54 protein-coding genes, 1 tRNA gene and 2 pseudogenes (2 of these 57 only partly in view) are annotated in these 56,086 nt (G+C 64.7%); 18 read left to right on the top strand and 39 right to left on the bottom strand.

What is annotated here, in order from left to right; all coding sequences use genetic code 11:
* Positions 1 to 70: the 5' portion of a YhbY family RNA-binding protein gene (locus C449_RS03995; RefSeq protein ID WP_006076656.1), read on the bottom strand. The gene continues 182 nt to the left of window position 1, outside the view; only the first 70 of its 252 coding nucleotides appear in the window; it begins with the start codon at positions 68 to 70; its stop codon lies beyond the left edge, outside the window.
* A gap of 31 nt (positions 71 to 101) precedes the next feature.
* Positions 102 to 377, bottom strand: coding sequence for a ribonuclease P protein component 4 (locus C449_RS03990; protein ID WP_006076655.1), 276 nt, complete (start codon positions 375 to 377; stop codon positions 102 to 104).
* 157 nt (positions 378 to 534) lie between these two features.
* Between C449_RS03990 and C449_RS03985 the strand changes: the two genes are divergently transcribed.
* The 3 genes from C449_RS03985 (at position 535) to C449_RS03975 (ending at position 3,278) form a co-directional block, all read left to right on the top strand.
* Entirely contained in the window at positions 535 to 936 is a 402-nt protein-coding gene (locus C449_RS03985; protein ID WP_049913869.1) for a VOC family protein, read from the top strand.
* Between the two features lie 106 nt (positions 937 to 1,042).
* On the top strand, positions 1,043 to 2,152 hold the full coding sequence (locus tag C449_RS03980; protein WP_275039162.1) for a glycosyltransferase family 4 protein: 1,110 nt from the start codon (positions 1,043 to 1,045) through the stop codon (positions 2,150 to 2,152).
* Positions 2,153 to 2,177: 25 nt separating this feature from the next.
* Positions 2,178 to 3,278 (top strand): glycosyltransferase, encoded by a 1,101-nt coding sequence (locus tag C449_RS03975; protein ID WP_006076650.1) that lies wholly within the window; start codon positions 2,178 to 2,180, stop codon positions 3,276 to 3,278.
* A gap of 35 nt (positions 3,279 to 3,313) precedes the next feature.
* Here C449_RS03975 and C449_RS03970 read toward each other — a convergent pair whose 3' ends face one another.
* Positions 3,314 to 4,024: a hypothetical protein gene (locus C449_RS03970; RefSeq protein ID WP_006076649.1), complete on the bottom strand. Its 711-nt coding sequence runs from the start codon at positions 4,022 to 4,024 to the stop codon at positions 3,314 to 3,316.
* 679 nt (positions 4,025 to 4,703) lie between these two features.
* On the opposite strand from C449_RS03970, the gene C449_RS03965 reads away from it, so the two are divergent.
* Positions 4,704 to 5,486, top strand: a complete 783-nt coding sequence (locus tag C449_RS03965) for a 2-amino-3,7-dideoxy-D-threo-hept-6-ulosonate synthase (RefSeq protein WP_006076648.1) — start codon at positions 4,704 to 4,706, stop codon at positions 5,484 to 5,486.
* 39 nt (positions 5,487 to 5,525) lie between these two features.
* Here C449_RS03965 and C449_RS03960 read toward each other — a convergent pair whose 3' ends face one another.
* From C449_RS03960 to C449_RS03935, 6 genes are all read right to left on the bottom strand, one after another.
* Positions 5,526 to 5,873 (bottom strand): cupin domain-containing protein, encoded by a 348-nt coding sequence (locus C449_RS03960; RefSeq protein ID WP_006076647.1) that lies wholly within the window; start codon positions 5,871 to 5,873, stop codon positions 5,526 to 5,528.
* 126 nt (positions 5,874 to 5,999) lie between these two features.
* Positions 6,000 to 6,791: an SDR family oxidoreductase gene (locus C449_RS03955; protein ID WP_006076645.1), complete on the bottom strand. Its 792-nt coding sequence runs from the start codon at positions 6,789 to 6,791 to the stop codon at positions 6,000 to 6,002.
* Between the two features lie 69 nt (positions 6,792 to 6,860).
* Complete coding sequence (locus C449_RS03950; protein WP_006076643.1) at positions 6,861 to 8,390, bottom strand: aldehyde dehydrogenase family protein; 1,530 nt, start codon at positions 8,388 to 8,390, stop codon at positions 6,861 to 6,863.
* A gap of 92 nt (positions 8,391 to 8,482) precedes the next feature.
* Entirely contained in the window at positions 8,483 to 9,976 is a 1,494-nt protein-coding gene (locus C449_RS03945; RefSeq protein WP_006076641.1) for a sodium/proline symporter, read from the bottom strand.
* Positions 9,977 to 10,123: 147 nt separating this feature from the next.
* Positions 10,124 to 11,287, bottom strand: coding sequence for a pyridoxal phosphate-dependent aminotransferase (locus tag C449_RS03940; RefSeq protein WP_241430067.1), 1,164 nt, complete (start codon positions 11,285 to 11,287; stop codon positions 10,124 to 10,126).
* An 84-nt stretch (positions 11,288 to 11,371) separates the two neighbouring features.
* Positions 11,372 to 12,529 (bottom strand): NAD(P)/FAD-dependent oxidoreductase, encoded by a 1,158-nt coding sequence (locus tag C449_RS03935; protein WP_006076637.1) that lies wholly within the window; start codon positions 12,527 to 12,529, stop codon positions 11,372 to 11,374.
* A 178-nt stretch (positions 12,530 to 12,707) separates the two neighbouring features.
* Here C449_RS03935 and C449_RS03930 point away from each other — a divergent pair, with 178 nt between their 5' ends.
* The 4 genes from C449_RS03930 (at position 12,708) to C449_RS03915 (ending at position 16,789) form a co-directional block, all read left to right on the top strand.
* On the top strand, positions 12,708 to 13,739 hold the full coding sequence (locus tag C449_RS03930) for a proline racemase family protein (RefSeq protein WP_006076636.1): 1,032 nt from the start codon (positions 12,708 to 12,710) through the stop codon (positions 13,737 to 13,739).
* A gap of 99 nt (positions 13,740 to 13,838) precedes the next feature.
* Positions 13,839 to 14,603 carry an IclR family transcriptional regulator gene (locus tag C449_RS03925; RefSeq protein ID WP_006076635.1) on the top strand — a complete coding sequence of 255 codons (765 nt, stop codon included), beginning with the start codon at positions 13,839 to 13,841 and terminating at the stop codon, positions 14,601 to 14,603.
* 287 nt (positions 14,604 to 14,890) lie between these two features.
* Positions 14,891 to 15,538: a rod-determining factor RdfA gene (rdfA, locus tag C449_RS03920; protein ID WP_049913877.1), complete on the top strand. Its 648-nt coding sequence runs from the start codon at positions 14,891 to 14,893 to the stop codon at positions 15,536 to 15,538.
* A 168-nt stretch (positions 15,539 to 15,706) separates the two neighbouring features.
* Positions 15,707 to 16,789, top strand: a complete 1,083-nt coding sequence (locus C449_RS03915; RefSeq protein WP_006076632.1) for a M24 family metallopeptidase — start codon at positions 15,707 to 15,709, stop codon at positions 16,787 to 16,789.
* Between the two features lie 341 nt (positions 16,790 to 17,130).
* Here C449_RS03915 and C449_RS03910 read toward each other — a convergent pair whose 3' ends face one another.
* From C449_RS03910 to C449_RS03895, 4 genes are all read right to left on the bottom strand, one after another.
* Positions 17,131 to 18,048: a GNAT family N-acetyltransferase gene (locus tag C449_RS03910; RefSeq protein WP_006076631.1), complete on the bottom strand. Its 918-nt coding sequence runs from the start codon at positions 18,046 to 18,048 to the stop codon at positions 17,131 to 17,133.
* Position 18,049: 1 nt separating this feature from the next.
* A complete protein-coding gene (gene gatD / locus C449_RS03905) occupies positions 18,050 to 19,324 on the bottom strand; it encodes a Glu-tRNA(Gln) amidotransferase subunit GatD (protein ID WP_006076630.1) in 1,275 nt (424 codons plus the stop codon).
* A 66-nt stretch (positions 19,325 to 19,390) separates the two neighbouring features.
* Positions 19,391 to 19,684, bottom strand: coding sequence for a hypothetical protein (locus tag C449_RS03900; RefSeq protein ID WP_152415647.1), 294 nt, complete (start codon positions 19,682 to 19,684; stop codon positions 19,391 to 19,393).
* Between the two features lie 108 nt (positions 19,685 to 19,792).
* Entirely contained in the window at positions 19,793 to 21,142 is a 1,350-nt protein-coding gene (locus tag C449_RS03895) for an oxidoreductase (RefSeq protein ID WP_006076628.1), read from the bottom strand.
* A 108-nt stretch (positions 21,143 to 21,250) separates the two neighbouring features.
* On the opposite strand from C449_RS03895, the gene C449_RS03890 reads away from it, so the two are divergent.
* The gene (locus C449_RS03890) at positions 21,251 to 21,790 is read left to right on the top strand and encodes a hypothetical protein (RefSeq protein ID WP_006076627.1); all 540 of its coding nucleotides are present in this window, start codon (positions 21,251 to 21,253) and stop codon (positions 21,788 to 21,790) included.
* Positions 21,791 to 21,934: 144 nt separating this feature from the next.
* Here C449_RS03890 and C449_RS03885 read toward each other — a convergent pair whose 3' ends face one another.
* Both C449_RS03885 and C449_RS03880 read right to left on the bottom strand, forming a co-directional pair.
* The gene (locus C449_RS03885) at positions 21,935 to 22,624 is read right to left on the bottom strand and encodes an ArsR/SmtB family transcription factor (RefSeq protein ID WP_006076626.1); all 690 of its coding nucleotides are present in this window, start codon (positions 22,622 to 22,624) and stop codon (positions 21,935 to 21,937) included.
* A gap of 119 nt (positions 22,625 to 22,743) precedes the next feature.
* On the bottom strand, positions 22,744 to 23,322 hold the full coding sequence (locus C449_RS03880) for a hypothetical protein (RefSeq protein WP_006076624.1): 579 nt from the start codon (positions 23,320 to 23,322) through the stop codon (positions 22,744 to 22,746).
* Between the two features lie 167 nt (positions 23,323 to 23,489).
* On the opposite strand from C449_RS03880, the gene C449_RS18215 reads away from it, so the two are divergent.
* Complete coding sequence (locus C449_RS18215; protein ID WP_169316454.1) at positions 23,490 to 23,633, top strand: hypothetical protein; 144 nt, start codon at positions 23,490 to 23,492, stop codon at positions 23,631 to 23,633.
* A gap of 212 nt (positions 23,634 to 23,845) precedes the next feature.
* On the opposite strand, the gene C449_RS03870 is transcribed toward C449_RS18215, so the two are convergent.
* Positions 23,846 to 24,793 carry a thiamine-phosphate synthase family protein gene (locus tag C449_RS03870; protein WP_006076623.1) on the bottom strand — a complete coding sequence of 316 codons (948 nt, stop codon included), beginning with the start codon at positions 24,791 to 24,793 and terminating at the stop codon, positions 23,846 to 23,848.
* Positions 24,794 to 25,003: 210 nt separating this feature from the next.
* Between C449_RS03870 and C449_RS03865 the strand changes: the two genes are divergently transcribed.
* On the top strand, positions 25,004 to 25,354 hold the full coding sequence (locus C449_RS03865; RefSeq protein WP_006076622.1) for a DUF5802 family protein: 351 nt from the start codon (positions 25,004 to 25,006) through the stop codon (positions 25,352 to 25,354).
* A 124-nt stretch (positions 25,355 to 25,478) separates the two neighbouring features.
* Complete coding sequence (thrS, locus tag C449_RS03860; RefSeq protein WP_006076621.1) at positions 25,479 to 27,404, top strand: threonine--tRNA ligase; 1,926 nt, start codon at positions 25,479 to 25,481, stop codon at positions 27,402 to 27,404.
* A gap of 283 nt (positions 27,405 to 27,687) precedes the next feature.
* On the opposite strand, the gene katG is transcribed toward thrS, so the two are convergent.
* The 6 genes and pseudogenes from katG to C449_RS17375 form a co-directional block, all read right to left on the bottom strand.
* Positions 27,688 to 29,832, bottom strand: coding sequence for a catalase/peroxidase HPI (gene katG / locus C449_RS03855; protein ID WP_006076620.1), 2,145 nt, complete (start codon positions 29,830 to 29,832; stop codon positions 27,688 to 27,690).
* A gap of 500 nt (positions 29,833 to 30,332) precedes the next feature.
* A tRNA-Arg gene (locus C449_RS03850) sits at positions 30,333 to 30,405 on the bottom strand.
* Between the two features lie 57 nt (positions 30,406 to 30,462).
* Positions 30,463 to 31,047, bottom strand: coding sequence for a 2Fe-2S iron-sulfur cluster-binding protein (locus C449_RS03845; RefSeq protein WP_006076618.1), 585 nt, complete (start codon positions 31,045 to 31,047; stop codon positions 30,463 to 30,465).
* 302 nt (positions 31,048 to 31,349) lie between these two features.
* Positions 31,350 to 31,436: pseudogene (locus C449_RS18960) on the bottom strand (6-phosphogluconate dehydrogenase); the annotation flags it as partial.
* An 81-nt stretch (positions 31,437 to 31,517) separates the two neighbouring features.
* Positions 31,518 to 32,189 (bottom strand): annotated as a pseudogene (locus C449_RS03840) (NADP-dependent phosphogluconate dehydrogenase); the annotation flags it as partial.
* Positions 32,190 to 32,245: 56 nt separating this feature from the next.
* Positions 32,246 to 32,524, bottom strand: coding sequence for a hypothetical protein (locus tag C449_RS17375; RefSeq protein WP_080504886.1), 279 nt, complete (start codon positions 32,522 to 32,524; stop codon positions 32,246 to 32,248).
* Positions 32,525 to 32,770: 246 nt separating this feature from the next.
* Here C449_RS17375 and C449_RS03830 point away from each other — a divergent pair, with 246 nt between their 5' ends.
* Positions 32,771 to 35,410, top strand: coding sequence for a valine--tRNA ligase (locus C449_RS03830; RefSeq protein ID WP_006076615.1), 2,640 nt, complete (start codon positions 32,771 to 32,773; stop codon positions 35,408 to 35,410).
* Positions 35,411 to 35,533: 123 nt separating this feature from the next.
* Here C449_RS03830 and C449_RS03825 read toward each other — a convergent pair whose 3' ends face one another.
* The gene (locus C449_RS03825) at positions 35,534 to 35,989 is read right to left on the bottom strand and encodes a 30S ribosomal protein S19e (protein WP_006076614.1); all 456 of its coding nucleotides are present in this window, start codon (positions 35,987 to 35,989) and stop codon (positions 35,534 to 35,536) included.
* Positions 35,990 to 36,037: 48 nt separating this feature from the next.
* Positions 36,038 to 37,054 (bottom strand): lysylphosphatidylglycerol synthase transmembrane domain-containing protein, encoded by a 1,017-nt coding sequence (locus C449_RS03820; protein ID WP_006076613.1) that lies wholly within the window; start codon positions 37,052 to 37,054, stop codon positions 36,038 to 36,040.
* Between the two features lie 128 nt (positions 37,055 to 37,182).
* Here C449_RS03820 and thiL point away from each other — a divergent pair, with 128 nt between their 5' ends.
* Positions 37,183 to 38,052, top strand: a complete 870-nt coding sequence (thiL, locus tag C449_RS03815; protein ID WP_006076611.1) for a thiamine-phosphate kinase — start codon at positions 37,183 to 37,185, stop codon at positions 38,050 to 38,052.
* A gap of 263 nt (positions 38,053 to 38,315) precedes the next feature.
* On the opposite strand, the gene rocF is transcribed toward thiL, so the two are convergent.
* Positions 38,316 to 39,227 (bottom strand): arginase, encoded by a 912-nt coding sequence (gene rocF, locus C449_RS03810; protein WP_006076610.1) that lies wholly within the window; start codon positions 39,225 to 39,227, stop codon positions 38,316 to 38,318.
* Between the two features lie 63 nt (positions 39,228 to 39,290).
* The gene (locus tag C449_RS03805) at positions 39,291 to 40,208 is read right to left on the bottom strand and encodes an NAD-dependent epimerase/dehydratase family protein (protein ID WP_006076608.1); all 918 of its coding nucleotides are present in this window, start codon (positions 40,206 to 40,208) and stop codon (positions 39,291 to 39,293) included.
* A gap of 126 nt (positions 40,209 to 40,334) precedes the next feature.
* Here C449_RS03805 and C449_RS03800 point away from each other — a divergent pair, with 126 nt between their 5' ends.
* On the top strand, positions 40,335 to 40,859 hold the full coding sequence (locus C449_RS03800; RefSeq protein ID WP_006076606.1) for an Rrf2 family transcriptional regulator: 525 nt from the start codon (positions 40,335 to 40,337) through the stop codon (positions 40,857 to 40,859).
* A 23-nt stretch (positions 40,860 to 40,882) separates the two neighbouring features.
* Here C449_RS03800 and C449_RS03795 read toward each other — a convergent pair whose 3' ends face one another.
* The 8 genes from C449_RS03795 to mfnA form a co-directional block, all read right to left on the bottom strand.
* Entirely contained in the window at positions 40,883 to 41,485 is a 603-nt protein-coding gene (locus C449_RS03795) for a winged helix-turn-helix transcriptional regulator (protein ID WP_049913875.1), read from the bottom strand.
* Between the two features lie 82 nt (positions 41,486 to 41,567).
* Complete coding sequence (locus C449_RS03790) at positions 41,568 to 42,770, bottom strand: SPFH domain-containing protein (RefSeq protein ID WP_006076603.1); 1,203 nt, start codon at positions 42,768 to 42,770, stop codon at positions 41,568 to 41,570.
* A gap of 78 nt (positions 42,771 to 42,848) precedes the next feature.
* Positions 42,849 to 43,445 carry an NfeD family protein gene (locus tag C449_RS03785; RefSeq protein WP_006076602.1) on the bottom strand — a complete coding sequence of 199 codons (597 nt, stop codon included), beginning with the start codon at positions 43,443 to 43,445 and terminating at the stop codon, positions 42,849 to 42,851.
* Positions 43,446 to 43,490: 45 nt separating this feature from the next.
* Positions 43,491 to 43,712: a DUF7312 domain-containing protein gene (locus C449_RS03780; protein ID WP_006076601.1), complete on the bottom strand. Its 222-nt coding sequence runs from the start codon at positions 43,710 to 43,712 to the stop codon at positions 43,491 to 43,493.
* A 152-nt stretch (positions 43,713 to 43,864) separates the two neighbouring features.
* A complete protein-coding gene (locus C449_RS03775) occupies positions 43,865 to 44,074 on the bottom strand; it encodes a hypothetical protein (protein ID WP_006076600.1) in 210 nt (69 codons plus the stop codon).
* Positions 44,075 to 44,301: 227 nt separating this feature from the next.
* Positions 44,302 to 46,371 (bottom strand): methionine--tRNA ligase, encoded by a 2,070-nt coding sequence (metG, locus tag C449_RS03770; protein WP_006076599.1) that lies wholly within the window; start codon positions 46,369 to 46,371, stop codon positions 44,302 to 44,304.
* A gap of 318 nt (positions 46,372 to 46,689) precedes the next feature.
* Entirely contained in the window at positions 46,690 to 47,253 is a 564-nt protein-coding gene (locus tag C449_RS03765; RefSeq protein ID WP_241430070.1) for a YqaA family protein, read from the bottom strand.
* Between the two features lie 64 nt (positions 47,254 to 47,317).
* Positions 47,318 to 48,403, bottom strand: a complete 1,086-nt coding sequence (gene mfnA / locus C449_RS03760; protein WP_006076597.1) for a tyrosine decarboxylase MfnA — start codon at positions 48,401 to 48,403, stop codon at positions 47,318 to 47,320.
* A gap of 174 nt (positions 48,404 to 48,577) precedes the next feature.
* Here mfnA and C449_RS03755 point away from each other — a divergent pair, with 174 nt between their 5' ends.
* A complete protein-coding gene (locus C449_RS03755) occupies positions 48,578 to 49,414 on the top strand; it encodes an ABC transporter permease subunit (protein WP_049913868.1) in 837 nt (278 codons plus the stop codon).
* A gap of 293 nt (positions 49,415 to 49,707) precedes the next feature.
* Here the strand turns inward: C449_RS03755 and ppsA are convergent, their stop codons facing one another.
* From ppsA to C449_RS03735, 4 genes are all read right to left on the bottom strand, one after another.
* Positions 49,708 to 51,987, bottom strand: coding sequence for a pyruvate, water dikinase (gene ppsA / locus C449_RS03750; RefSeq protein ID WP_006076595.1), 2,280 nt, complete (start codon positions 51,985 to 51,987; stop codon positions 49,708 to 49,710).
* Between the two features lie 140 nt (positions 51,988 to 52,127).
* Positions 52,128 to 52,448 (bottom strand): DUF3784 domain-containing protein, encoded by a 321-nt coding sequence (locus C449_RS03745; protein WP_006076594.1) that lies wholly within the window; start codon positions 52,446 to 52,448, stop codon positions 52,128 to 52,130.
* A gap of 52 nt (positions 52,449 to 52,500) precedes the next feature.
* Positions 52,501 to 53,403: a PhzF family phenazine biosynthesis protein gene (locus tag C449_RS03740; RefSeq protein WP_006076593.1), complete on the bottom strand. Its 903-nt coding sequence runs from the start codon at positions 53,401 to 53,403 to the stop codon at positions 52,501 to 52,503.
* 59 nt (positions 53,404 to 53,462) lie between these two features.
* The gene (locus C449_RS03735) at positions 53,463 to 53,813 is read right to left on the bottom strand and encodes a DUF7344 domain-containing protein (protein ID WP_006076592.1); all 351 of its coding nucleotides are present in this window, start codon (positions 53,811 to 53,813) and stop codon (positions 53,463 to 53,465) included.
* A gap of 143 nt (positions 53,814 to 53,956) precedes the next feature.
* Here C449_RS03735 and C449_RS03730 point away from each other — a divergent pair, with 143 nt between their 5' ends.
* Both C449_RS03730 and C449_RS03725 read left to right on the top strand, forming a co-directional pair.
* The gene (locus C449_RS03730; protein ID WP_006076590.1) at positions 53,957 to 54,652 is read left to right on the top strand and encodes a phosphoribosyltransferase; all 696 of its coding nucleotides are present in this window, start codon (positions 53,957 to 53,959) and stop codon (positions 54,650 to 54,652) included.
* Positions 54,653 to 54,687: 35 nt separating this feature from the next.
* On the top strand, positions 54,688 to 55,608 hold the full coding sequence (locus tag C449_RS03725) for a prenyltransferase (protein WP_006076588.1): 921 nt from the start codon (positions 54,688 to 54,690) through the stop codon (positions 55,606 to 55,608).
* Here C449_RS03725 and C449_RS03720 read toward each other — a convergent pair.
* A protein-coding gene (locus C449_RS03720) for a DUF547 domain-containing protein (RefSeq protein WP_006076587.1) crosses the window boundary here: on the bottom strand, positions 55,588 to 56,086 show its 3' portion. The gene runs 236 nt beyond the window's last position; the window shows 499 of its 735 coding nt (coding positions 237-735); its start codon lies beyond the right edge, outside the window; its stop codon occupies positions 55,588 to 55,590. The genes C449_RS03725 and C449_RS03720 overlap by 21 nt on opposite strands.

Raw genomic sequence — 56,086 nt, 5'->3', positions numbered from 1 at the left:
CTTTCCCGACCCGGAGAGTGGCGTCAACCTCGTGGGCACGCTCTCTGAGCGTCCGCTCATCCGTCGTCATGGACAGCCGTCGTCGCCCGGCGGACGTAACCCTACCGATACGGGTAGCGCGCCTGCGCGCCACACACACACGTGATGACCACGTGGCCGTCCTGGGTCCGAACCCGACAGTTCCGGCCCGGCCGGAGATAGGCGTCGCAGGCATCACACGAGAACCGTTTGAGCCGACGAGGCAGCGACCGACGGTTCCGTTCGGCGACTCGGCGCGCGAGCCGGACGTACTCCCGCGCGCGGTCGTCGTGGCCCGTGCTGGCGGCGTCGGCGGCGAGGGCGTGGAGACGTTCGATGCGTTCGTCGGCGAGAGTCATCGTTGCAGTCGGCTGAAGCCGTTCGATAGTGGATTCACCGCCGGCGTACATCGGTCTTGCCTTCGCGTTCGGAGAGAGTCATAAAACCCAGTCGTATCCCTCGAAGACGGTCGAAATACTCGGCGTGTTTATCAATTCTGAGTGCCTCTTCGTTCTCATGGATCCACGAATTACCCTCGTTACGCTCGGAGTCACGGGTATCGACGAGTCGATTCGCTTCTATCGAGACGGTCTCGGGTTTCCTTTGCAGGACCGTCAAGAAGATAGTGATGTCGCCTTCTTTACGCTCGACGGAACGTGGCTTTCGATTTACCCAAGAGAGCTGCTCGCCGAAGATGCCACTATCTCCGACGATGGAACGGGCTTTTCCGGAGTTACCCTAGCTCACAACGTCTCTACGGAAGCCGAAGTCGACACGATTCTCAAAGAAGCCGAAGCCGCTGGCGGTCGCATCGTCAAACCTGCTCAAGAAGTCTTCTGGGGCGGATATTCGGGATATTTTGCCGATCCTGACGATCATCTCTGGGAAGTAGCGTACCCGGATCTGACGGAGTGGTGACTGCTCTTGCGGCCTGTCTCGAACACGAGAGGACACGCTCGCAAAACGGTTCACTGATCGGTTCGTCGGGATTTGGCGTGAGATCAGGCCTGTTGGGAACCGTTCTATAACGCTCTCCTCCGCGTTCCGGTGGAGTTATTCGGCCCGCCGTCGCGGCTGGGGTGTGCGCGCGCTCAACTACCTCGAACTCGAAGGGATGCTCGAACGCAGCGGGTGGGCCACCGCCGCTGCCCAGCAGCGCCAAGCACTCGCTGCCACCGACATCGAGGTCGTGACGTCGCCGTGGCACGGCGGCGACCTCCCTGCGGCCACGGGCTCGCTCGCGACGGGTGGAGGTCTTTTCGCCGAGTACGACCTCGCGCACTGTCACGCGCCCGGTCCAGGCAGCCTCGCGGTCGCCCGCCACGCCCGAAAATCCGGTACTCCGCTGGTGCTCCACGCCCACATGACCGCCGAGGACTTCGGCGAGTCGTTCCGGTTTTCGTCGCAGGTCGCTCCCGCACTCGGCCGCTACCTCCGGCGGTTTTACTCCCAGGCCGACCTCGTGCTGTGTCCGAGTCAGTACACGAAGGGGCTGCTCGAAGACTACCCCGTGGACGCCCCCATCAGGACGATCACCAACGGCGTCGACCGCGATGCGCTCGCAGGTCACGAATCGCTCCGCGAAGAGTATCGTGATCGGTACGACCTCGACGGACTGGTGGTGTTCGCGGTCGGCAGCGTCTTCGAGCGCAAGGGCCTCACGACGTTCTGCCGGCTGGCAGAGGCCACCGACCACGAGTTCGCGTGGTTCGGGGCATACGATACGGGACCACACGGGTCGCCGGTGGTGAAACGCTGGACGAACGACCCGCCCGAGAACGTCACCTTCACCGGCTGGGTCGACGACAAGCGCGGCGCGTTCGGCGCTGGCGACGTGTTCTGTTTCCCGACGAAAGACGAAAACCAGGGCCTCGTCGTGCTGGAAGCGATGGCGTGTGGCAAACCGGTCGTCATCAGCGACATTCCGGTGTTCGAGGAGTTCTTCACTCACGGCGAGGACTGCCTGAAATGCGGTAGTGAAGCGGAGTTCCGCGCGGCGCTCGATCGGCTCGCCGACGACCGTGCGCTCCGCGAGCGCCTCGGCGCGAACGCGCGCGAAACCGCCGCCGAGCACAGTTTAGAACGGGTCGGCGAGGAGCTATCGTCGATCTACCGCGAAGTCACAACGGCTTAATTCTCCCTCCCAGAACCGTCCGGGGATGCCACCACACGTCGCCGCGTTCACCGACACCTACCTCCCGACGGTGAACGGCGTCACGTACACCATCCGGGCGTGGCGCGAGCACTGGAGCGAGCGGGGCGGCCGGATGGACGTGATCTATCCCGACAGCGATCACGATCGCGAAACGGGTGAGCACCCCGTTCGAAGCGTCTCCTTTCCGTTCTACGATGGGTACCGGATCGGTGCGCCGACGGTGCCGGACGACGTTCGTGATGCGGATGTCGTCCACGCCCACACCCCGTTCGGGGTCGGGCTCGCTGGTCTCCGACTCGCCCGCCGAACCGATCGGCCCCTCGTCGCGTCGTATCACACGCCAGCGGCGGAGTATGCGGGCTATCTCGCGGAGGGATGGCTGATGAACGGCGTTGCGCGTGCGGGCAACGCCTACGAGCGGTGGTTTCTCGACCGCGCCGACCGGGTGATCGCGCCGAGCGACACGACAAAAACGGCACTCGAAGCGCGCGGTATCGGGCCCGTTTCCGTGGTCACGAACGGGATCGACATCGACCGATTTTCGCCGACCGATGCCGCAGCGTTCCGCGCGCGCTACGATCTCCCCGAGCCCGGCGAACGGCCGGTCGTGGGCTACACCGGCCGCCACGGCTTTGAGAAACAGCTCTCGGACCTCGTGGCGGCGGCCAATGGAACGGACCTCACGGTGGTCTTTGGGGGCGACGGTCCCGCGCGCAAGACCCTGAAGGAGCAGGTCGCGGACAGCGATGTCGACGTTCGCTTTCTCGGCTTTCTCGACCGCGACGAGCTACCGGCGTTTTACTCCACCCTCGACGTGTTCGGGTTCCCGAGTCCGGTCGAGACACAGGGCCTCGTCGCCCTCGAAGCGATGGCCTGCGGGACGCCCGTGGTGGGTGTCGAGGCGGGCGCGCTCGCCGAGACCATCGACGATGGCGCGACGGGCTATCACTACGATCGCGGCGACGTCGCGGGCTTTCGCGCCGCGCTCGATCGGGCGCTCGGAGAGCGCGACCGGCTGGCGGAAACCTGCCTCTCACGGCGCGAATCGATGAGTGTCGAGCGCGCGGTCGACGCGCTCGCGGCAGTGTACGACGCGGTGGAGTGAGACGACGTGCGGTAACGTGATCGGCTGCGATCGAGTTAGGCAGACACGCCGTCGAGGCTCGCGTAGGTGCGCGCCATCGCGATCCAGAGCAGGACGAACGCGATCGCGACCGCGATCGTCCCAGCGAACAGCCCGAGCGGCGCGAGCGATCCGGTGAGTGCGGTCGCGAGAACCACCGAGACGACGAACAGGGTCGCGTCGATCAACAACACGGCGACCGCGATCCCGAGCAGCGTCGTCCGATGGCCGTCGGTGGACGCCCAGCTCCGGCGGAGTGCGGACGCAGCGTTCGCGTCCTCGACCGCGACGAACGGTAGCACGAGTAGGAGTGCCCCGAGGACGAACACACCAGGCACCACCAACACGACGAGACCGAGCGCGACGAGGACGGCCACGACCAGCGCGCCGACGAGCCAGTTCGCGAGCGCCGGCGCGACCCCACGGGTCAGATGCTCGCGCTCGACGACTCCCCACCGGGTTGCGAACACCCGAATCGTGACGAGGCCGACGTAACCCGCGACGACACAGACGACCGCGAGCCCGATCACCGGAACGGGGTCGAGCGTGAGGGTGAACGGGTCGCCGGAGCCGGAGAGCACCGCATCGGGCACGATTCGATAGACCGGCCCCGCGAGCAGCGCAACCAGCGTCTGGACGACGGCGAGACCGAGGAGGAGGAGCAACGCCGGTCCGGTCGCCAGCCGCCGAAGCGACTCGCGCAGGACCGAGGCGACGCCGAGTGTCATACCCGGAGTGATTCGAGCGCGGATACTGTGCCTTGCGGTTTGCTCGGAATACGACACACCGACGCACTGCCCCGACCGTCGTCCAGCCACGAACGACGACCGGTTACCACATCAGATCTATTAGAATTTTATTCCCGGATTTGCGAATGTCCATCGACCATCGAATCAGTAGCCACTATGAGGATATCGATACGGAGTACAAAAGCCAAATTTCGACAAGAGACGCGGTCGAAAGTCGAACGGATATATCTACACTAATACCGATGACCGGCAACCGAATTCGAACGATGGCATTTCGACGATCGCATTCCAAATAGTCGGTTCATACTGTTCTATTCCCTCTCAGTTCTACTTTTGAGGTTAGTGCGCCAGTTCAAGCATCGGCTGAAGGATGCATACACCGGAAGTAGAGTACAACGAATGAGTCCGACGATAACTGTTCAGCACCTCGTTGCGCTCTCCCTTTCACGATTGGATGTTCTCTCGAAAACGACGGGTAGTGAACGATCAGGATATCGATCGGCGGCTTTCACGGAATTTACACGAATAACTTCGGGTGCTTTGTTCTAATTAGGATTGTGGTCAATCCGATTGCGGTCGTGACCCACAGTTCACCACGAGGGTGGATCGCCAATCCGAGCCGGAACAACTTATAGGGAACAGGACGGTGAGAGAATCGATGACAGTCGGCGTTACAGCGCGGCTCGACAGAATCGGAACAGACGGACGCATCGTGAACGTGCCGATGGACCACGGAATTACCCTCGGCGCGGTCGACGGCCTCCGCCGGATCGAGGCAACGATCGACGCGGTGACCCGCGGCGGCGCGGACAGCGTGTTGACCCAGAAGGGGCTCGCGCCGCGGGTACACCCCAACAAGAACGGGGCTGGCTACATCGTTCACCTGAACGCGTCGACCGCGACTGGGCCGGACACCAACGACAAGCGACTCACCGGAACAGTCACCGAAGCCGTCCGAGCGGGTGCGGACGCGGTCTCGCTCCACGTGAACGTCGGGAGTGATTTCGAGCCGCGCCAGCTCGAACAGCTCGCGCAGATCACACGGACCGCCACCGAGTATGGAATGCCGGTGCTCGCGATGACGTATGCCCGCGGGCCTGGTGTCGACGAAAGCGATCCGGAACGCCTCGCCCATGCCGTACGGCTCGCGGAGGAGGCCGGCGCGGACGTGGCCAAGACCGCCTACAGCGGCGACGCGGCGAGTTACGAACGTGTGACCGAGGCGACGGGCCTCCCCGTCATCATGGCCGGCGGCGATCCCGAAGGGAACGAAGCGACGCTCGAAAACGTCCGCGGGGCGATGGACGCGGGTGCGGCCGGCGTCTCGATCGGGCGAACGGTCTTCCAGCACGACGATCCCGAAGCGATGACGCGCGCGGTCACAGCCGTGGTCCACGACGACCGCTCGGTCGACGACGCGCTGGCTCGGGCCGAGCTGTAAATCGGACGCTGTTCGAAAACTGTGTGAGGGCGCGAGCCGTCACTCCTCGCGGTCGGTCCAGAAGTCGAAGCCGCGACCCGGAGCGAAGACGTCGATGGCGACCGCCCGCTCGTCGCCGGTGTTCTCGACCCGGTGGGACTCCCACGCCTCGAGGCAGACCGAATCGAAGCGTTCGAGCGTCACCGAATCGTCCTCGGTGTAGACAGTGATCTCACCCTCCAGGACGACGCAGACCTGCTCGTTCTCGTGGTCGTGCATCGGTGAGGAGTGGCCCGGTGGCTTCTCGAACCACTCGAAGGTGAACTGGTCGCTGCCGGCGAGCGAGACGCGACGCCAGCCCTCTTCGGGCTCGTACGTCTCCGCCTCGGCGAAATCAACGTTTCTCATGTGCCTCGTCAACGGATCGAGCCCATCACTATTGAATATTGGGGAACCGACCACGATGTCATCTCTCGCTCGGGCGCTCAGTTCGAGTGGTCACCGGTCGGCGAGTGATCGAACGGCGATCTCCGATCAGAGGTTCGCAGCCCCCGCACCGCCGTCGATCGGGATCGAGACACCATTGAGGTAGCTCGATCGGGGCGAACAGAGGAAGGCCACGACCTCGCCGAGCTCACGGGGTTCACCGATGCGTTCGAGCGGGATCCCCTCGGCGCGTGCCGCGAGCCCCTCCTCGTAGGAGTCGTACTCGCCGCGCTCGACCGACTGCTCGACGAGCTCCTCGATCCGGCTCGTCTCGTGCGGACCGGGCAACACGGCGTTCGCCCGGACCTCCGGGGCGAGCTCCTTCGAGAGCGTCTTTTCGAGTCCGACGACGCTCATCCGAACGGAGTTCGAGAGCACCAGCGAGTCGATGGCCTCCTTGACGCTCCGAGAGGCGATGGTGACGATCGTGCCGCCGTCGCCATCGCGGAGGTGGGGAGCGGCCTCGCGGACCAACCGAACCACACTCATCACCAGGAGGTCGAACGTGTGATACCAATCCTCGTCGTCGGTCTCCATGAACGGGCCACTCGGCGGTCCGCCAGCGCTCGTCACGAGGTGGTCGAGCCCGTCGAACTCCTCGACGGTCGCCGTCACGAGCGCTTCGACGTCCTCTTTTTGCGTGAGATCGCCGGCGACACCGACCACACTGCCCTCGCCGAGCGCGTCGAGCTCCGCGACGGTCTCGTCGAGTCGGTCCTCGTCCCGGCCGTTGAGCACCACGTTCGCGTTCTCCTCGGCGAGCACCGCGGCCGAGGCGCGCCCGAGACCGCTGCTCGATGCCGTCACCAGCGCCACGTCGTCCGCCACGTCGAGACTCATAGCGATCGAAACGGCGTCCGCCCGCTACTTAGTCGTTCTGTTGCTTCGAATCCAAAACGTCGTCGCCGATCAGTCGTCGGTCAGGACGTCGGCGGAAAGACCCTGGGCCATCTGGATGCCCTCGGAATTGTTGAGCGTCCACGCGGTGCGGTCGGTGACGGCCTCGATGACCTCGCGAGCGCTCGGATAACCGTTGCCCGACTTCTTGACCCCGCCGAACGGTAACTGCACTTCCGCGCCGATACACGGCAGATTGCCGTACGCCAGTCCGACCTCGGCGTTGTCGCGGAAGTAGTTGATCTCGCGGTAGTCCTCGGAGATGATCGCGCCCGCCAACCCGTAGTCGGTGTCGTTGTGGAGTTCGACGGCGTCCTCGATGTCGCCCGAATATCCGAGCAGCGCGACGTGAGGACCGAAGACCTCCTCGTGGGTCACGCGGAGGTCGTCTTCGGGGTCGGCTTCGTAGACGAACGGTCCGACCCAATGGCCGTCCTCGTGGCCGTCGGGAATCTCGTCGCCGTCGAGGTCCGCGCGGTCGACGAGCACGTTCACGTCCTCGTCACGCGCGAGATCGTTGTAGCTCGTGACCTTCTCGGCGTGCTCAGGTTCGATCAACGGCCCCATGAACGTGTCCTCTTCGAGGGGATCGCCGACCGCGACATCTTCTGCGGCGTCGACGAAGCGCTCCTTGAACTCGTCGTAGACCTCCTCGTGAACCAGCAGCCGTTCGCTCGACACGCATCGCTGGCCAGTGGTTTTGAACGAACTCATCACGGCGGAGTGGACCGCGGTATCGAGGTCGGCTTCGCTCGTGACCACGATCCCGTTCTTCCCGCCCATCTCACAGGCCGCAAGCTTGCCGGGCTCGCTACCCACAGCAGAGGCAATCTCCTGTCCGACCTCTGCCGATCCCGTGAACAACACCGTATCCACACGATCATCGTCGACGATGGCCTCGCCGGCGTCGCCGTAGCCTTGGATCATGTTGAACACGCCGTCGGGAATGTCGGCCTCGGCGAACATCTCGGCGATGACCTGGCCACACTGTGGGACTTGCTCGGCGGGTTTCCAGACCACCGTATTCCCTTCGACGAGCGTGACCGCCATATGCCAGAACGGGACTGCAACCGGGAAGTTCCACGGCGTGATGCAGCCCACGACGCCCCGAGGTTTGCGGCGCATGTAGGCGTCCTTGCCGGAAATTTCGGAAGGCACGACATCGCCGTGAGGGTGACGGGCGTTGCCCGCCGCCCATTCGACCATGTGCCACGCCTCGGTCACGTCGGCCTTTCCCTCCGAGATCTCCTTCCCGCACTCTGTGGAGATGACTTCGCCGAGTTCGTCGTGGCGATCCTTGAGCTCGTGGTAGATATCCCAGAGGTACTCCGCACGGTCGGTGTACGACAGCGCGCTCCACTCCTCGAAGGCTTCGTCGGCGGCCGCGAGGGCTTGATCGACGTCGGCGTCGGTACCGCGGTGGAATTCCCCGAGCGTCTCACCCGTCGCTGGATTGGTGCTCTCGAACGTCTCTGATCCTGCTCCATCGGTCCATTCGCCACCGATGTAGTGTTGTGACGGCTCGCTGAGCTGCTGACTCATGGTGTGCGATCGACGGTTCGACAGCCCCCCTAATGAAAGTTCGGATGAAGAGGATCCCACCGGCAGTCGAGCGTCGACCGGCGGTGTCGGGATCAGTCCTGAGCCGCTGGCGCACCGGTGGTCGTTTCGGCCGCCTCCGAGCGCGGCCAGAGCAACGAGGCGGCGATCGCGGCCGCGAAGCCGATCGGTGGGGCGACGATCCGGACGGTGACGATCGACGTCATCCCGAGCGAGACCCACAGGATCGTGGCCGCCGGGCCGGCAACGAACGCGGCGACGAGTCCCGCCTTCGAGAAGCGGTCACGCCAGAAGAACAGCAGCGTGAACGCCGGGCCGAACGCCGAGAACAGGCCGGTCGAGGAGTAACTCACCAGCGTATAGACGAGGTTTTGGACCGAGGCCGCGATCACGAGGCCGACGACGCCGACGAGCAGCGTCGCAATCCGGGAGATCCGGAGCCGGGTCGCCTCGCTGAACTCGCGGTTCTTCGTGACGACCTTGTTGTACACGTCCTGTGCGGCGGCGGAGCTCGCCACGACGAGCTGGGAGTCCGCTGTCGACATCATCGCGGCGAGCGCACCGGCGAGCAACACCCCACCGAGCAGTCCGGGAGTGTGTTCGAGCACCATGAACGGCAGCACCATCTCACGATCGGCCGCAACCGATTGGGGCGCACCGTGAAGGACGCGCGTCAGGAGCCCGAGGAGCACCGCACCGATGGCAGTCAACACACCCCAGACCGACGCCACGATGATCGCTGTCCGGCGATCACGGTCGTTGCGGAGCGCCATCATCCTGACGTTCAAGTGGGGGTAGCCACCGAAGTACGCGAAGAGCCAGCTCAGGTTCGCTCCGAGCAGAACGAGCGCCGCCGCACCGCTCTTCCCGCCGAACCACGACGCCCTACCGCCGCCCGATGCCGCAAGCCCACCCATCAGCGACTGGTTGGGGTCGGTGAGGACGCCCGCGAGCAACACGCCGGGCAGGACGATGAGCGTGAAGACCATCAGGAGTGCCTGCATCGTGTCGGTCCAGACCACCGCGAGGAACCCGCCCGCGAGCGAGTAGAGGATGATCAGTGCCGCGACGATCAGCAGACCCGTCAACGGCGCGATTCCGAAGATCTGTTCCAAGATCTTCCCGCCGGCGAGGAACTGCGAGCCGACGTAGCCCATGTAGAACAAAAACGTCACCAGCGCCGGCAGCAGGCGCACGATCGGGGAGTCGGTCGGCATCTTCTCGGCGAGGAGGCCGATCGGCGTGATCGCTCCCGTCTCCTTGCGCCCCTCCATGAACGGCCGCGAGAAGATGATCCACTGAACGATCGCGCCGCCCGCCGTGCCGACGAGTACCCAGACCGACGACAGCCCCGCTGACCACGCCAGCCCGGGAATACCGAGCAGCAGCCAGCCGGACATGCCGGAACTCCGCTCGGAAAGCGCGAGCGCCCACCCAGGAAGCTGATCACCGCCGATGAAGAAGTCCTCCTCGGAGTTGACCTTCTTCGATCCCCAGTAGCCGATGACCACGACGATCAGCAAGTAGCCGACCAAGCCGACGGCTGTGTACGCACCTGCTTGTACCATGTGTTACGTTCCTCCGAGCATCGGTACCACACCACCCCACATATAATTAGTGATCGATATTCCCGACAGAGAGGACGAAAATTACCTGTCGCGATCGTCGTCGCTGGCCAAAATCCACCCACGAGGGCGTTCTTCGGCCGTTTCGGGCTACAGCCAAGCTTCGAGTCGATCGAACGCCTCGTCGATCCGCTCGCGAGAGTTGGCGTAGGCGATCCGGAACCGCCCCTCGCCGGCGTCGCCGAACACGGTGCCGGGAACGAACGCGACACCTGTATCCGCGAGGAGCGAGGTAACGAACGCCTCTGCATCGGAGTGGCCGGCAGGCGTGGTGGGGAATGCGTAGAACGCGCCGGCGGGGGCCGGACACGACATTCCAGGGATCGCGTCGATCCGTTCGAGGACGCGCTCGCGGCGACGGGCGAACGCCTCGACCATCGGCTCGTGGAGCCCACTCTCCAGGGCACGGACGCCCGCGTGCTGGGAGAGCGAGGGCGCACACGTCGTCGTATACTGGCGGACGCGGACGATGGAATCGACCAGCTCGGCAGGAGCAGCGAGGTAGCCGAGCCGCCAGCCGGTCATCGAATATGCCTTTGAGAACCCGTTGATCGTGATCGTCCGGTCGAAGAGCGCGTCCCGCGCGGCCGGGCTGTGATGGGCGGCGTCCCCGTACCGGATCTTCTCGTAAATTTCGTCGGAGAGCACGAGGAGGTCGTTGTCGACGGCGAAATCGGCGACCGCATCGAGATGGTTCCCGTCGACGACACCGCCAGTCGGGTTGTGTGGACTGTTCAACACGAGGAGCCGGGTTCGATCCGAGACTGCCGCCCGCAGCGAGTCGAGGTCGGGCTGGTAGCCCGTCGCCGGATCGAGTCGGTAGGGAACGGGCTCGCCGCCCGCGAGCGAGGTGATCGGGCCGTAGGTCCACCGTGGATCGGGGACGAGAACCTCCGCACCCGGCTCGACGAGCGCGAGCATCGTGACGAGCACCGCCTCGGTCGCGCCCGTCGTCACCACGATCTCGCCGTCGGGATCGTACTCGACATCGTTCTCGGCCGCCAGTTTGTCCGCAATCGCCCTCCGGAGCGGTTCGATCCCGTAGTTCGAGGTGTAGTGGACGTGGCCGTCGGCGAGCGCCTCGCGCGCCGCGTCACCGATCGGGGCCGGCGTGTCGAAGTCCGGCCGACCAATCTCGAGGTGGACGACGTCCCGGCCCGCGGCTTCGAGCCGGTCACACTCCTCGAAGATCGTCCTGATACCGGAGAACGGGACTCGTTCCATACGGCTAGCTGCGCGGTCGGCATCTGCCATGCACCGATCCTCCACACCGGCGATAATAAAACCACCAGCACCATCGGCACACGACTGGGTTGCGACCGGTTCGTGATCGACTGCTCAGTTGATGACCGTCCCCTCTTCGAGATGGGCGTCACGATCGAATCGGTCGGCTCCCAGCGAGGAGACATCGACGAGCGACGGTTCGCCCTCGTCGATCAGTTCCGCGACGAGCTTGCCGGTCGCGGGGGCCTGCATGAATCCGTGGCCGGAGAACCCCGCTGCGGTCACGAACCCTGGCAACGTCTCATCGATGATGGGGTGATGGTCGGGCGTCACCGCGTAGAGCCCGGCCCACCCACGCTTGACCCGCGAGTCGGGACCGAAGTAGTCGGCGCACTCCGCCGCTGCCTCGATCGCCTCGGCAGCCCAGTCGAGATCCATCTTCTTCCGGTAGTCGTCGGGGTTCATCGTCGGATCGGCGTCGGCGAAGTGACCGCCGACGACCGCGCCGCCGTCGCGCTCGGGGCGAAAGTGGACGCTCTGATCGAGATCGATCGTGAACGGTATCGAGGAATCGATCGGGATCTCGGGGTCGGCGACCATGAGTTGACGGCGGCGCGGCACGATCGGGAGGTCGAGACCCGCCATCTTACCGACTCGGCTCGCCCACGCGCCCGCCGCGTTCACCACGTAGTCCGACTCAATCGTCCCCTCGTCGGTGCGGACGCCGGTCACGCGCTCGCCCGTCTCCTCCTGGAGGACATCGGTCACCGCGACGCCGGTCCGGATCTCCGCACCGGCCTCGTTCGCCGCAGCCGAAAAGCCCTGGAGCGCGAGGTGGGGGTCAGCGAACCCATCGGCCGCACGGTACGTCGCACCGCGAAACTCCTCTGTCCGGAGTTCTGGACACCGGTTTTCCGCTTCGACTGGCGTTAGAAATTCGCTATCGACCCCGAGACGGTTCTGCTGGCGGACGTTCTCGCGGAAGCGCTCCGCGGTGGACTCCCGCCGCGCGAGAAAGAGATAGCCGGGTCGGCGGTAGCCGATTGCGGTGTCGAACAGCTCCTCGAAGCGCTTCCAGACCGCGATGCTCTCCTGTGAGAGGCGGGCGCTCACCGGTGAGGAGAACTGGGCGCGGATCCCGCCGTTCGCCCGATCGGTGCTGCCCGCCCCGATGGTGGATTTCTCGAGGACGACTACGTCGACGCCGCGCTGGCCGAGATAGTGGGAGGCGGCGAGGCCGACGATGCCGCCACCGATGATACTCACCCGCATGGCCTCTCTTTTTCGACCGGCATACATAACTCGTGTGGTCGTCGTGGTTTCATTCCGTCTGCTGTCGTCAGCTTCTTGCTACACACGTAGATATATGCCCAGGCAGCGAGTACCCGTCGGTGATGGGACATTTGACGACGATCGTCACGACCGAGCACCGGACAGCCAGGGACGAACCGTGACGACTGACGATGTGGAGTGGCAACCGCCAGCAGACTGGACGACCGTCGAAACGATCGACACGCACACCGGCGGGGAGCCGCTGCGGGTCGTCCTCAACGGACTGCCGCCGCTCGCGGGCGACACGCTCCTCGAAAAACGTCGGTACATGGAGCGCAAGCTGGATGCGTACCGCAAGGCGCTGATCTGGGAGCCGCGCGGACACGCCGACATGTACGGCGCGATCCCGACCGAACCGGACACCGAGCGCGCCGATTTCGGCGTACTGTTCATGCACAACGAGGGCTACAGCACGATGTGCGGCCATGGGATCGTCGCGCTCGCTACGATCGCCGCCGAAACCGAGTACCTCCCGGACGTCGAGAGCGAGATTGCGATCGATACCCCGGCCGGACTTGTGGTGGCCGAGATCGAGCGTGACGGCGACCGGGTCGATACGGTCGAGTTCACGAACGTGCCGTCGTTCGTCGTCGCCAGACACGAGACCGTGACTGTTCCGGAGTGGGGAACGACCGAATTCGATATCGCGTTCGGCGGCGCGTTCTACGCGTACTGTGATGTCTCCCAGTTCGACGTCGACCTCACGCCGGCAGTCTTTCGGGAGCTAATCGAGATCGGGACAGCGGTCACGCGCGCGGTCGACGACGCCATCGAGATCGAGCACCCCCACGAGGACGACCTCGGCTTTCTCTACGGGACGATCCTGACGGGCGACGCTCACGGCGCGGACGCCGACAGCCGGAACGTCTGCGTGTTCGCCGACGGCGAGGTCGATCGATGCCCCACAGGGACCGGCGTCAGCGGCCGGGTCGCGCTCCGCGCCGCGGCCGGTGAGCTCGACAGGGGAGAACGGTTCGTGGTCGAGAGTATCGTCGGCTCGACGTTCACGGGCTCGTACACAGAGACTGTCGATTTCGGCGGATACGAGGCGGTTCGACCGCGAGTAGAGGGCTCTGCGCACATCACTGGCCGCCATCGGTTCGTCGTCGATCCGGCGGACCCGTTCGGCGAAGGCTTCGTGCTCCGGTGAGCGGCCGTCCCGGTCATACGACCACTTAGGGCACCCCTACGACGCCGTTCGGCCGCCAGGAACAACCTATTTACCAACCGAGCGACAACCGATACGACCATGGAAGGGACGTCGACGCCATCGCTCCGAACCACTGAGAACACCATCCGAGTCGTGAGGGCGCTGAAGGAGCTCGACGGGGCGGGGGTGACGGAGCTGGCGACCCACCTCTCGATGTCGAAGAGCACCGTCCACGACCATCTCGCGACGCTTCGACGGCACGACTACGTGACCAAGGACGGTGACTCCTACGAGATCGGGCTGGGATTCTTCGAGATGGGCGAGTACGCCCGCAAGCGACGGAAAATCTACGAAGTCGCGAGACCGGAAGTCGCGGATCTCGCGGCGGAGACCGGCGAACTCGCGAACCTGATGGTCGAAGAACATGGCCGGGGAGTGTACCTCTATCGCTCGCGCGGGGAGAAGGCCGTCACGCTCGACACCCATACCGGCAAGCGACGGTATCTCCACAACACCGCGCTCGGGAAGGCGATCCTCGCCCATCTCCCCGACAGCCGTGTCGACGAGATCCTCAACCGTCATGGCCTCCCAGCAGCGACGCCGAACACGATTACTGATCGCGACCGCCTTCACGAGAAGCTCGCCGAGATCCGCGAACGTGGCGTCGCGTACTGCGGTCAGGAACGCGTCGAGGGACTCCAATGCGTCGCAGCGCCGGTCCTCGGCCGGGACAACGAGGTACTAGGGGCGATCAGCGTGGCTGCCCCGACAACGCGGCTGACAGGCGAGCGTTTCGCCGAGGAAATCCCCGAGCTCGTACTCCAGGCTGCGAACGTCGTGGAGATCAACGTCACCTACAGCTGATCGATGTTTCGCCGCCGGTGAGGCTCACGACGTCTCGTATCGACGCGAGCGATACCGCACAGGCGCGTACCGTTCCGCGTACAGGAACACCGGCCAACGATCGTCATATCGACGGCCGACGGTGTGAAGTCGCCCCGCGATCGACGCCTCACTGGGTCGTCGTTCCTCCGCACGGAACGCAGGTCGCTCTGCTCAGTGCGTTCGATGACTGCCGACGGCGAACAGGAGCGTTCGACGACGGTGCGAGCACAACACTCATGCAAGTTCGTCTCCGAGACGGTCACACGATGGCACAATCGGACGCGAAGTCGGGGAACGCGGGTGGCCCGTCATGCAAACTCGATCGCGTGATCGACGAGTACGAACTCGAGAGGGTGGCCGAAAACCTCCAGGAGTACTGGACTCGAGAGGACGAACGCTACAGTCTCCGGGGGCTGGCCAACTACGTGAACGAGTCGATCCTCCGGACTGCAATGGAGCGCGAAGGGCTGAACCCGCTCGACGGCGAGGTCGAGAACACCTACCGACTGCTTACCGACGACGAGGTGAGCCAGGGTGTCAGGACGCAGGCACACAGCCGGCTCGACCGGGGCGGGGTCGATATCGACGCGATCGAGGGAGATTTCGTGTCGTACCAGACGGTCAACCGTCATCTCAAGGAGTGTCTCGGCGTCGAGCGCGCGTCGACCGAGCGGTCCGACAGCGACCGTATCGACAGCGGTGCCCAGCGGATCGCCGCGCTCCGCAACCGAACGGTCGTCGTCACCGAAAACACACTCGATCAGCTCGGCTCGACCGGTGCGATCGCGCTCGGTGACCCCGACGTCTACGTCGATATCACGGTGACGTGTACCGAGTGCGGAACGCACGCGACCGTCCAAGAGCTGATCGATGAGGGAGGCTGTGAGTGCGAGCCGACCGACGAGAAGTCGTGACGTACGGCTACCACAGGTTGTGACACCAGTAGTGTCGTTACACAGAGCCGGGACGAGCTCGTTCCACTCGGCCGGACGAGTCCCTGACCGTTCCGGGTGTCGCCTTCGGAACTCGGGGACGGTCCGCCGAACCAAAGGTATAGGACCTTGGCCACGCCCACCGGTCACATGGAAACGAAACGGGCGCGGCTCGACGGGTTCCTCGACGAACGCGACCTCGCGGCAGTGTGGTTCGGACGGCCGAACACGTTCGGATGGCTCCTTGGCGGGAACAGCGTCGTCGACGAGGAAGCCACAGTCGGCGTCGCGGCCGTCGGTTACGACGGCGATGAGTTGACGGTCGTCACGAACAACATCGAGGCCCCGCGACTGCGCGAGGAGGAGTTACCCGATGGGGTCGCCATCGAGACGACCGACTGGTACACGGCGGACCTCGGGGAAGCAGTTGCCGACCGCTCACCCACGCCCGCCGCGGCGGATTTCGACGTTCCGGGCTTCGCGTCCGTCGACGCCAGCGGGCTCCGACAGCCGCTCGTCGACGCCGACATCGCGGCCTACCGCGAACTCGGTCGCGACACTGCCGCAGCCGTCGAAGGAGTTTGTCGAGAGCTCGATCCGAGGGACACCGAGCGGGAAGTCGCGGGACGGCTCGCCGGGGCGCTCGCGGATCGGGGAATCGCCGCCCCCGTGGTGTTGGTCGGGAGTGGGGAGCGTGCTCAGCAGTATCGCCACTACACCCCGACCGACGTACAGTTGGGATCGTACGTCCTCGTGTCAGTGACCGCACGGCGTGCGGGGCTCCACGCGAGCTGTACGCGAACCGTGGCGTTCGATCCGCCGTCGTGGCTCGACGACCGACACGCGACCGCGGCCCGTGTCGAGACGAGCGCGCTCGCGGCGACACGGGAAGTCGGTTGCGCGGCTGGTACCGCAGCCGATGTCTTCGAGCGAATTCAGGACGCGTACGCCGCCCTCGGTCATCCGGACGAGTGGCGCGCGCATCACCAAGGTGGCGCGGCGGGCTACGCCGGCCGCGAGTGGATCGCCACGCCGACACACGACGCGCCGGTCGAGCTTCCGATGGGCTACGCGTGGAATCCGACAGTTCAGAGTGCGAAAAGCGAGGACACGATGCTGGTGACCGAAAACGAGTTCGAACCACTCACGACGACCGGTGAATGGCCCACCCGAACTGTGTCGGCGGTCGGGGCTGACGTCGAACTGGAGCGCCACGACGTGCTTCAGGTGTAACCGTTTCGGCGATTGTCAAACAGTAGTAGTTGTACTTTGTTCGCGGTCCTCTTCGCTCGATCGCCCCGGAGTCCGATTCAAGACGGCCACAAGGAGATCTCGCTCGGGAGGCAGCGCCAGTTGTTTGCGGGCGTGTTTTCTTCGGAAATCAGTTCTCAGCCACGAAGCAACGCAAATTCGTCGAGTAGCCAAGCGGGCGATCTTCCCGCAGACGGCCTCTCGACTTCGATCGCCGCCGAGCGGTACCATCGAACGCGGTCATCACCGAGTTGATCGACAATACAATTTTTTATATTTGATAGTGCTGGAGCTGCCGACCATCGTTCCGATCGCCTACCGGATCAGACGAGTGCGGCTTCGAGCACGAAATCAGGATTCTCGCCGAGATCGACATGGGCGGCCGCCACGTCGGAGACGTGTCGTGGCGTCTCGGGCACGAGTACGCGCACGCGGTCAGCACCCACCGCAGCCGCATCCGCGCTGATCGCACGAAAGAGCGCGCGTGCGGCCCCGAGATCGGTCCACGCGCCGACGCCGTACTCGGTCCAGTGTTTGATCTCTCCCTCGGTCTCACGCTCGTAGTCACGCACTCGATGGGCCATCGCCCGCGTGCCGTCGTCCTCGCGGCGGACGGCGAACACTCGCGTCTCGTCTGCCGCGCGGTGGAGCCCTTCACGGGTGAGTTCGGACATCGCCCACGACTCGTCGTCGTCGAGTGCGAGCCCGGAGAGAGCCCGCTGGGCGTCCGAGCGCCGCCAGAAACTCCACGCGGCATCCGGATCGTCGACGACCGTGTAGGCTCTCGGCAGGGTGGCGTCGGAGTCGGGTTCGGGATGCGCCCACCGGAACTCACACAGCGGTGCGAAGCCGACGGCGCGCGATCCGCCGAGGCCGGCAGCGTTCCACGAGAACACCATGTTGCGGACGACGGTCGCGCCGCGCTCGCGCGCCCACGTGAACAGCGCGTCGTTGAGCTGCGTGCTCAGTCCCTCGCCCCGGTAGTCGGGGTTGACTCGCATTCCCTGGGCCCACGCCTCGTGTTCGGAGAGGAGGACACCCTGACAGATGCCCGCGACGTCGTCGCCCGAATCGGCGAGAAAGGTTCGTTGACTGTCGCCGTCGCCCGCGATCCACTCGTGGTAGATATCGGGGATGTAGTCGCCGCTGTCACGGTCGGCCCACGTCTCACGAGTGAACGCAGCGACTGCCTCGTAGTCGTCGGGTCTGGCCTGTCGAATCGTGATATCGGTTGCGCTCACGTCACCGCGCCTCCGGAACGGGGTGGTTCTCGGGCGGTACCGAGCGTTCGGTACACTCGCCGGCGATCGGGGTTCCCATCGTCGTGGCGACGTCCTCGGCGTTCGCGAGCGCCCACATCAGTTTGACCTTCGCGGTGCCCGGCAGGAGGTCTTCGCCTTCGATGACACCTGCGTCGAGGAGGTCACGCCCGGTGTCGTACACCCGATCGCAGACCCGGCCACCGAGACACTGGCTGGTCATCACTACGCTGGTCCCGTTCGCGACGAGTTCCGCGATCGGTGGGATCCAGTCGGTGTGAACGTGCCCCAACCCCGTGCCCTCGATCACGAGCCCCGCACTCCCCGCGACGCCATCGAGCACTGCCTCACTGGTCCCTGGCGTGAACTTCACCAGCTCGACATCGGTTTCGAGATCGGAGGCAAGATCGAGTTCGACCGCGCCGCGCTCGGCGTGTTCCCGTCGGAATCGCACCTCGACGGAATCGTCGCCGCCGTACGCCACCGTGCCGAGCGGATCGGCTCCAACAGTTTGGAACGCATCCCGTCGAGAGGTGTGGTTCTTCCGGACCCGGGTCCCGCGATGGAGCGCACACCGATCGTCCGACTCGCTCGCGTGCATACAGACCAGGACCTCGGCGCAGTCGCTCTTTGCAGCCTCGACCGCACAGACCGCGTTCATCACGTTGTCCGAGGAGGGACGGTCGGCCGAGCGCTGGCTCCCAGTGAAGACCACCGGGACAGGTGTATCGAGCATGAAGGCGAGCGCGCTCGCGGAGAACTGCATCGTGTCGGTACCGTGCATCACGACTACGCCGTCCGCGCCGTTTTCGATCTCCTCGTGGACAGCGTGGGCGAGGTCCTGCCAGACCCCGGGCGTCATGTTCTCCGAGAGGATGTTCGCCACGACGCGCCCTCGGTAGTTCGCCCGGCCCGCGAGGTCCGGCACCGCCCGAAGGACGTCCTCCGCGTCGAACTGTGCGGTCACCGCACCGGTCCGATAGTCGACCGTCGAGGCGATGGTTCCGCCGGTGGAGATGAGCGCCACCGTCGGCAGGTCGTCGTCGAACTCGACGGTCGAAGAATCGTCGTCTTCTCCATCACCGATGTCGTAGACATCCGATTCGACGACTTTGACGGTCGTGTCCGCGCGCTCGACACCAACGTTGTACCCGCCGTCGAGTTTGAGGACGGCGTGATCGTCGGTCGTCGACGGCAGCAACACGCCCTCGTGGGTCCGCCCGTCGCGGGTGAGGCGAACGCGATCTCCCGGGTTCATACCCGCTCTACCGGGCCGTCGGACTTCAACCCCTTCGTTTGCCGATCGATGATGTCGACCTCGAATTCACGCGCCGAACGTGTTCCTGACGGCAAGGGCGAGTCCGGCTATGCCGAGCACGGCACAGCCGCCGCCGAGCAGGATCCACCACGTGCCCGCTTCCTCTCGGAGATATCCGGTGGATCGCTTACCGTCGACTCGCTCCGGCCACCATGCCATCACGACTCCGATACTGATGAGTAGTACGCTGAGCGTGAGTAGGAGTGGCTCGCCGCTAACCCCGCCTGAGGCAAGCGTCAGCGCTGTCTGGGCCATCCCCATGACAGTGAACGCCAGTCCTGCTACCCGGGCTCGCTTCATCGACAGCTCTTGTGATCCATACCACATATGAGTTGGCGTGTACGACAACAGCCGTCGCTGTTCCGTTGCGATCAGCCCGAGAATCCGTTTTCCTCGGCAACGAACTTACTATTCTTGTTCGTCCGTTCGCGGCCGCTCGTACGCCCCCGCTCGGCGGAGTTCACCGGCCGCTTCGAGCACACTTGGCGTCCGACAAACACCGCGTGCGCCGGTTGCCTGGGGAACGGCACAGTTGTTGCAGTTTTCACAGACTGCGTGAGGATCGTCCGCCGGCGTCGTCCCGTTCGCCTCAACATCGAGCAGTCGGGCCGGCAACCGTGGTTCGGCGTAAAACGGCCGACCGACGCCGACCAGTTCGCAGGCATCGCCGACGAGCGAATCCATCTCCGCACGGCCACGAATCCCGCCCTCGCAGAGCACCGGCAGCGAGGTCGCTTCGCACACCCGTCGGCAGAGGTCGGCGTTCCACGCCGGCTCGAAATCGTAGTACTCCGCTTGGAGACGATTCGCGGCCGCGATGAGGCGCGCCCGCGCTCGGCCGCCGAACACCGCCCCGTAGTCGTCCTGAAATCGGTCATCACCCCACGCCCGTTCAGGATGTTGGCCGCGAACGAGACTCATGTCCCAGAATGTCGACCCTCGGACCGGCACCACGGCGTCGAAGCCGATCCGCTCGGCGTGCTCGGCGAGCCGTATTCCATCAGTCGCAGAGAGCCGGGGTCGGACGAACGGCGGTGCGGCCGTTTCGACCGGAACCTTCGTCATCACGGGGAGGTCGTCGACTCGTTCGCGGATCTCGTCGTGAACGAGTTCGAGGAAGCGGACTCGGTTCTGGAACGAGCCGCCGAACTCGTCCGACCGACGGTTGTAGTACGGTGAGAGGAACTGCTGGATAATGCCCATGTTCGCGCCCGCGAGATGGATTCCGTCGTAGCCCGCCGTGGTCGCATGACCGGCCGCACGCCCGAAATCAGCGGCGAGATCGTACACCGCATCGGTCGAGAGCACGTCGCAGTCGTAGTCGAGAAAGCCAGCGCGCGCGGCGAGCCGGAGGAGTCGTGGTGGGCGTGAGACCGCGAGCTGTTGTAGTCCGGGGTTGGCTGCGCGATACGGTCGGTGCCATGTTTCGAGCGAGCGAACCCCGCCGTGATCGAGCTGGGCCACGATCCGCGCGCCGTGGTCGTGGATCGCGTCGGTGAGTCGCCGGAGATCGTCGGCGCGGTCGGCAGTGGCGAGATGGGTCATGTTGGGCGCGACCCGGCCACCCTCACGGTGGATCGGCATCGCACCCTGGCAGATCAGCCCCACACCCGCGGCGGCCGCGGGTTCGAGTTCGTCGACGAGCCGATCGATCGCGTCCGGCCCATCGCCCGCGCATTCGAGCAGCGGTGCGCGGTAGAGCCGATTAGGAAGGTCGAGACCGGCGATTTCGGCGGGCGTATCGAGATCCGGCGACACAGTATGGGACACGCTCTCGATCGGCTTAGCGATTGGGTGGGACCGACGGCCGGACGCGTTTCGCCGCTCCGGGGAAAGGTCCATGCCGCTGGACGACTGAGGGCCGGTATGGCCGACAGCGGTGGCGAACAAACGAAAACTCGCGATGTCGACGAACTCCTCGCCGACGTCGACGACATCACGGCCGACGACGGCGACACGACGACCGGCTCCAGCACCGATACGGCCGATCGCGTCGGCAGCCGGGAGCACGTGTCGCGCGGAACCGACCAGGGTGGATCGGGACTCCGTGACCGTGCCGAACAGATGTTCTCGCTCCGGACGTTCGTCGTCGCGCTCGCGCTCACGGCGGTCGGCATGGCACTCGGCGGGTTCGCCCCGCTCGTCGGTGGTCTGCTCGGGTTCGTCGGGGTGTTCGTCGCGACCTTCGTCCTCGGACTCGTCGGCGATCGGAGCCACTACCCCGAGACCGGCGTCGCGAGCGCGGCCGTCGCCGGCGGCTGGTCGGTGCTCGGCAACGTTACGCTGATAGCGGTCGGCCTCGGCGTCCCGTTGATCGCAGTGAACGCCGGGATCGGGCTGCTCGCCGGTCTCGTGGGCCACTACTTCGGCCGCGATCTTCGGGACGGACTGACGCGCGAGATATAGGAGGGGCGACAGGAGTCGAGCCACGGCGATCGGAAGTATTTGTACACGTTACAAGAGCCGACCGCGAATCACGCCCCTAGAGCCCCTGTTATCGACGGTTTCTAGATATAGATAGCGCTTTGTGAATAGCAGAAATGGGGTTTTTTATGTCGCGATCTCCCAGCCATCGTCGTCTTCGCGAACCAGGTCGTGCGTCGAGAGGAGATCGAGCGCGTCTTCGACCACCGGAAGCGGCACACCGAGGTGTTCGGCGATAGCATCGGACGTATCGGCCCCCGACTCGATCGCGCCGAGGATCTCGGCGCAGAAGCGCGCGTCGCCGTGGTCCGCGAACTTCCCCGCTCCGTCGGCCGCGAGCCCCTCCTCGATCCGATCGGTAAGTGCGTCGCGCAGCGACGTGAGTCGGCCCTGGACCCATCGCTGGGCCAGAGAGAGTTCGTCCTCAAGCTGGTCGAGCCGTTGGAGGTCGTCCGCGAGTGCGGACAGCTCGCTGGTATCGCTCGCTGAAACGTCGATCGAGACGTACCGACAGGTCGCGAGATCGAGGCTCGAACTCGCTGGGTAGGCGCTTTTCGCCCCGAACCCGTACGGCGAGACGTTGACTTCGAGCCGGAGGTTCCGCGAGATGCGGAAGTACTTCCGGCGACCGTCGTCGGCCCGACTCTCGACGAGACCCGCGTCCTCCAGCTTCCGGAGGTGTCCGATCACCGCCTTCGGACTCACGCCGAGCGACTCACTGATCTCGGTGACATAACACGGTCGCCGGGCGAGCAGCCGGAGGATGCGCCGGCGGTTCTCGTTGCCGAGGAGATCGAGCAGCGCCGCTGAGTCCATTCACCTGTGGTTAGTGCCGCACGGACAAAAGGATGACTCCATATAGGTATTCACGACGGACTACCGGAGACTACGCTCACGACGTTCGTGTTACGTCGTGGCGGTTTGCGGAATGCCCGTCAGCCGTACTTCGAGGCGACGGTTCCCTCCGCATCGCCTGGACGATCGGAATCGGGACTGTCGACCTGCGATCGATTGTCCGCCTCAGCGCTCGGTACGGAGAGGTTCGCAGCGCGGCGTGCGAGCTGGTCCAGTCCGGAGGCGTTCACGCCCGCGCTCGCCGCGGCGGTCTTTGCGTCGTTGATCGCCGTTCGGAGCGCCGCGACGTCGGCCACGAGCCGTTCCCACCTCGCGCTCTGACGCACCGATCGGTTGGTTTCCGTCGGCGTAAACGTGCGCAGTCGCTCGTCAGTCTGATTGAGGCGACCCCGGAGTGTTGTGATTCGCTGCTCGACGAGGGTTTGCTTGTTGGACTGGTTCTCGGCACGCTCGAACGCGGCGATCCACATCCCCGAATCGACCGAGCCGTTGGCCGCGGCGGTGCGTTGTTGCATGAACACCGAGACCTCCTCGCCGAGTTCCGTCTCCGTGGTCGGTTGGGCTGCCGTCGTGGCTCCGGCCTGCGAACCGGCGCTCAGACCCATGGTTCCACAGAGCAGCAGCGAGACGAGGAGCACCGCAGCGTCGTTCGCGTTCACTACACGCTCGTTGCACGGACTGGAATAAAAGCGCGACGGCCGTTCATGGTGTCCAATAACATGCATCCACCGCAGCAAGTGGCGGGATCAACCGACACACTTGCAAAATAACGGTGAAACCGTTGGGTGTCCGAAATTACAAGCATCGTCACGTGGTATCGTGAATCATGGCAGTGTGTCCCGGCTGCGAGGCCGACATCACGGTCTGGGCCGAGCGACTCGAACAGGCGAGCGCGGCGAGCACCCCGAAAGTCTGGACCTGTCCGGAGTGTGATACGGTGCTCGGTATCTCCGACTGGGGCTCTCAGTAACGAATCGGCTGCGATCGAGTCGGCACGAAGTGCTAGCGGGCCAACATCTACCGGAGTAGAACAAGCAAACCACGCCTGAGCGCCGAATCCCATCGATCACAGCGGCGGTCCGCTGGAGGTCGTAGAGACATTCCTAGAAGAATCCGCTCCGACCGCTCAGACCGGCAAGAACGTCGAGTGAACGTCGTATTCACCCAGTTAAGTTCGAAGGACTATGGCGCATCGTCGGAGTCGTTGGGAGTGTCCGCGGCAGCAGCGAGGTCAGCGGCGAGTGCAGCGGCCTCGACCGCGGTCGTCCCGAGAAGGTACGTCACGGGTTCGATGCCAAATGCACCCTCGTGATAGATGACTTGCGGAACCGTTCCGCGCTCGTGAAAGCGCTCCTGGAGATGCTCGGCACGGTTCTCGTAGCCCGCTTCGAATCGAAGCGGATCGATACCGCAGTCACGGGCCGCCGTGAGGAGTGCGTCGGAGGTAGCGAGGTTGAGTGCTCCCCGGATCGATGGTTCGATAGCCATTGCAGCGATCACGGTTCGTGCGACGTGCTGGGATGCACCGAACTCCGGACGTGCTGGAACGAGCACCCGATCCCCTACTGCGTGCAGCCGGCCAGGGACGGCCGCGACTTCGGTTTCGTCGGTCGCTTCCGGAAGCGCCGTAGCGATGTTCGTGCCGACGTTCGGAATATGAGCGGCGATGGCGGACGTGTTCGTTACTCGACGGACAGCGGTTCGAACCGCCGTGAGTGCGTCCCGTTCGGCGAGGACGCCGGTGTCGGTGCCCCGGATACACAGATCACAGCCGAGTCCGGAGAGTGCGGGCATCTCCTCTTCGTGGACAGCACAGATGGGACCGCGATCTTCGAACTCGTGGATCAGTTCGAGCAGTTCGGCCAGCGCCTCGTAACTGTCCATCGTGTCGGCGGCGAACCCCTCGGCGATCCGCGTCATCGTCGCCTGCATGCGCTCGTCCTCGCGGAAACGTTCCTCGACGACGCCGCTTTGACCGAGGGTTTTGCTGACCGCGGCTTGCGTTACGCCCAATCGGTCAGCGATCTCCTGTTGGGTGAGGCCACGTTCGTCGAGTTCGTCTGCCAGCATTGCCCGAGCAGTCGGGAGGAAACGCTCGACGACGATCTCGCTCGGGAGTCGCAACGACATAGCACCCGATTCACCGACAGCAGTGATAAATCGTGGCCATCGATGGGCTCAGAATACCCCCTACACCAGTCGGGTAGTGGCTTTCGCTATCAGACGAAACAACCGTCCAGTAACGGCGTTTTCTGCGAACACTGATCGGTTGTATGTGGGTCTGGAGCCGACACCGGGGAACGCTTATTACCGCTGGCATGTTGTATGTAAACGGATAGCATGTTTGAACGATTCTCGCGCGGCTACTACCTCGGCCGGCTCTCCATCGAACCCCACCCCCACGACGGGTCGCAACCGCTCATCCAGCGGACGACCCACGAGCGGCTCAACGAAGCGCTGTACGCGGAAGGTGAGGGGATCGAACGAACCGATCTCCCGCTCGTGATGAAAGTCGAGACCAGTCACCTCGCGGTCGGCGGGGACGATGGCGTTCCCGAGGACACGCTGTGGCTGCCGGAACCGGTGCTCGCGGACCTCCGGATCGAGACGCCGCCCACTCTTCAAGAAGTGCTGCTCGCCACGGCGGACCGCGCGGCCCAGCTGCTCCGACTCTCGGGCACGGCAGTCTGAGCGATCGGACCAGTGAGCGGAGTAGGCAGTCGTGATTCGTGGATGGTGGATACTCGTCGTGGCGACAGCAGTAGGGTTGGGTCGTCTCAACAGGCTTATCCCGGGTGTGGCACCTACGCCATCCATGAGCGATGTCGTCGTGACGCTGCCGGACGGTTCCGAACTCCCGATGGAGCCTGGTTCGACGGTCGAGGACGTAGCCTACGAGATCGGGCCAGGACTTGGAAACGACACGATTGCGGGAGTCGTGGACGGCGAACTCGTCGCCGCGGCCGAACCGATCACCGAGGACAGCCGGCTGGAGATCGTAACTGAGGACTCCGAGGAGTATCTCGACGTACTCCGGCACTCGGCGGCCCACGTCTTCGCCCAAGCGCTCGGGCGGCTCCACCCCGAGGCGAAGCTCACCATCGGTCCGTGGACCGACGAAGGGTTCTACTACGACATCGCGAACGTCGATCTCGACAGCGAGGATCTGGCGGCGATCGCCGAGGAGGCCCAGACCATCATCGACGCGGACCTCCCGATCGAGCGGGTCGAACGCCCCAGGGAGGAAGCCTTCGAGATCTACGCCGACAATCGGTTCAAGCGCGATATCCTCGAAACGGAGGCGGGGGGCGAGGACCCCGTGAGCTTCTACGAACAGGGCGATTTCTTCGATCTCTGTCAGGGCCCACACGTCGCCTCCACGGGTGAGATCGGCGGGTTCGCGCTGCTCGAAACTTCTGCGGCGTACTGGCGCGGTGAGGAGGACAACGAATCGCTCACGCGAGTCTACGGGACGGCCTTTCCGAACGAAGACGACTTGGAGGAGTTCCTTGACCGCCGGGAGGAGGCAAAGGAACGCGACCACCGCAAGATCGGTCAGGAGATGGATCTCTTCAGCGTTCCCGATCACTCACCAGGCAGCGTTCACTACCATCCCAACGGGATGACGATCCGCCGGGAGCTGGAAGAGTACATCCGCGAGATGAACGACGAACTCGGGTACGAAGAGGTCTGGACGCCCGAACTCAACAAGACCGAGATCTGGAAACCGACGGGGCACTACGACAACTTCACGGCCGAGGGCGAGATGTTCGCGTGGGAGCAGGACGACTTCGAGTACGGCCTGAAACCGATGAACTGCGCGAACCACGCCCATCTCTACGACCGTGAGCGGTGGTCGTACCGCGATCTACCGATGCGGTACTCGGAGTTCGGCACCGTCTATCGTAACGAGCAGTCGGGTGAGCTCTCAGGGATGCTTCGGGTCAGGGGTATGACCCAGGACGACGGCCACGCGTTCGTTCGTCCCGACCAACTCAAAGACGAGATCACCCAGACCCTCCGGGTGATCGAGGAGATCTACAGCCAGTTCGACCTCGAAGTGCTCTACAAACTCGAAACCCAGGGCGACAACGCCATCGGGAGCGACGAGATCTGGGACCAGGCCACCGACGCACTGGTGGATGCACTCGAAGCCGAGGGTCTCGACTACGAGATCGAGGACGGTGAGGCGGCCTTCTACGGACCGAAGATCGGTCTCGACGCCCGAGACGCACTCGGCCGCGAGTGGACAATCGGAACAGTACAGGTGGACTTCAACATCCCCGAGCGCCTTGATCTGGTCTACGTCGGCGAGGACAACGAGGAACACCGTCCGGTGACGATCCACCGCGCGCTGTTGGGGAGCTTCGAGCGGTTCATGGGTGTTTTGATCGAACACTACAAGGGTAACTTCCCGCTCTGGCTCGCGCCCGAACAGGTCCGCGTGCTGCCGGTGAGCGACGACAACGTCGAGTACGCCGAGTCGGTCGCAGCGGAGCTCGACGGGTTCCGAACCGAAGTCGAGACCCGCTCGTGGACGGTCGGGCGGAAGATCCGCGCTGGCCACGACGACCGAGTACCGTACATGCTGATCGTCGGCGATACCGAGGAAGAGGCGGGGACCGTCTCGGTACGCGACCGTGAGGAACGGGAGCGGGACGGGGTCGATCTCGACGAGTTCCGGACGGCGCTGGAAGCCGAGCGCGACGAGAAGCTGACCGCACCTGCGTTTCTCGACTGACCACGAAGTAGCGGGACCGTTTCCGTGAACCGACGACACCTCGTCGTCTGTTTCTGTCCTCGGGCCCACCGAAAGCGCGAGACTATCGAAGCAGTGTTCGGGAAGTTCGACACTGTCATCAGCCGATAGCAGTTCGTGTCAGAATATCGGTGTCGACCCTGGTAGAAGCACATCCACTCCGTTCGACACTTCGTCACGAAACAGTGGCAAAAAACGGCGTGGTGACCGTGGCGACACGTCGTCGAGACGTCGACACGGCCACCGACCGGACCCGCAGATCGGATTACTCGAGGTCGAAGCGATCGTTGGTCATCACTTTGTGCCACGCGTCCACGAAGTCGTCCACGAACTCCTCCTCTGCATCATCGGCTCCGTACACCTCGGCGATGGCTCGGAGTCGAGAGTTCGACCCGAAGACGAGATCCACACGGGTACCCTTCCGGACGAGTTCGCCCGTGTCGCGGTCGTACCCCTCGAACACGTGCTCGTCTTCCGAGACCGGTTCCCACTCCGTGTCCATGCCGAGCAGGTTCACGAAGAAGTCGTTGGTCAGCGTCGCCGGTCGGTCGGTGAAGACGCCGAGGTCGGAGCCGTCGTAGTTCGCGTCCAGCGCCCGCATCCCGCCGACCAGCACCGTCATCTCGGGTGCAGTCAGATTCAGGAGCTCCGACCGGTCGACCAGCATCTCCTCGGCCGGCTGGTCGGCCTCGTCCGACCGGTAGTTCCGGAACCCGTCTGCCTCTGGCTTGAGCGCCTCGAAGGACTCGACGTCGGTCTGCTCCTGCGAGGCGTCCGTCCGGCCCGGTTCGAACGGGATGTCCACGTCGTGGCCGGCCTCGGCCGCCGCTTCCTCGACGGCCGCGTTGCCACCCAGGACGATCAGGTCGGCGAGCGAGACTTTCGTCCCGTCCGAGCGCGAGCTGTTGAACTCCTCGCGGATCTCGTCGAGCGTGTCCAGCACGGTCGTCAGCTCCCCCGACTGATTGACCTCCCAGTCCCGCTGCGGTCGAAGACGGAGCCGAGCGCCGTTCGCGCCACCGCGCTTGTCGCTGTCACGGTACGTCGACGCCGACGCCCAGGCGGTTCTGACCAGTTCGGAGACGGATAGCTCCGAGTCGAGGATCTCTTCTTTGAGTTCGGCGATCTCTTCCTCATCGATCAGACCGTGGTCGACATCGGGGAGGGGATCCTGCCACAGCATCTCCTCGTCGGGTACCTCGGGACCGAGGAGCCGGGTTGGCGGGCCCATGTCGCGGTGAATCAGCTTGTACCACGCTTTCGCGAAGGCCTGCTGGAACTTGCGGGGATCCTCCTGGAAGCGTTCGAGGACCTCCCGATAGTCCGAATCGCGCTTCAGGGCGACGTCCGTCGTCAACATCATGGGATCGACCGTCTCCGAGGAGTCGTGGGCGTCGGGTACGGTGTCCTGTAGCTCCTCATCGACCGGTCGCCATTGCCATGCGCCGCCGGGACCTTTGTGCGCCTCCCACTCGTAGTCGAGCAGGTTGTCGATGTACCCCATGTCCCACATGGTCGGCGTACCGTTCCACGGACCTTCGATACCACCGGTGATGGTGTCCTGCCCGCGACCGGATTCGTAGTCGCTCTCCCAGCCGAGGCCCTGTGACTCGATGGGGGCCGCTTCGGGTTCGGGACCGAGGTGTTCGGGATCGTCAGCACCGTGGACCTTCCCGAATGTGTGTCCGCCGGCGATGAGCGCGACCGTCTCCTCGTCGTTCATCGCCATGTGGTCGAACGTCTCGCGGATGTTATGTGCCGATCCCTCGACATCGGGCTCACCGTACGGTCCTTCGGGGTTCACGTAAATGAGCCCCATGACGGTGTTACCGAGTGGGTTCTTGAGGTCGCCATCCTCCTCGAACCGTTCGGGGGAGGTGACTTCCATGTCGTCTTCGGGTCCCCAGTCGACGGCCTCGTCGGGCATATACGCGTCCTCGCGGCCGCCGCCGAAGCCGAACGTCTCGAACCCCATCGACTCCAGGGCGACGTTCCCCGTCAGGACGATCAGGTCGGCCCACGAGAGGCTCTTGCCGTACTTCTGTTTGACCGGCCAGAGCAGGCGTCGGGCCTTGTCGAGGTTCGCGTTGTCGGGCCAGCTGTTGAGTGGTGCGAGCCGCTGTCCGGCGCGGTTCGCGCCACCGCGGCCGTCGGCGACGCGGTACGTGCCAGCGCTGTGCCACGCCATTCGAATCATCAGTGGGCCGTAGTGGCCGTAGTCGGCCGGCCACCAGTCCTGGGACGTCGTCAACACGCCCTCGATGTCCGCCTTCACCTCGTCGAGGTCGAGTTTCTCGAACTCCTCGGCGTAGTCGAACTCCTCGTCCATCGGATCGCCCGGGCGAGCGTTCCGGTCAAGGATCTCCAAGTCCAACTGATTCGGCCACCAGTCCTGATTTGATCTACTCATCGTCGAGCGACCTCCGAGATCTCGTCGTCCGGTTCGCCCATCCCGTGGTTCGATTTTTCGTCTGACATGAGTCGAGCTGTCTACGGTGACACTCCGTAGCGAAACAGTATAAATCTGACCAAGCTAAGTCCACAATATCCAGAATATATCTCCTACTACACGAACTATTTCTACCGATCCGCAAGACAGTCGGTACTGACCACCATCGGATCAGCCATATCAAATCGGCAGCCATCGGTGCAATAAGCCGATGAGTCGGGAAGAATGAATCGAGAGAAACCGTACCGGATGACTGAAATCGGGTTCTAATGACGTCAATCTGACGATGATAGTATACACTATCGCTGGGCTGTGTGTCCTCACGTGGTATTCCGTGATCATTTAGCTACCGGCGCTGACAGACGTCACACCGGCAAAATTGGGGTTGGTGACGATCGGCGACCGAGATGAATTAGAGGGCGTCCAACATCTCGAGAGGCTGTAGTCCGTTCAAAAACGAACGGGCGCGACGGGATTTGAACCCGCGACGTCTTGGTCCGGAACCAAGAACTCTATCCACTGAGCTACGCGCCCACGATCATCAGTAACGCCGATGCCGATTTAGTCGTTGTGAAAATCGCCCGTGCCGCGTTAGGGCGTCTCGCTGGTTTCGAGCGTGAGGTCGGCAGTCGGATAGGCCACACAGGTAAGCGTGTAGCCATCGCCGAGCTCGTCCTCGCTGAGCATCTCCTGACCGTCGTGGGTCACGTAGTCCTCGGAGGGGCCGTCGGTGACTTGGCCGCCACACGAGACGCACTGGCCCTGTCGACAGGCGTAGGGCAGGTCCCAGCCCTCGTCTTCGCCGGCATCGAGGAGGGTTTCGTTCTCCTTGACCTCGATCGTCTCGCCCTCCTTCACGTACTCGACCTCGAAACTCTCGGCCTCGTCGTCGGGGATCGCCGACGGGCTCTGTTCTTCCTCTTCGTCCTCGCCCTCCGCGAGCTCGCCCTCGGCTTCGCCGCCACCGCCGACCGCGCTTCCCGGAACCGCCCCGCCGCCGATCGAGCGGTTCATCGGCTCGGGGAAATCGGTTTCAGGGACGCTCTCGGCGCGGTGTTCGAGGATGTCCTGGGAGATGTCGTCCGGAATGACTCGTTCGGTGCCTGGCGAAAAATGCAGCGCTACCATGACGAGCACAGCCAAGAGCCCAATGGAGAGACCGACGACCTCGACCATGACCGCGCTATGGAATCGTGGTTTAACTAGCTGTTGATTTCCCACTTTTTGCTACGCTCAGTCGCTCCCTGCGGTCGCTCCTTCGCTTGCAAAAACGTGGGGAAAAAGCGCCGCGCGCTCCCGGTGGTCGCGCTTGCGCCCGCTCGTTCACATCCGTTCGCTCGCGATGCGATCGCTAACATCTCCGCAACCGTACAGCACCGCCGAAGCCCTCGGCCGTTCGCTACGCTCACGGCCTCGCCCTTCATCCACCAGGGACCACCACCGCACCGCAACCACTACGGCCGCCGCACCACGGCCGCCTACCGCCTGGCAATCTCGTGGCGACCGAATCCGTATCGGAGTCGGTTGGCGAGTCGTCGGGCGAAGCGGCCCTCGTCGGCCCGGATCAGACCGAGATCGAACCAGAGAGCGGGGACGCAGGATCGGCAGACGACGGGGGAGCGTCGGCGAGACCGGACCGATNNNNGGAACGCCTCCTCACAGAGTTCGAGCAGCCACGATCGGATGACTGCGCCGTTGTTCCAGGTGCGAGCGACGGCTTCGAGGTCGAGATCGTACCGCCCGTCGTGGAGAAGTTCGAACCCCTCGCCGTAGGCCTCCATCAGCGCGTACTCCACGCCGTTGTGAACCATCTTGACGTAGTGGCCCGCGCCCGCGGGCCCCATCCTGGCGTGACCGTCGGGACCCGTCGCCACCGCATCGAAAATCGGCGTGAGTTCGTCGTAGGCCCAGTCCGGTCCGCCGATCATCAGCGAAAACCCGAGTTCCGCGCCGGCCGGCCCGCCGGAAGTCCCACAGTCGAGGTACGCCGCCGGCGTCGCGTCGGCCCGGCGCACCGACGCCTCGAAGTGTGAGTTGCCGCCGTCGATCACCACATCGTCGCCGTCGAGGTGGGCTTCGAGGTCGTCGAGCGCGGCGTCGATGGCCTCGCCTGCGGGCACCATCAGCCAGATCCGTTTTTCGCTGCCGAGTCGGTCAACGAGGTCCCCGATGGAGTCGGCCGGTTCGGCTCCCGCCGCCGCGGCGGTCGCGACGGCCTCCTCGTCCACGTCGAAGGCGACCACATCGTGGCCCGCATCGAGCACGCGCTCGGTCACGATCCGTCCCATCCGCCCGAGTCCGACGACGCCCAGTTGCATACCCGCCCCTCCGCGGGCGCGCAGGTAGGGGTTGTGGTTCGGGCGGACTTCGATTGCTACCCGCTCCGCTCGTCGTCCGGAGTCGGTTCGGATGGCGACGTGCCGTCGGCGACTGCACGTTCCAGGATACGACGCTCACGGGAATCGAGGTCGTGTGTTCTGCCAGACCGAGTTCCTGGAACCAGATCCTCGACGGTCGCTCCCTGATGCCTCGCGACGCGTTCGACGAGTTCGCCGTCTTGCATCCGCTGGAGGCCGTTCCAGAGGCCGAGGAACAACACTGTAGGCGCGACGCAGACGAACACGCCGACCAGCACACGAAACAGGAGGTCCACGGAGTGTGATAGCGTCTATCGTACTAAGCAGTAACGTCCCTCGTTGTTTTGACATGAACCTCGACGGTTATCGAGCGACATCGATCGGACGTTTTGATGCGGTGTCGCCCAACACGAACGTTTATACGACGGACTCGCCTGGAGGGAGTCATGAGCGTGATGTCGTCGGTAGTACGTCGCTAACCGACCGGCCCGCACGTTCTCGACACAGCTATTCGCCCAGCCGTGGGCACCCGATCACGAACCATGACAGAGCTATCTGAAACCTACGACCCCGAAGCTCTCGAAGCCAAATGGCGCGAGGAGTGGCACGAATCCGACCTGTATCGCTACGATGACGACAATGATGACACCGACACACAGTACGTCATCGACACACCACCGCCGTACCCGACAGGGGATTTCCACATCGGAAACGCGCTCGGGTGGTGTTACATGGATTTCGCCGCGCGATACCACCGTCTCCAGGGGGAGAACGTCTCCTTCCCGCAGGGATGGGACTGCCATGGGCTCCCCACGGAAGTAAAAGTGGAGGAAAATCAAGATATTCGCCGGACGGAAGTCTCTCGCGAGGAGTTCCGGGAACTCTGCATCGAGCACACCGAGGGGCAGATCGACGCGATGAAGGAGACCATGGGCCGTCTCGGCTTCTCTCAGGACTGGTCCCAGGAGTACCGCACGATGGACTCCGAATACTGGGGGAAGACCCAACGCTCGTTCGTCGAAATGGCCGAGAAGGGGTACGTTCACCGCGACGAGCATCCTGTGAACTGGTGTCCACGGTGTGAGACCGCGATCGCCGACGCCGAAGTCGAGAACATCGACACCGAGGGAACGCTCTCGACGGTCCGCTTTTCGGGCGTCGACAACGACGACATCGAGATCGCCACCACCCGCCCCGAACTGCTCGCGGCCTGCGTCGGGATGGCGGTCGATCCCGACGACGAGCGCTACGCAGACCGGGTGGGTGACACCTTCGAGGTGCCGCTGTTCGGCCAGGAAGTCGAACTGATCGCCGACGAGGAGGTCGACGGCGACTTTGGTACTGGTGCGGTGATGATCTGCACCTTCGGCGACAAACAAGACGTCGACTGGTGGGCGGAGTACGATCTCGACCTCCGACCCGTCGTGACCGAGGACGGTCGACTCGCGGAGGACGTCCCGGAGTTCGGCGGGCTCGCGATCGACGAGGCGAAGGCGAAGATCAGCACCGCGCTCCAGAAGGAGGGGTATCTTCAAGACGAGGAGCCGATCGAGCAGTCGGTCGGGGCGTGCTGGCGGTGTGACACGCCGATCGAGATCCTCTCGAAGGAGCAGTGGTTCGTCCGGGTCGATCGCGAGGAGATACTCGGCAAAGCCCAAGAGATCGACTGGATTCCCGAGCACATGTACGGCCGGCTCGAAGAGTGGACCGAAGGGATGGAGTGGGACTGGGTAATCAGCCGCCAGCGCGTGTTCGCCACCCCGATCCCGGCGTGGTCGTGCGACGAGTGCGATCACTGGCACATCGCGACGCTCGACGAACTCCCCGCCGAACCCACCGAGGACGATCCCGATATCGAGTGTCCGGACTGTGGCGCGGACGCCTGGACCGGCGAGACCGACGTGATGGACACCTGGATGGACTCGTCGATCTCGGCGCTCCACGCCGCAGGCTGGCCCGACGCCGAGTTCACTCCCGTGCAGCTCCGCGAGCAGGGCCACGAGATCATCCGGACGTGGGCCTTCTACACGATCCTCCGGACGGCCGCGCTCGAAGGCGAGAAACCGTGGGACGAGGCGCTCATCAACGGGATGGTTCTGGGGACCGACGGCAACAAGATGAGCAAATCGAAGGACAACTCGGTTGCGCCCGAGGAAGTCGTCAAGGAACACTCCGCCGACGCGTTCCGCCAGGCGATGGCGCTCGGCGGCCAGCCGGGAAGCGACATCCAGTTCCAGCCGAAAGAAGTCACGAGCGCCTCGCGCTTCCTCACGAAGCTCTGGAACATCACGCGATTCGCGAGCCAGCATCTCGACGCCGAGAGCGGCGGATCAGCGGCCGACGACGGAGCGTTCGACGAGGCTGCCACCGACGCTGACCGCTGGATCCTCTCGCGGTGCGCGCGGGTCGCCGACGAGGTCGCGGCCGACATGGACGAGTACCGGTTCGATCGGGCGCTCCGGAAGGTTCGGGAGTTCGTCTGGCACGACCTCGCCGACGACTACGTCGAACTCATCAAGGGACGCCTGTACGAGGGAGACCCGGCGGAACGCGACGCCGCACGCCACGCGCTCTCGACGACACTTTCCGCGTCGCTCCGACTCCTCGCACCGTTCTCGCCGTTCCTTGCCGAGGAGGCGTACCACCACCTGCCCGATACGTCGGGGAGCGTCCACGCCGCCGCGTGGCCCGCACTCGACATCGCCGACGACGCCGCGGAGGCCCGTGGCGAACGGATCGCCGCAGTCGCGAGTGCGGTCCGGGCGTGGAAATCCGACGAAGGAATGGCGCTCAACGCCGATCTCGATCGGATCGAGGTCTACGCCGACGGAATCGCCGAACTCGACACCGGCGATCTGAGCGCGACGGTGAACGCTCCAGTGACAGTCGAGACGGGCGAACCCGACGTGGAGATGGTGGCGGTGGGTGTCGATCCCGACCACAGCACGATCGGCCCCGAGTTCCGCGATCAGGCTGGCGCGGTCGTGGGCGCGCTCGAAGCCGCCGATCCCGCGACTATCGAGCGCCAGAAGCGTGAAGACGGGAGGATCGAGATCGATCTCGACGGGGAGACGGTCACGCTCGACGGCGACGCGGTCGCGGTCGAGCGCGAGCAGCGCGTCGCGGGCGAGGAGGTCGCGGTCCTCGACGCCGAGGACACGACGGTGCTCGTGTTCCCGTAACGCCGCTGTTCAGCCGGTTCGCAGAAGCCGATCTATCGGTCAGAGACGGCACGTTCAGCTACCGATCGCGACGATCGAAGAAGTACCGAGCGTCCCGATCCGGGACGCTCGACGGCTGTGTTCTCAGGCGTAGCGTTCGAGTTCGGGGCGGTCGAGGTCGGAGAGCACGTCGCCCGCGGTGTCGTCGAGCAGACTCTGACCGTCGGCGGTGACACGTCGGCCCTCGCCCTCGGCAGTCTCGACGAGATCCTCGGCTTCGAGCTGCTGGAGGGCGGTTCGGATGATCTTCCCGCTACCTTCGGTCTTTTTCGCCGGCGCGACGCCGTAGCGGTTCGAGCCGTCCTTGGTGTCGCCGTAGGCGGTCGTGAGCCGGTCGACGCCGATCTCGCCGTCGATGGCGACCCGTCGGAGGAGGCTGGCAGCGCGGGTTCGCCAGAAGTCCTCCTGTTCGGGCGGGAGCTCGCGACCCGCGCCGGTCTTTGCATACGTCGCCCAGTCGGGGCGTTCGATACTCTCGGGGAGGCGTTCGACGAGCGCCTCGATGAGCGCATCCGCCGGAACGTCGTAGAGAGTTGCCATACGTACGAAACGCTCGCGGGTGGGGTTAAACGCGTCGGTAGCGCTCCGTCAGCGGTCGGCGAGCACCGCCGCGGTGCCCCCGCCGATGACGGTCGGGAGGAGATAGGTCGCGCCGCGATGGATGAGGACGGCGGCCGTCACGGTCGCCAGCGGGAGCCCGGTGGTTGCGAGAACGAGCGCACCGAGGACCGCTTCGACACCGCCGAGCCCGCCGGGGAGTGGCGTGATGCTCGCCATCGCGCCTGTCGGGATGGCCACCAGCACGACGGCGGGCGAGACAGTGTGTCCGAGCGCGAACAGCGAGAGCCAGAGCGAGGTCGCGAGCCCGACCCAGCCCGCCGTCGAGAAGACGAGTGCGAACACCAGTCCACGGGGGTTGGTGGCGACGCGCTCGACGGCCGTGAAGAAGCCCTCGATCCGGCGTTCGAGGGCGGCCCGGCTCGGAGCCGATCGGCGCGGCACGAGCTCGCCGAGGCGCTGGAGGAACGGAGCGAGCGAGTCGACCGCGGTCCGTTCGAGCCGATAGCGGTTGCGCCACCCGAGCACCACCGCGATCGGGAGTACGACCGCGAACGCCACCACCGCGATCGTCGCGTATTCGAGGTTTTCGCCGAACGTGATCGACGTCGCGAAGTAGCCCAGCCCGACGAGTGCGAGCCCGATCGAGGGAACGAAGTTGAGCGCGTCGACGCTCGCGATCGCCGCGAGCCCGGTCTCGTACTCGCGGTCCGTGGCCCGCGAGATGAGCAGCGCGCTCACCGGCTCGCCGCCAGCCTGACCGAACGGCGTGACGTTGTTGGCGAACGTCGCCCCCGCGAAGACGAGGACGGCCGCCGGTACCGTGATCGGTGCGCCGAGCACACTGAGTACCGTGTGGAGCGACATTCCCCACGCGCTGAGCCAGCAGATCGCGATGACCACGATCCCGAGCAGCACGGGCAGGCTGGCCCCCGAGAGCGCGTCGATCGTGTCACTGATTCCGACGCCCCAGACGAGGACGGCGAGAACGCAGAGCGCACCCGCAAAGCCGATGAGCGTGGCTCTGAGATCGTCGCCGCGGATCATGTCGGTGTCGAAAGAGCGACCTCGGGATGAACCCTCCGGAACGCGTTCGAGATCGGCGTCCGAAACGACGGATCGTTCGTCCCCACCGGGATCGAACGGGTTTTCCTCACCGCTATCGAACGCCCGTCATGGACGAGCGGGCGGCTCTCGACAGCCTCGCCGGGCGCATCCCTGCTGCGGGCGACGACTGTGCAGTCGTCGATGGGTCGGTGCTCACGACCGACATGCTTCACGAGTCGACCGACTTCCCCGACGGGACGACGCGGTACACCGCGGGCTGGCGCGCGGTCGGGGCGTCGCTGTCGGATGTGGCCGCGATGGGAGCCTCGGCTCGCGCGGCAGTCGCGGTCTACGCCGCCCCCGAACTCGACGAGGAGGACCTGAACGCGTTCGTCGACGGCGCGCGCGATGTCTGTGAGGCGTGCGGGGCGGAGTACGTCGGCGGCGACCTCGACAGCCACGACGAGTTCACCGTCACGACGACCGCACTCGGCCGGACCGACGACGCCGTGTTGCGGTCGGGTGCGGAGCCGGGTGAGGCGGTCTGTGTGACCGGCCGACTCGGGCGGAGCGGTGCGGCGCTTCGGCTGTTCGCGACGGGTGAGAACGACCGTGCGAACGAACTGTTTCGGTTCACGCCGCGGATCGCGGCCAGCGAGGTGATCGCGCCGCACGCGGGCGCGATGATGGATAGCAGCGACGGGCTCGCCCGCTCGCTCCACCAGTTGGCCGCGGCGAGCGACTGTGGCTTCGCGGTCGATACGCCGCTGCCAGTCGCCGATGCGGTCGGCGAGGTCGCCACCGATCCAGCCGAGAAACGCGAGTTGAGTGTCTTCTTCGGCGAGGATTTCGAGCTCGTGTTCACCGTCCCCGAGAGCGAACTCGACGCTATCCGCGAGGCCGCACCCGTCGCCATCACACGGATCGGTTCGGTCGTCGAAAGCGGCGTGACGCTCGACGGCGACCCGCTCGACGATCGAGGCTACACCCACGGATAGCGCGCCGCGCGGCCGCAGCGGTGCGGTTGCGGCGGCGGGTGTGGTGGCGGTTCCTGGCGGATGAAGGGCGAGATCACGAACGGAATGAGTGACCGAGGGCTTCGGCGGTGCTGTGCGGTTGTGGAACGGGTGGCGACGAGTGCTAGTGTTACTACCGCGAACGAGCCGCAGGCGAGTGAGCGGGTGTTTTTAGTCCAGGTTTTTGGACGGGGTTCGACCGACGCCGCAGGCGCGAGGGAGGACCCCGTGTAAAAAAGTGGGTTCTAGAGCACGCGCTTGCCGAGCGCGCTCGCCACCAGTTCGACGCCGAGTTCGGCGGTCTCGTTGTGCGAGTCGAGGATCGGGTTCGCCTCGACGAGTTCGAGCGAGCGGAGGACACCTGTATCCGCATCACGGTCGGCGACGGTTTCGAGCGCGGAGTGGGCCTCGCGGTAGGTGACGCCGCCACGGACGGGAGTACCGACGCCCGGGGCGTGGGACGGATCGAGCCAGTCGAGATCGAGACTAACGTGGATTCCGTCGACACCATCGGTAGCGATATCGAGCGCTTCCTCGGTGACATCGACGACGCCGCGCTGGTCGATGTCGGACATGGTGTAGGCCGTAATCGCGCTGTCACGGATGCGCTCGCGTTCGGGTTCGTCGACGCTGCGGAGGCCGACGAGGACGACGTTCTCCTCGCGGAGACCGGGCGCGTTCGCCCACGGCGTGTCGGCGAACGTCCCCATCCCCAGCGCGGCCGCGAGCGGCATCCCGTGAACGTTGCCCGAGGGCGTGGTCTCGGGCGTGTTGACGTCGCTATGAGCGTCGAACCAGATCGCGCCGATCTCGGCGTCGCGCGACGCGCCGACCAGCGTACCGATCGCGATCGAGTGATCGCCCCCCAAGACGAGCGGGAGCGCGCCGTCGTCGAGCGAGGACGCGACCTCGTCGGCGAGCCGCGTACAGACCGACTCGACTTCGTCGAGATACTTCGCGTTGGCCTCGATCGACCTCGCCTCGGGATCGCGCTCCTCGGCGTGGGGAACCGTGAGATCGCCGGCATCGACGCACGAGCGACCGATATTGCCGAGCGTCGAGGCGAGTCCGGCGTATCGGATGGCCGAGGGGCCCATGTCGACGCCCCGCCGGTCGGCTCCGAGGTCCATCGGGACGCCGATCGTACTGATCGTCATGGGAGCACCTCGATGGCAGGGGATAAAAATCGGCTGTGATGGCCGCGGCGACTGGGGCCGCGGCTACTGATACTGCGCGCAGACCCGTCGGATTCCCTCTTCGAAGTCGATCTGGGGTTCCCAGCCGGTCGCGTCGTGCATCTTCGTGGCGTCGGCCATCGTATCGTGGACGAACATGTCCTCGTCGATGGGGTTCTCGACGTGTTCGGGCTCGATGTCGGTGCCGAGTTCGTCGTTCAACATCGCGACGACCGTGTTCGCGGAGTAGCTCTCGCCTGTCCCGAGGTTGTAGATCCCCGTCAACCGGTTGTCGGCGGCGAGTTCGAGTCCGCGGACGATGTCCGAGACGTGGGTGAAGTCCCGGGTGTGCGAGCCGTCGCCGTAGATGACCGGCGGGCGACCGTTCGCGAGGTCGTCGGCGAACTGGGCGATGATGTTGGCGAACTCGCCCTTGTGCTCTTCCGAGCCGCCGTAGCCCTGATACACCGAGAAAAAGCGCATCCCAGCGGCCGTCATGTCGTAGCGGTTGGCGAAGTACTCGGCGTAGCGCTCGCGTGCGAGCTTCGAGGCCTCGTAGCCCGACCCGGCCTCGATCGGCATATTTTCGGGCGAGGGCTCGGTCCGGTCGCCGTAGATCGAGGACGTCGAGGCGTAGACCACGGTGTCACAGCCGTTGCGTCGCACTTGCTCGACGGTGTTCACGAACCCCTCGACGTTGACCCGCGCGCCGCGCTGGGGGTTCTCCTCGTGCATCTTCTGGGAGGAGAGCGCCGCGAGGTGGAAGAGGGCGTCCACGTCGCTCGGGAGATCCTCGTCGACCACACTTGCCTCGACGAACTCCACTCCCTCATCGAGGTTGTCGGGCGTCCCGAGGTAGCCGTCGTCGAGCGCGATCACGTCGTTCGTTTCGGCGAGGTGGTTGGCGAGGTTCGACCCGATGAACCCTGCACCACCGGTGACGAGCACGCGCTGGCCCTGCATGGTTCGACGGGGTGTGCCGATCATCAAATCTCTATCGGAACGGTGTCGGTCACGGTGATGACGGAATCGCCGGACCGGAAGCGGACACCCACCGGGTTTAAGTGGGCGTGTCACGAATACGGACATATGTCATCTATCGAACTGACTGACAGTCAGAAGAAGATTCTCCAGGAGCTGGTCGATCTCTACCGTGAGAGCGAGAGCGCTGTGAAAGGCGAGTCGATCGCGGAGATGGTCGACCGCAACCCGGGGACGATCCGCAACCAGATGCAGAGCCTCAAAGCGCTCCAGCTCGTCGAGGGCGTCCCGGGGCCGAAAGGCGGCTACAAGCCGACGGCGAACGCCTACAGCGCGCTCGACATCCAGGAGATGGACGAGCCGGAGACCGTTCCGCTGGCCCACAACGGCGAACGTGTCGAGAACGCGAACGTCCAGGAGATCGATCTCATCAGCGTTCACCACCCCGAGAAATGTCGCGCGGAGATCCACCTCCAGGGATCGGTCCGGGAGTTCCACGACGGCGACTCGGTCACGGTCGGTCCGACACCGAAGTCACACCTCGTGATCGAGGGCGAGATCGACGGCACGGTCGACACTGACAACGTCCTCGTGCTCAACACGAGCGGGATGCGAGCCCCGGCAGAAAACTAAGCGAGACGGCGGTTCTTCAGTTCTCAGCGGTCGAGCCGGATGAGCTTATCAGCCTCGCCCGCGAACCGGACCGTGGCGGCGTCGAAGGAATCAGCGTACCGCACGAGCAGCGTCAGGAGCAGCTCCGGCCGGACGAGGGCGTAGCCGTCGGCGCGCGAGAGGAGTCCCGCGCGTTCGAGGTCGGCGGCGTGTTTACTCACTGTGGGCCGCGAAACCCCGATTTCGCTCGCGAGACCGCTCGCGGTCGCATCGGGATCGGTCAGCAGCGCGCGCACCATTCCGCGTGGCGTCTCGCGACGGAGATAGCCGAGTGCGACCTGTTCGAACTCTTCGAACTCGTTCGCGGGGAAATACCGTCGGTAGTCGCCGTCACGTCGGCTCTCGATCGCCCCATCGTTCTGGAGCCGGCGGAGGTGGTGTTGGGTCTCGCCGGTGCCGAGATCGAGGTCGTCGCGAAGCTTCGAGAAGTGTGCCCCGGGCGTCGTAGCGAGGTAGCCCGCGATACCGTTCCGGGCGTCGTTGTCGTTGTCGTCGGTTGCGAGGTGTGTGAACGGGCCGACTGCCCCGAGCGCGGCGAACTGCCGGAGCGTGGACCGCTTCTGTTCGTCGACCTCGCGCTCAGCCATTGTGGTCTCTTGGAGAAACTTCCGTAAAACCTCTTCGACCGTGCGCACTGCTGTCTCGACCGATCGAAACGACACTCCGCGATCAGTTAGGTTCCGGCTCAGCCTCGCTCTCCTCGGTGCTGCCCGTCTCGGTCCCTTCGGGGCGTTCGGTGCCATCGGTGTCGCTCGTCGTGCCGCCGGGTTCGTCCATCTCAGCGATGACTTGATCGGGGTCCTGGATGTCGCCGGTCGCCTCCCCGGTTTTGATCGCTTCGGCCTCCTGTTCCATCGCCTCGATATCGAGTTCGGCGTCCTCGTCGATGTTGCCGATGATCTCGTCGATGTCGTCGAGTCCGATCAGTTCGCGAGTCTCGTCGTCGAAATCGAGGCTGTCGAGATCCTGGCCGTCTTCCCGAACGTCGCTGCCGGTGAGATGCTTGCCGTACCGACCGAGCATCGAGGAGAGTTCCTGGGGCAGGACGAACGTCGTCGATTCGCCCTGGCCGATCGATTCGAGGGTTTCCATCCCCTTGTCGATCACCGCACGCTCACCCATCGATTCGGCGGATTTCGCTCTCAATACTGTGGAGACTGCATCACCCTGGGCTTCGAGGATCTGGCTCTGCTTTTCACCCTGGGCGCGGATGATGTTCGACTGCTTTTCACCCTCCGCACTCTCGACCGCGCTCCGGCGTTCACCCTGGGCTTCGAGGATCATCGCACGGCGACGCCGCTCGGCGGAGGTCTGCTGTTCCATCGCCTGCTGGACGTCCGCCGAGGGGTTGACTTCGCGAACTTCGACCGACTCGACCCGCACACCCCACTCGTCGGTCGGCTCGTCGAGTTCCTTCCGGATCCGGCCGTTGATCTCCGATCGCTTGCTCAGCGTGTCGTCCAAGTCCATGTCTCCCAAAACTGCTCGCAGCGTGGTCTGGGCGAGATTCGAGACCGCGCGCTTGTAGTCGTCGACCTCGAGGAACGCCTTCTTCGCGTCCATCACCTTGATGTAGACGACGGCGTCGGCAGTCACAGGCGAGTTGTCGCGCGTGATCGCCTCCTGGCGCGGGACGTCCAGAGTCTGGGTCCGCATGTCGAACGGGTAGGTGTTGTTGACGAACGGCGGGACGAAGTTGATCCCGGGTTCGAGCAATTTTCGGTAGTCGCCGAGCACCGTGAGCGCACGTTTCTCGTAGGCGTTGACGATCTCCACCGCGCTGTAGACAGTGATGATCGCGACCGCCAGCACCAACAGTACCACGATCGCCGGAGCGAAACCGAGGCCGGCCTGGAGCGGAACGAGTGTCATCCAGCTTGACTTAGGAAGACGGGGACATAAGGGTTCGGTCGGGAGAAACCGATAGCCGGGACCGGCGGCGACGCCGATTCACGCGGTTTCGCGCTCGCGCTCGTCGTCGGGCTCCTCCTCGCGTCCCCGGGCGAGCTCACGGTCGATGTCGCCCTCGATCGCCGAGAGCGACTCGACGGTGACGACGTTGCCGCCGCCGGGATCGGTGACCATCACGCGCTCGCCCTCGGGGATCTCGCCGTCGAGTGCGCGCGCAGCATAGTAGGGGTTGAACCCGCCGCCGTCGAGTTTGACCTGGCCGCCCGAGTGGGTCACGCGCTCGGTGACCCGTCCCGATTTCCCGCGGAGAGAGTTCGAATCCGTGGTTTGGGCCATGTTCTTCCCGCCGTAGAAATCGAACTTCCGATAGGCGTACAGGGTCCCCGCACCGCTGGCAACCACGACCGCCGCGAGGATGACCGCCAGTATCACGCCGCCGAGACCGAGAGCACCGAGCGCCACCCCGACCATGCCGGCGACCAGCAGCGCAACTCCCAGCACCACGAAGTGCGCACCCGGGGCGAGCGCCTCCAAGCCCATCAATCCGAGCCCGGCGACCACGAGCACCAGCGGGAGCTGGTTGAGGAGGAGGTCCGCCTGGAGCGGGACCGCACCAGCCGCGAACGCCAGTACCATAGTCATGTGTTAGAGCGACGCGTGATTAACTGTTGGGTCCGACGTTCAGACGCCGAGGATCACGAGCAGCGCGACCGCGACCCCGAGGCAAACGAACAGCGTGTTCTCGAGACTCGGAGAGCCGGGTTCGATGTCGGTCGCGCCTGCCTCGCCGAAGACGTCGGTCGCCTCGCCGTCGGCTGACTCCATCCCGGTCCCGTCGCCCCCATCGGTCGCGTCGTCACCGTCCTCGAAGTCGTCGACCGCGTATTTCCAGTCGTCAGCCATACGTCGGAAACGGGTTCCAGCTTGAAGTGCGTGCCGCCAGCCTCGCCAGAACGGAAGCGGCCCCGGTAGAGAACGCGTCAGATTCACTCGAATGTGCTCGACGCAACCGTTTCCGACGCGACATCCGGCGCTGGGCGTACAGCCGCCTCGGACTAGTTAGCGGACTCGTCGTCTTCTTCGGAATCGTCCTCGTCTCCTTCCTTTCGCTCGACGGAAACATCGGCCTCGATTTCGACTTCGATATCCAGATCTTCCGTTTCAAGCGTTGCTTCGGCCTCTTCCGGCTGATCCAGTTCGACTTCCAGTTCGTCTCCATTCACTTCGACTTCGAGCTCGACTTCGACATCCACATCCTCGGTCATACATAGCGAATGAGATAATAGAATCAAAAAGCCACCGATCGTCGGACGTAGTCACCGTATTCCGCAACCGAGTATATAAGCCATTCTGCGATAGCTCTTGGAAGGAGGCCAGTAATCGACGGATCGTCGAGACGGCGGCCGAAAAGATCGACGACGGCCGCATCCAGTCGAAGGTGACGAACTTCTGAATCGGGAGTCAGACGAACGCAGTCCGCTACGAAGGCGTCTCAGCGGACCTTCGTGCCGGGAACGCTGTCGTCGTGGGTAGTGAGCAGGTCCGCATCCTCGCCCGCTGCGAGAACCATTCCGTTCGATTCGACGCCGAACAGCTCGTTCTTCTCGATGTTCGCGAGTACGACCACCCGAGTCCCTGCTAAACTACTGAGATCATGGAGCTGTTTGATTCCCGCGACGACCTGTCGGGTTTCGACGCCGAGATCGACCTCCAGCCGGGCGAGGTCGTCCGCTCCCTCGATCCCCTCGGCAAGTTCGATCTCGCCGACACGGATATCGAGGTCCTGGAACGCCTCGAACCCGATCCGCTCGTCGGCGAGCGCCGCGATCTCGGTGTCGGTCCCGGCGGTATCGTCGTCGGAGCCGTCTTCGTCGGGTGCGTCGTCCGCGTCGCCCTCGCTGGCAGCTGCGATCTGGGCTTCGAGCTCCTCGTTCAGCTCCGCGACGCGGTCGTCGTCGATCTTCGCAAACAGCTCTTCGGGCGCGTCGAAGTCGGCCGACGGTGCCTCGAGCGCCGCGTCGAGGGTAGCGTCGTGGACCGAGCCGGACTCGCCGAGCTGGTTCCAGAGACGTTCGGCGGTGCTCGGCATGACTGGCTCGGCGAGCACCGCGATCGCCTTCGCGAGCTGGATGCAGTCCCGGATGACCGAGCCACGTTCGGGGTCGTCGAGGTTCCACGGCTCGTAACCCTGGATGTACTCGTTGCCGAACTGAGCGAGTTTGACGGGGGCTTGACCGACCGCACGGATGGAGTAATCGTCGACGCCCGCGGCGAAGTCGTCGATTGCGTCCTCGATACGCTCCGTGACTTCCTCGGAAACGTCGCCTGCCGGCGTCCCGTCGTAGTTGCGGTGGGCGAACAGCAGCGACCGATAACAGAAGTTGCCGAGCGTCCCCACTAGCTCGCCGTTGACTCGCTCGGCGAAGCGCTCCCACGAGAAGTCGACGTCCTGCTGGAACCCGGTGCCGGTGGTGACGTAGTACCGGTAGAGGTCGGTGTCGAACCCCTCGTCGAGGTACTCGTCCGCCCAGACGGCCCGGTTCCGGCTGGTCGAGAAGCCCTTGCCATCGAGGTTGACGAACCCGCTCGCCAGCACCGACCGGGGTTCGTTGAAGTCCACCCCGTGAAGGACGGCAGGCCAGAAGACGGTGTGGTGCTGGATGATGTCCCGACCGATGACGTGGATGATCTCCCCTTCGTCCTGCCAGACCTGCTCCCAGTCGTACTCGTCGGCACCGACGCGCTCGGTGTACTGCTTGGTCGAGGCGACGTACTCGATCGGGGCATCGACCCAGACGTAGAGCACGAGGTCCTCCTCGCCGGGATACTCGATCCCCCAGTCGAGATCGCGGGTGATACACCAGTCCTGGAGTTCGCCCTCGATCCATTCACGGGGCTGATTGCGCGCGTTCGCGGTCCCGTCGAGCCGGTCGATGAACTCGCCGAGGTAGTCCTGAAACTCCGAGAGCCGGAGGAACTTGTGCTCGCGGGTGCGGTACTCCGCGGGGTTGCCCGTGATAATACTGGTGGGCTCTTCGATCTCACCCGGTTCGAGATGGCGACCGCAGCCCTCGTCGCACTCGTCGCCGCGGGCGTGCTCGCCGCAGTACGGACAGGTCCCCTCGACGTATCGATCGGGCAGGGGTTGATCCTCTTCGGGATCCCACGCGACTTCGATTTCCTTCTCGTAGATATGACCACCCTCGTCGAGTTCGCTGACGAATCTCTGGGTGAGTTCGATGTTTTCGTCCTCGCCCGTATGGCCGTAGTTGTCGAACTCGACGTCGAACTTCGGGAAGGTCGCTTCGTACTTCTCGTGGTGGCGCAGCGCGAATTCCTCGGGCGAGACGCCCTCGCGCCACGCGTTGACCGCGACGGGCGTGCCGTGCATGTCCGATCCCGAGACGAACGCGGTCTGCTGGCCGAGTGTTTCGAGCGCGCGCGCGAACGCGTCGCCGCCGACGTAGGTTCGGAGGTGGCCGACGTGGAGATCGCCGTTGGCGTACGGCAGTCCACACGTGACCACCGCCGGGTTCTCGGTGGGGAACGACTCGTGGCTCATGGGTAGCGATACCTCGATGCGGGCCTAAAGCCCGCGGTTTTCTCGTTGATGTGCATGATCGGTGACTGGAGTTGTGTCGTAGCTGAAGAGCGAACGATCGGAGAACGCGCCGCGGTTTCTACGCCCGTCCGTCGTCACCGCGTCAGCGGGTTCGACGTACCGGCGGGTCCACCACGCGCTACGCGGGGTGCATAGCGCGCAGTCGCATCGTGCGGTGGACCGTCAGGGACACGCTTTCATGTCCGAACGCGGGACACATAACGGTGTTCCCCACGCCCGGCAGCCGACACTATGGTCGGCGGATCGACGAACCCTGGATCACAAGGCGAAAAACGGCGCGAACACACCCACCGTGACGAGCAGGCGACCCACGCTTCCAGCGAACGTGGCGGCGGCGAACTTCACGTAGTCCTCTTCGAGGACGGTGAACGCGTAGATCGAGAGCGTATCGGGGAAAAAGGGGACAGAGAGCGCGAGCGCGAGGCCGATGTAGCCGTACTCCCGCGCGAGTTCGACCGTCCGGCGCTCGGACCACTCCACGACGTCGAACCGCGATTCGCGGAGCCGGTCGATAACGGGACCGGACTGTCGTTTCGCCTCGTGGCCCAGGTGGAACGCGACCACGCTGCCGGCGGCCTTGGCGGAACCGCTCACGAGCATGATGACGCCGATCGCGACGGGTTCGGACAGTCCGAACCCGAGACCGGTCGCGGCGGGGACGAGGACGACCTCGCTCGGCAACGGCAGCACGATCGCGATCAGAAACGAGTACGCCGCGATGACGAGGAGGCCGAGTGGTCCCGACGCGTTCTCGACCGCTCCCTCCAGCCCGCCGAACTGCAGCGGCACGATCGCCCCGGCCGCGGGATCCGTGAGAATCAGCCACTCCGCGGGCAGGGGAAATGACACGGTCGGGGATCCACGCTCACGGGTCCTAAGTGTGGTGTTATTCGACGCGGTCGAGATCGGTCACGAACCGCCGGAGCGTCTCGCGGGTGACGTGGGGCATACAGACCACCCGAAGGTCGCCCGTCGCCGTGCGCGCGATCCGCCATCCCACCTCACGGAGTGCGTCGAACTCGCTTTCGGGGAGGTCGGCAGCGACCAGCGGCAACTCGGGCTCGACGACGTCGTAGCCCCGTTCGTCGAACGCAGCGGCGAGCCAGTCGGCGTTCGCCTGGCTGCGTTCGGCCTGCTCGCGGTAGCCGTCCGGCCAGAGTTCGTCCATCGCGGCGGCCGCACTCGCGACGCCCGCCCCGCTCCGTGTCCCTGTGAGACTGGCCTGAGAGGCCGATTCGAGATACGGCGTGTCGATCGCGAGCTCATTGAGCAACGATGACGACCGCGCGAGCAGTCCGCCGGCGGGGACGGCTGCCTGACCGAGCTTGTGGGGGTCGATCGTCAGCGTGTCGATGTCGGCGTGACCGAACTGCCAGTCGTGATCGGTGAACGGCAGATGAAAACCGCCCCACGCGGCGTCGACGTGACACAACACCCCGGCCTCCCGGGCGAGATCGGTGATAGCTGGAATGGGATCGATTCTTCCATATTCGGTCGAGCCGGCGACGCCGACCACCGCGACGGTGTCGCTGTCGACGAGTTCGGCCATCACCTCGGGGTCGGCCCGGTACTCGTCGCCGAGCGGTGCGGTCCGGAGTTCGAGGCCGAGCACGGCAGCGGCCTTCTGAAAACTGAAGTGGACGCTCGCGGGCGCGACGATGTTCGCCCGACCGTTCGTCGCCGGATCGCCAGCCGCCCCGCCGTGCATCCCGCGATCGCGCGCGATCCGCATCGCCTGGAGGTTCGCCTCGGTGCCGCCGCTGGTGATGTATCCTGCCGCTTCCGGATGGCCGGCGATCTCGCCGAGCGTCGACACGGCCTCGCGTTCGAGGTCGGCGACGGTTTCGTAGGTGGCAGGATCGCCGGGGTTCGTCGCGAGGAACTCCTCGGCGGCCGCACGGGCCGCGGGGTGGGGTTCCGTACACATCGAAGAGAGGACACGGGAGAACTCCTGCGGGGTGGCCCGCTGCATAGCTATGGCTGGAGTGTGGCAGGTTTAGCCGTTGTGTCTCGACACCGCCGAGACACAACACTCGATGTGCTCGTGATCGGTTCCTCCTGTGTGGTACCTCTTAGTTAGCGGAGTCTGTTGACTGGGTTGGAAATACCATCAAGATTAAGATATGGGTGGGAAAACAGTACGATAATGAGTGTGATCGCTGTCACGAGGAAGGAGTTTCTCGACTCGATTCGTTCGTACACTCTGATTGGACTCATGGCCTTGTTCATGGCTTTCGCTGTCTTCCTAACAGCAATCCAATGGATTCCTGACATGATGGGTTCTACTGGGAACGTGAACACGCTGGCACTTTTGAACAGTATGCGACAACCCTCCGTCTATCTCGTTCCGTTGGTTGGACTGATGGTTGGGTACAAAGCAATTGCTGGTGAACGCACGAGTGGCAGCATCCGGCTCATTCTGGGACTGCCGAACACACGAGGAGAGGTTTTCTTCGGGAAAGTCATCGGTCAAACTGCTGTGGTTTCGGTAGCGATACTGGTCGGCTACGGTGCTGCTGCTCTCGTAGCGTTGATTTCGTACGATTCGTTTGCACTCCTTGAATTCGGACTCTATACGCTGCTCACAGTTCTCTATGCACTGGTTTGTGTTTCGATTGCAGTTGGGTTCTCGGCGAGTACGAAATCACGGAAACGTGCGCTCGCCGGTGCAGTTGCGGTGTACTCGCTGATTTTGATATTATGGGACGTAATCGTGGCAGTACTGCAAACGATGACGATCGGCTATACGGTCCCTGTAGGGGAACAGCCGGCTTGGTTATCGATTTTCTCCGCTCTCAATCCTTCGACAGCGTTCGCCCACGCCACACGAGCAGTCATCCCCGAATATCGTGAAATCACCCGGTTCCCATACCTGCAGACGAATATCTGGCAGGATTGGTATGGGTTCATCGTCATCGGATTGTGGGTTGTCATACCACTAGCTCTGGGTTATCTTTGTTTCAACAGAGCGGATATAGAGTAGCTCCTACCAACCAGGGTCCCGTTCTCCATCGACTTCGTCGTGATCCTCGGTACTGCTCTCGTCAGTTCCGCCTACGCGAGTTCTCGACTGTTCGAGACCCTCTCGCTTCGCTGTTCCGCGATCGTTCTACAGTCGGGCGCTTTCGAGTTTGGTGTCGGAGTAAGTCTCGTGGTAACGTAGACCGTTGTCGCAGCCCTCAACGCAGTGGTATCCGGTGTGAGAATGTAGTGTTTCGATTCGGATGGAAGAGCGGTGTGTCGAACGGCTCGCGGTCAACGGGCCGAACCGTCCGTTCAGCGGACGGTATCGAGGATCAGCTTCTGTTCGACCCGCTTGACCTCGTGCTGGACGTCACGGACGGCGTCGATGTTCGCCGAGATCGAGGAGACGCCCTCGTTGACGAGGAAATCGACCATTTCGGGTTTCGAGCCGGCCTGGCCACAGATACTTGTCTCGACGTCGTGCTCGCGGCAGGTTTCGATCGTCTCGCCGATGAGTTCGAGCACCGCGGGGTGGAGTTCGTCGAATCGGTCGGCGACCTGGCCGTTGTTCCGGTCCACAGCCAGGGTGTACTGGGTGAGATCGTTGGTGCCGAAGGAGGCGAAGTCGATCCCGGCGTTCGCCATCTCTTCGACACACAGCGCGCTCGCGGGCGTCTCGATCATCACGCCCCACGATCGCTTGTCGATATCGATGTCGGCCTCTTCCATCAGATCCCGCGCCGCCCGGACGTCCTCGACATCGTTCACGAGCGGGAACATGATCTCGACGTTGTCGTAGCCCATCTCGTAGAGCCGACGGAACGCTTCGAGCTCGTGGACGAACACGTCGGGCGTGTCGAGGCTCCGGCGGATGCCCCGATACCCCAACATCGGGTTGTGCTCGTCGGGCTCGTCGCCGCCGCCCTGGAGCTGACGGAACTCGTCGGTCGGCGCATCGAGCGTGCGCACCCGCACCGGCCGGGGGTAGAACTCGTCGGCCGACCGCCGGACACCCTCAACGATCTCGTCGATGTAGGCGTCCTCGCCGTGGTCGGCGATGTACTTCTCGGGAGTCTTGTTCGTCGAGAGAATCATGTGCTCGAGACGAAGGAGCCCGACGCCGTCCGCGCCCGTCGCGGCCGCTCGCTCTGCGGCCTCGGGGATCGAGACGTTGACCTTCACCTCGGTCGCGGTCATCGGTTTGACCGGGGCCTGCGGCCGGACCTCCTCGACGGCGTCGCGCTCGCCGTTCGCGGTCCGGCCCTCACGGATCGAGCCCTTGTCGCCGTCGATAGTGACGAGCTGACCGTCTTCGAGAGTACCGGTCGCGCTCTGTGAGCCAACGACCGCAGGCACGCCGAGTTCCCGCGAGACGATGGCGGCGTGGGAGGTCATTCCACCCTCGTCGGTCACGATCCCGCCCGCGCGTTTCATCGCGGGCACCATGTCGGGCGTGGTCATCTCGGTCACGATGATGTCGCCCTCCTCGACCTTGTCGAGCTGATCGAGCGTCTCGACGATCCTGACGGAGCCGCTCGCCACGCCTGGGCTCGCGCCGAGGCCCGTGAGCAGGACCTCTTCGGCCGTCGTGTCGTCGGCTCCGCCACCGTCGGCGACGCCCGCCTCGGAACCGCTCGCCGAATCGTCGCCCTCGGTGATCGTGGTGATCGGCCGGGACTGGAGCATGAACACATCCTCCCCAACGATCGCCCACTCCACATCCTGGGGCTCGCCGTAGTGGTCCTCGACGCGCTCGCCGAGTTCGACCAACCTGTCGATCTCGCTCTCGTCGAGCACCTGGGCGGTGCGTTTGTCCTCGGGGACCTCGCGCGAGACGGTCTCGCCGGTCTCGCTTTTCTCGTACATCGTGTTCTTCTCGGCGACCGTGACCGAATCGATCTCCCCGCTCGCTCGGTCGAAGACGTAGTTGTCGGGCGAGACCTCGCCCGCCACGACCGCCTCGCCGAGCCCCCACGCGGCCTCAACGATGAGATCGTCCTCGCCGGTCGAGGGATGGGAAGTGAACATCACGCCCGACTTCTCGGCGTCGACCATCCGCTGGACGACCACCGCGATGTCCACCTTGTCGTGCTCGAACCCCTGCTGTTCGCGGTAATAGATCGCGCGCTGGGTGAACAGCGACGCCCAGCACTCTTTCACCCGGTCGACGAGATCCTCCTCGGTGACATTCAGGAACGTCTCCTGCTGGCCCGCGAAGGAGGCGTCCGGGAGGTCCTCGGCGGTGGCAGAGGAGCGCACCGCGACGAACGCCTCACCGTCGTCGAGGTTCCCGTAGGTTGCGACGATCTCCTCGCGGAGGTCGTCGGGCATCTCGGTGTCGAGGATGAGCTCCTCGGCGCGGGCCTGGGCCTCCGCGAGCGCGGCCGAGTCGTCGGGATCGACGTCGACCGCGTCGAACAGTTCCTCGTCGATACCGGTCTCCTCGATGAACGAGCGGTACGTCCCCGCGGTGACGACGAACGCGGGCGGCACGGGCAGTCCGGCACCGGCGAGTTCGCCGAGCGACGCCCCCTTGCCGCCGACATCGCCGATGTCGTCTTTCCCGACCTCGTCCAGCCAGAGTACTGCCATGTGGATCAACACTCACGAACGTCGATAAAGAAGGTTCCGAACCAGCCGAGCGACAGCACCGAGACGATGTCGTTTCCACACTACTTGCATCGTCAGGTGTGATCGGGTGACGAGGAGATCGCCGCCGTGCCCCGCCGGGGTCAGGCCGTCGTGTGCTTCCGAACCCGATAGACGAGGCGGACAGCGGCGACGAGAATGGCGATCGCGAAGACCGTGTCGAGCAGCGAGGACGTTGCCCCGACGGCGGTGACGATCCCGAAGACGACGACGGTGAGGCCGATCCGGATGATGGTTCCGCCCGCGAGGTCGGCGAGCGCCGCCTCGTCGGTGACGGCGTTCGGATCGTAGCCGGCGAGGAGGAACGTCCAGCCACGGAACTTGATGAGATACCCGAGTACCAGCACACCCAGGCCGACGAGGACGGTCAGAGCGCCGGATTCGGGCAGTACGAGGGGATCCACGAACGATGTTATCTCCCGAATGATATGAACCTTCGGCCAAGATCGTCGTGATTTATGCTTCGATCACGCCGACTTCGTCGATCTCGGGGACCGCCAGCTCGCCATCGAGTGCGATCGACGCACGACCCCCGACCCGCACTTGCTCGCCAGACGGTGCATCGGCGTCGATGTGGACATCGACACGGCCCGGACGATCCACGAAATGGCCCTGCTCGAAGATCATTTCGCTCGTCTCGACAGCCTCGAAGTGCCGAAGATACGCCCCGACCGCCCCGCTCGCGGTGCCCGTGACCGGGTCCTCGGGGACGCCCGCTGCTGGCGCGAACATCCGCCCGTGGGCGGTCGCATCGGTGGTGAGCGTATCGAACGTGACGGCGTACAGCCCGGTCGCGTCGGCCGACTCGCAGAGCGTTTCGATCGCTGCCAAGTCCGGTTCGCACTCGCCGAGCGCCGAGAGGAAGGTGATTGGCACGATCAGGAACGGGAGTCCCGTCGACCCCCTCGCGAGCGGCAGATCGACATCCGCGATCGCTGCCGTCTCGACGCCGAGTGCGGCGGCCACCCGCTCGATATCGAGATCCACAGTGTCGATTGCGGGATCGTTCTGGGTCATCCAGACCTGTTCGCCGTCGATCTCGATGTCGAGCACACCGACGTTGGTGGTGAGCGTGTGCGCACCGTCATCGATCGTGCCGTCCTCGCGGAGCAGCGCGTGGCTCGCGATCGTGGCGTGGCCGCAGAGATCGACCTCGGTCGTCGGGGTGAAATAGCGGACCCGGCGATCGGCGTCGTCGGCCGAGCGGAAAAAGGCGGTCTCGCTCGCGCCGAGTTCGCGTGCGATCGCCTGCATCTGGGCGGCAGAGAGGTCGTCCGCCTCTGGCACCACGCCGGCGGTGTTGCCCGCGAGCGGCTCGTCGGTGAAAGCGTCGACTAGAAGCGTTCGGACGGTGCGCATACCGACGGGTCGCCGTCGGGTGTCCTCAATCCTCCGGCTGGCCGTTCCACGTTGGCGACCTATGCGCCGTCCGGGCTGGCGACGGTCGGCGGGCGCTCGTATCGGCTGGCGAGATCGAGATACGACATCGCTCGCTCGTGACCGTCGGCGAGACTGGCGTACTCCCGCTTCGTGTCGTACTCGACGAGTCCTTCCCGGTCGAGTGCCGGCAGGTGCGTACGAGCGAGATCAGTAACGACTTCGCGACACGCACCGGCCACCGATGCGATCGGCCGCCCCGTCTCGGCGGCCGCGATCACCCCGGCGAGGTCACGGAGCCCGAGTCCGCCCTCGACCTCGAGCAGGGTGTAGAGCACGTATCGTCGACGACGGGCGGCGAGAACGTCGAAGATGTCGTCGGTATCGAGCATAACACCGGGGTTCGTCCGAGCCAGTATGAAACACCTGCGCTCATTCGCAGGTCGCTTATATGCTCGGTCGACGGCAACTATCGGCGGCCGTTCGACGGACAGGGTTAACCGGTCCGGCCACGGAACCACGCCGGAGTACCACTATGTCCGAACTGCCGGACGAGTTCACCTGCACCGTCACCAACTGGGAGTACATCTACGGTCGGTGCCGGGCGGTCGCCGACCAGATCAAGCGCTCGGGGTTCGAACCGGAGGTGGTCGTCGCGCTTGCCCGTGGAGGCTGGTTCGCAGGCCGCTGTCTGTGTGATTTCCTCGGGCTCGACGACCTCACCAGTCTGAAGATGGAACACTACGTCGGCACCGCCGCCAAAAGTGGCGAGCCCGAGATCAGATACCCGATGCCGGAGGGATCGGTCGAGGGCAAGGACGTGCTCATCATCGACGACATCGCCGACACCGGCGGGTCGATCGAACACGCCCACGAGTACGTCCTCGACCGCGATCCCGGAGATGTGCGCACTGCAACCCTTCAGCTCCTCGGCACGAGCGAGTTCGAACCCGACTACGTCGGCGAGCGTCTCGACGAGTGGGCGTGGATCGTCTACCCGTGGAACTTCATCGAGGACATGATCGATCTCGTGAGCGGCGTCATGGAGCGGGCCGACCGCGAGACGGTCTCGACCGAGGCGATCCGCGACCTCCTCGCCGACCACCACGATCTCGATCGGATCGGGATGGAGGTCGCCCAACCGAATCGGATGGGCGAAGTGCTGGCGGAGATGCACCGGCGGAGCGTGATCGAACCAACCGACACCGACGAGTGGCGGCTGGTCGACTGACAACTCGCGGCGAAATCGAGAGTTCTCGATCCACGATGACGGAGGCCACGGTGACGACCGACGAGAACACCGCGTTTTCGGAGTTCCGGGTACAGCTCTGGGGGCTGTGGAAAATGAGCCGTCCCGCACAGCTCCTTCTGGTGCTCGTCGTCTACACGCTCGGCGCGAAGATCGCGCTGTCGAGCGGGGCAGCCCTCGACATTGCAAGGCTTGCGTTCGGAGCCACGGCACTGCTCGCTGTTGCCGCGAGCGTCCACTACGCCAACGAGTACGCCGATCACGAGACCGACGCGCTGACCGATCGTACACCGTTTTCGGGCGGGAGCGGCGCGCTCGTGAAGACGGGGCTTCCCCGAAGCCTCGCGCTCCGCGCCGGGATCGTCGCGCTCGCCGTCGGGACGATCGTCGTGCTCGTCGGGCTCGTCCTTGACGTCCTCTCCCAGCCTGCGCTCGCGCTGATCGCGGTCATCGCCGCGTTCGGCTGGCAGTACTCGGTCGGCCCGCTGCGGCTCGCGTGGCGGGGCTGGGGCGAACTCGACAACGCCGTGCTTGGCGGCCTCGTCCTCCCGGCGTACGGCGCGGCCGTCCTCGACGGCCCGGTTTGGCGAACGTTGCTCGCCTGTGTTCCCTTCTTCCTACTCGTGTTCGCCAACCTCCTGGCGACCCAGTGGCCCGACCGCCGGGCCGACGCCGCCGTCGGGAAGCGAACGCTCGTGACACGGTGGTCGCCGCGACGGCTCAAACTGTTGTACGTCGGGTCAGTCGGCCTCGCGTTCGGATCCCTTCCCGTGCTGGCGGGCGGTGCGCTTCCTGCTGTGGTCGCGGCGGCGAGCTTAGTCGTCCTGCCGGTGTCGGTGTGGGGAGCAGTGGGCTACACCGAGCGCCAAGTGCCGTTCCCGAGCGTCGCCGCGATGGTGGCGCTCGTCGTCGTCCAGCTACTCGCGTGGTGTGTCTGAGCCGTCCGCTTCCCGCGACCCGAACCGCCCGAGAGCAAGCGACCAGTCGTAGGAGCGATAGCGGATCGCGGGCGTCGCGTCGTTAGGGATCACCTCGTGTTCGCGGAGCAGCGAACGGATTCCGCGCCGGCCCCCGAAATCGCCGTGATACCACAGCATGTGTCGCGGCACGCGAGCCACGTCGTGGTCGGAATCGTACGTAGCTTCCGTGTCCAGAAAGCCCGCCGTCGCGGTATCGAGCTGGTCGTCGATGGTCTCGTGGTCGTACGCGAGGATCGGAGGGCAGCTCTCGGCCCCGCAGTTGAGCGCGAAGTGGATCCGCGGGTCGCGATTGTCGAGACGATGGACGCGCTCGAATGCGTCGGCTCGCCGTGGGAGGTAGCCGAGACCCAACGAGTGCTGTGAGCGACGAAGGAAGCCGTGTTCGATGTCGTCGAGGCTCAGATCGTGATCCGCGACCGCAACGACCTTCGCACCG

Origin of the sequence: Halococcus saccharolyticus DSM 5350 (genome assembly GCF_000336915.1) — an archaeon.
Classification (GTDB): Archaea; Halobacteriota; Halobacteria; order Halobacteriales; family Halococcaceae; genus Halococcus; species Halococcus saccharolyticus.
The sequence above is the reverse complement of the archived record's forward strand: the minus strand, read 5'-3'. Positions and strand labels throughout refer to the sequence as shown.

Excerpts from the sequence above, each read along its gene's own strand:
- C449_RS03990 (WP_006076655.1), bottom strand. The coding sequence starts at position 377 with ATGACTCTCGCCGACGAACGCATCGAACGTCTCCACGCCCTCGCCGCC.
- C449_RS03985 (WP_049913869.1), top strand. The coding sequence starts at position 535 with ATGGATCCACGAATTACCCTCGTTACGCTCGGAGTCACGGGTATCGAC.
- C449_RS03975 (WP_006076650.1), top strand. The coding sequence starts at position 2,178 with ATGCCACCACACGTCGCCGCGTTCACCGACACCTACCTCCCGACGGTG.
- C449_RS03970 (WP_006076649.1), bottom strand. The coding sequence starts at position 4,024 with ATGACACTCGGCGTCGCCTCGGTCCTGCGCGAGTCGCTTCGGCGGCTG.
- C449_RS03965 (WP_006076648.1), top strand. The coding sequence starts at position 4,704 with ATGACAGTCGGCGTTACAGCGCGGCTCGACAGAATCGGAACAGACGGA.
- C449_RS03960 (WP_006076647.1), bottom strand. The coding sequence starts at position 5,873 with ATGAGAAACGTTGATTTCGCCGAGGCGGAGACGTACGAGCCCGAAGAG.
- C449_RS03955 (WP_006076645.1), bottom strand. The coding sequence starts at position 6,791 with ATGAGTCTCGACGTGGCGGACGACGTGGCGCTGGTGACGGCATCGAGC.
- C449_RS03950 (WP_006076643.1), bottom strand. The coding sequence starts at position 8,390 with ATGAGTCAGCAGCTCAGCGAGCCGTCACAACACTACATCGGTGGCGAA.
- C449_RS03945 (WP_006076641.1), bottom strand. The coding sequence starts at position 9,976 with ATGGTACAAGCAGGTGCGTACACAGCCGTCGGCTTGGTCGGCTACTTG.
- C449_RS03940 (WP_241430067.1), bottom strand. The coding sequence starts at position 11,287 with ATGGCAGATGCCGACCGCGCAGCTAGCCGTATGGAACGAGTCCCGTTC.
- C449_RS03935 (WP_006076637.1), bottom strand. The coding sequence starts at position 12,529 with ATGCGGGTGAGTATCATCGGTGGCGGCATCGTCGGCCTCGCCGCCTCC.
- C449_RS03925 (WP_006076635.1), top strand. The coding sequence starts at position 13,839 with ATGGAAGGGACGTCGACGCCATCGCTCCGAACCACTGAGAACACCATC.
- rdfA (WP_049913877.1), top strand. The coding sequence starts at position 14,891 with ATGGCACAATCGGACGCGAAGTCGGGGAACGCGGGTGGCCCGTCATGC.
- C449_RS03915 (WP_006076632.1), top strand. The coding sequence starts at position 15,707 with ATGGAAACGAAACGGGCGCGGCTCGACGGGTTCCTCGACGAACGCGAC.
- gatD (WP_006076630.1), bottom strand. The coding sequence starts at position 19,324 with ATGAACCCGGGAGATCGCGTTCGCCTCACCCGCGACGGGCGGACCCAC.
- C449_RS03900 (WP_152415647.1), bottom strand. The coding sequence starts at position 19,684 with ATGAAGCGAGCCCGGGTAGCAGGACTGGCGTTCACTGTCATGGGGATG.
- C449_RS03890 (WP_006076627.1), top strand. The coding sequence starts at position 21,251 with ATGGCCGACAGCGGTGGCGAACAAACGAAAACTCGCGATGTCGACGAA.
- C449_RS03885 (WP_006076626.1), bottom strand. The coding sequence starts at position 22,624 with ATGGACTCAGCGGCGCTGCTCGATCTCCTCGGCAACGAGAACCGCCGG.
- C449_RS18215 (WP_169316454.1), top strand. The coding sequence starts at position 23,490 with ATGGCAGTGTGTCCCGGCTGCGAGGCCGACATCACGGTCTGGGCCGAG.
- C449_RS03870 (WP_006076623.1), bottom strand. The coding sequence starts at position 24,793 with ATGTCGTTGCGACTCCCGAGCGAGATCGTCGTCGAGCGTTTCCTCCCG.
- C449_RS03865 (WP_006076622.1), top strand. The coding sequence starts at position 25,004 with ATGTTTGAACGATTCTCGCGCGGCTACTACCTCGGCCGGCTCTCCATC.
- thrS (WP_006076621.1), top strand. The coding sequence starts at position 25,479 with ATGAGCGATGTCGTCGTGACGCTGCCGGACGGTTCCGAACTCCCGATG.
- katG (WP_006076620.1), bottom strand. The coding sequence starts at position 29,832 with ATGAGTAGATCAAATCAGGACTGGTGGCCGAATCAGTTGGACTTGGAG.
- C449_RS03845 (WP_006076618.1), bottom strand. The coding sequence starts at position 31,047 with ATGGTCGAGGTCGTCGGTCTCTCCATTGGGCTCTTGGCTGTGCTCGTC.
- C449_RS03830 (WP_006076615.1), top strand. The coding sequence starts at position 32,771 with ATGACAGAGCTATCTGAAACCTACGACCCCGAAGCTCTCGAAGCCAAA.
- C449_RS03825 (WP_006076614.1), bottom strand. The coding sequence starts at position 35,989 with ATGGCAACTCTCTACGACGTTCCGGCGGATGCGCTCATCGAGGCGCTC.
- C449_RS03820 (WP_006076613.1), bottom strand. The coding sequence starts at position 37,054 with ATGATCCGCGGCGACGATCTCAGAGCCACGCTCATCGGCTTTGCGGGT.
- thiL (WP_006076611.1), top strand. The coding sequence starts at position 37,183 with ATGGACGAGCGGGCGGCTCTCGACAGCCTCGCCGGGCGCATCCCTGCT.
- rocF (WP_006076610.1), bottom strand. The coding sequence starts at position 39,227 with ATGACGATCAGTACGATCGGCGTCCCGATGGACCTCGGAGCCGACCGG.
- C449_RS03805 (WP_006076608.1), bottom strand. The coding sequence starts at position 40,208 with ATGCAGGGCCAGCGCGTGCTCGTCACCGGTGGTGCAGGGTTCATCGGG.
- C449_RS03800 (WP_006076606.1), top strand. The coding sequence starts at position 40,335 with ATGTCATCTATCGAACTGACTGACAGTCAGAAGAAGATTCTCCAGGAG.
- C449_RS03795 (WP_049913875.1), bottom strand. The coding sequence starts at position 41,485 with ATGGCTGAGCGCGAGGTCGACGAACAGAAGCGGTCCACGCTCCGGCAG.
- C449_RS03790 (WP_006076603.1), bottom strand. The coding sequence starts at position 42,770 with ATGACACTCGTTCCGCTCCAGGCCGGCCTCGGTTTCGCTCCGGCGATC.
- C449_RS03785 (WP_006076602.1), bottom strand. The coding sequence starts at position 43,445 with ATGGTACTGGCGTTCGCGGCTGGTGCGGTCCCGCTCCAGGCGGACCTC.
- C449_RS03780 (WP_006076601.1), bottom strand. The coding sequence starts at position 43,712 with ATGGCTGACGACTGGAAATACGCGGTCGACGACTTCGAGGACGGTGAC.
- C449_RS03775 (WP_006076600.1), bottom strand. The coding sequence starts at position 44,074 with ATGACCGAGGATGTGGATGTCGAAGTCGAGCTCGAAGTCGAAGTGAAT.
- metG (WP_006076599.1), bottom strand. The coding sequence starts at position 46,371 with ATGAGCCACGAGTCGTTCCCCACCGAGAACCCGGCGGTGGTCACGTGT.
- mfnA (WP_006076597.1), bottom strand. The coding sequence starts at position 48,403 with ATGCAGCGGGCCACCCCGCAGGAGTTCTCCCGTGTCCTCTCTTCGATG.
- C449_RS03755 (WP_049913868.1), top strand. The coding sequence starts at position 48,578 with ATGAGTGTGATCGCTGTCACGAGGAAGGAGTTTCTCGACTCGATTCGT.
- ppsA (WP_006076595.1), bottom strand. The coding sequence starts at position 51,987 with ATGGCAGTACTCTGGCTGGACGAGGTCGGGAAAGACGACATCGGCGAT.
- C449_RS03740 (WP_006076593.1), bottom strand. The coding sequence starts at position 53,403 with ATGCGCACCGTCCGAACGCTTCTAGTCGACGCTTTCACCGACGAGCCG.
- C449_RS03735 (WP_006076592.1), bottom strand. The coding sequence starts at position 53,813 with ATGCTCGATACCGACGACATCTTCGACGTTCTCGCCGCCCGTCGTCGA.
- C449_RS03730 (WP_006076590.1), top strand. The coding sequence starts at position 53,957 with ATGTCCGAACTGCCGGACGAGTTCACCTGCACCGTCACCAACTGGGAG.
- C449_RS03725 (WP_006076588.1), top strand. The coding sequence starts at position 54,688 with ATGACGGAGGCCACGGTGACGACCGACGAGAACACCGCGTTTTCGGAG.